This window comes from Pseudomonas sp. GW456-L12, assembly GCF_059424045.1.
In genome coordinates, this window is record NZ_JBWKZA010000001.1 from 412,559 (window position 1) to 468,795 (window position 56,237).

The 56,237-nt window shown below is 62.4% G+C and carries 51 protein-coding genes and 2 pseudogenes (2 of these 53 running past the window's edge); 16 read left to right on the forward strand and 37 right to left on the reverse strand.

Annotated features, from left to right (window positions below; translation table 11 throughout):
* Nucleotides 1–42, forward strand: the 3' end of a protein-coding gene (locus AC07Y9_RS02100; protein WP_007931618.1) for a hypothetical protein. The gene continues 729 nt to the left of window position 1, outside the view; 42 of the gene's 771 nt are visible here — the last part of the coding sequence; its start codon lies beyond the left edge, outside the window; it ends in the stop codon at nucleotides 40–42.
* Nucleotides 43–128: 86 nt separating this feature from the next.
* Here the strand turns inward: AC07Y9_RS02100 and AC07Y9_RS02105 are convergent, their stop codons facing one another.
* The 3 genes and pseudogenes from AC07Y9_RS02105 to AC07Y9_RS02115 form a co-directional block, all read right to left on the reverse strand.
* A complete protein-coding gene (locus AC07Y9_RS02105) occupies nucleotides 129–1,010 on the reverse strand; it encodes a methyl-accepting chemotaxis protein (RefSeq protein WP_371858165.1) in 882 nt (293 codons plus the stop codon).
* Nucleotides 993–2,135: pseudogene (locus tag AC07Y9_RS02110) on the reverse strand (HAMP domain-containing protein); the annotation flags it as partial. The gene AC07Y9_RS02105 and the pseudogene AC07Y9_RS02110, both read right to left, overlap by 18 nt.
* 165 nt (nucleotides 2,136–2,300) lie before the next feature.
* Complete coding sequence (locus AC07Y9_RS02115) at nucleotides 2,301–3,062, reverse strand: SDR family oxidoreductase (protein ID WP_102678494.1); 762 nt, start codon at nucleotides 3,060–3,062, stop codon at nucleotides 2,301–2,303.
* Nucleotides 3,063–3,295: 233 nt separating this feature from the next.
* Here AC07Y9_RS02115 and AC07Y9_RS02120 point away from each other — a divergent pair, with 233 nt between their 5' ends.
* A complete protein-coding gene (locus AC07Y9_RS02120) occupies nucleotides 3,296–4,300 on the forward strand; it encodes an NADP-dependent oxidoreductase (protein ID WP_102678429.1) in 1,005 nt (334 codons plus the stop codon).
* A gap of 153 nt (nucleotides 4,301–4,453) precedes the next feature.
* Here AC07Y9_RS02120 and pyrF read toward each other — a convergent pair whose 3' ends face one another.
* A complete protein-coding gene (gene pyrF, locus AC07Y9_RS02125) occupies nucleotides 4,454–5,152 on the reverse strand; it encodes an orotidine-5'-phosphate decarboxylase (RefSeq protein WP_007931610.1) in 699 nt (232 codons plus the stop codon).
* Nucleotides 5,153–5,467: 315 nt separating this feature from the next.
* On the opposite strand from pyrF, the gene AC07Y9_RS02130 reads away from it, so the two are divergent.
* Both AC07Y9_RS02130 and AC07Y9_RS02135 read left to right on the forward strand, forming a co-directional pair.
* Complete coding sequence (locus AC07Y9_RS02130) at nucleotides 5,468–6,232, forward strand: response regulator (protein ID WP_007931608.1); 765 nt, start codon at nucleotides 5,468–5,470, stop codon at nucleotides 6,230–6,232.
* On the forward strand, nucleotides 6,232–7,269 hold the full coding sequence (locus tag AC07Y9_RS02135) for a sensor histidine kinase (protein WP_102678430.1): 1,038 nt from the start codon (nucleotides 6,232–6,234) through the stop codon (nucleotides 7,267–7,269). Before AC07Y9_RS02130 ends, AC07Y9_RS02135 begins: the two co-directional genes overlap by 1 nt.
* 119 nt (nucleotides 7,270–7,388) lie before the next feature.
* Here the strand turns inward: AC07Y9_RS02135 and AC07Y9_RS02140 are convergent, their stop codons facing one another.
* The 10 genes from AC07Y9_RS02140 to AC07Y9_RS02185 form a co-directional block, all read right to left on the reverse strand.
* On the reverse strand, nucleotides 7,389–8,444 hold the full coding sequence (locus tag AC07Y9_RS02140) for an AI-2E family transporter (protein WP_053260176.1): 1,056 nt from the start codon (nucleotides 8,442–8,444) through the stop codon (nucleotides 7,389–7,391).
* Nucleotides 8,445–8,526: 82 nt separating this feature from the next.
* Nucleotides 8,527–9,333: a DUF4892 domain-containing protein gene (locus AC07Y9_RS02145; RefSeq protein ID WP_173679741.1), complete on the reverse strand. Its 807-nt coding sequence runs from the start codon at nucleotides 9,331–9,333 to the stop codon at nucleotides 8,527–8,529.
* 8 nt (nucleotides 9,334–9,341) lie between these two features.
* Nucleotides 9,342–10,001, reverse strand: coding sequence for a glutathione S-transferase family protein (locus tag AC07Y9_RS02150; RefSeq protein WP_007931599.1), 660 nt, complete (start codon nucleotides 9,999–10,001; stop codon nucleotides 9,342–9,344).
* Between the two features lie 50 nt (nucleotides 10,002–10,051).
* Nucleotides 10,052–10,906 carry an alpha/beta hydrolase gene (locus tag AC07Y9_RS02155; protein WP_102678431.1) on the reverse strand — a complete coding sequence of 285 codons (855 nt, stop codon included), beginning with the start codon at nucleotides 10,904–10,906 and terminating at the stop codon, nucleotides 10,052–10,054.
* Complete coding sequence (locus AC07Y9_RS02160; protein WP_102678432.1) at nucleotides 10,903–11,709, reverse strand: alpha/beta fold hydrolase; 807 nt, start codon at nucleotides 11,707–11,709, stop codon at nucleotides 10,903–10,905. Before AC07Y9_RS02160 ends, AC07Y9_RS02155 begins: the two co-directional genes overlap by 4 nt.
* Before the next feature lie 114 nt (nucleotides 11,710–11,823).
* Nucleotides 11,824–12,267 carry a hotdog fold thioesterase gene (locus tag AC07Y9_RS02165; protein ID WP_007931583.1) on the reverse strand — a complete coding sequence of 148 codons (444 nt, stop codon included), beginning with the start codon at nucleotides 12,265–12,267 and terminating at the stop codon, nucleotides 11,824–11,826.
* Between the two features lie 30 nt (nucleotides 12,268–12,297).
* Complete coding sequence (locus tag AC07Y9_RS02170; protein ID WP_102678433.1) at nucleotides 12,298–13,965, reverse strand: AMP-binding protein; 1,668 nt, start codon at nucleotides 13,963–13,965, stop codon at nucleotides 12,298–12,300.
* A gap of 229 nt (nucleotides 13,966–14,194) precedes the next feature.
* A complete protein-coding gene (gene sixA, locus AC07Y9_RS02175; protein ID WP_102678434.1) occupies nucleotides 14,195–14,644 on the reverse strand; it encodes a phosphohistidine phosphatase SixA in 450 nt (149 codons plus the stop codon).
* Entirely contained in the window at nucleotides 14,641–14,988 is a 348-nt protein-coding gene (locus AC07Y9_RS02180; protein ID WP_007931570.1) for a DUF4389 domain-containing protein, read from the reverse strand. Before AC07Y9_RS02180 ends, sixA begins: the two co-directional genes overlap by 4 nt.
* A gap of 18 nt (nucleotides 14,989–15,006) precedes the next feature.
* Nucleotides 15,007–16,032, reverse strand: coding sequence for an NAD(P)H-dependent glycerol-3-phosphate dehydrogenase (locus AC07Y9_RS02185; protein ID WP_007931569.1), 1,026 nt, complete (start codon nucleotides 16,030–16,032; stop codon nucleotides 15,007–15,009).
* Between the two features lie 194 nt (nucleotides 16,033–16,226).
* Between AC07Y9_RS02185 and AC07Y9_RS02190 the strand changes: the two genes are divergently transcribed.
* The 5 genes from AC07Y9_RS02190 (at nucleotide 16,227) to fabB (ending at nucleotide 23,175) form a co-directional block, all read left to right on the forward strand.
* Nucleotides 16,227–18,350, forward strand: a complete 2,124-nt coding sequence (locus AC07Y9_RS02190; RefSeq protein ID WP_102678435.1) for a TonB-dependent receptor plug domain-containing protein — start codon at nucleotides 16,227–16,229, stop codon at nucleotides 18,348–18,350.
* 1 nt (nucleotide 18,351) lies between these two features.
* The gene (locus AC07Y9_RS02195) at nucleotides 18,352–19,281 is read left to right on the forward strand and encodes an ABC transporter substrate-binding protein (RefSeq protein WP_173679742.1); all 930 of its coding nucleotides are present in this window, start codon (nucleotides 18,352–18,354) and stop codon (nucleotides 19,279–19,281) included.
* Entirely contained in the window at nucleotides 19,278–21,179 is a 1,902-nt protein-coding gene (locus AC07Y9_RS02200; protein ID WP_053260166.1) for an ATP-binding protein, read from the forward strand. The genes AC07Y9_RS02195 and AC07Y9_RS02200 overlap by 4 nt, the downstream gene beginning before the upstream one ends.
* A gap of 248 nt (nucleotides 21,180–21,427) precedes the next feature.
* A complete protein-coding gene (gene fabA, locus AC07Y9_RS02205) occupies nucleotides 21,428–21,943 on the forward strand; it encodes a 3-hydroxyacyl-[acyl-carrier-protein] dehydratase FabA (RefSeq protein WP_007931558.1) in 516 nt (171 codons plus the stop codon).
* An 11-nt stretch (nucleotides 21,944–21,954) separates the two neighbouring features.
* Nucleotides 21,955–23,175 (forward strand): beta-ketoacyl-ACP synthase I, encoded by a 1,221-nt coding sequence (gene fabB / locus AC07Y9_RS02210; RefSeq protein WP_007931556.1) that lies wholly within the window; start codon nucleotides 21,955–21,957, stop codon nucleotides 23,173–23,175.
* Nucleotides 23,176–23,259: 84 nt separating this feature from the next.
* Here fabB and AC07Y9_RS02215 read toward each other — a convergent pair whose 3' ends face one another.
* The 4 genes and pseudogenes from AC07Y9_RS02215 to AC07Y9_RS02230 form a co-directional block, all read right to left on the reverse strand.
* Nucleotides 23,260–24,123, reverse strand: a complete 864-nt coding sequence (locus AC07Y9_RS02215) for a methyl-accepting chemotaxis protein (protein ID WP_370686805.1) — start codon at nucleotides 24,121–24,123, stop codon at nucleotides 23,260–23,262.
* Nucleotides 24,115–24,885 (reverse strand): annotated as a pseudogene (locus AC07Y9_RS02220) (MCP four helix bundle domain-containing protein); the annotation flags it as partial. The gene AC07Y9_RS02215 and the pseudogene AC07Y9_RS02220, both read right to left, overlap by 9 nt.
* A 137-nt stretch (nucleotides 24,886–25,022) precedes the next feature.
* Nucleotides 25,023–25,487, reverse strand: coding sequence for a DUF3859 domain-containing protein (locus tag AC07Y9_RS02225; RefSeq protein ID WP_007931553.1), 465 nt, complete (start codon nucleotides 25,485–25,487; stop codon nucleotides 25,023–25,025).
* Between the two features lie 112 nt (nucleotides 25,488–25,599).
* Entirely contained in the window at nucleotides 25,600–26,601 is a 1,002-nt protein-coding gene (locus AC07Y9_RS02230) for an amidohydrolase family protein (RefSeq protein WP_102678437.1), read from the reverse strand.
* A 148-nt stretch (nucleotides 26,602–26,749) separates the two neighbouring features.
* Here AC07Y9_RS02230 and AC07Y9_RS02235 point away from each other — a divergent pair, with 148 nt between their 5' ends.
* The 4 genes from AC07Y9_RS02235 (at nucleotide 26,750) to AC07Y9_RS02250 (ending at nucleotide 30,876) form a co-directional block, all read left to right on the forward strand.
* A complete protein-coding gene (locus AC07Y9_RS02235; RefSeq protein ID WP_007931549.1) occupies nucleotides 26,750–27,166 on the forward strand; it encodes an OsmC family protein in 417 nt (138 codons plus the stop codon).
* A 62-nt stretch (nucleotides 27,167–27,228) separates the two neighbouring features.
* Nucleotides 27,229–28,116, forward strand: coding sequence for a pirin family protein (locus AC07Y9_RS02240; protein WP_102678438.1), 888 nt, complete (start codon nucleotides 27,229–27,231; stop codon nucleotides 28,114–28,116).
* A gap of 208 nt (nucleotides 28,117–28,324) precedes the next feature.
* The gene (locus AC07Y9_RS02245) at nucleotides 28,325–29,701 is read left to right on the forward strand and encodes a pyridoxal-phosphate dependent enzyme (protein WP_053260600.1); all 1,377 of its coding nucleotides are present in this window, start codon (nucleotides 28,325–28,327) and stop codon (nucleotides 29,699–29,701) included.
* On the forward strand, nucleotides 29,698–30,876 hold the full coding sequence (locus tag AC07Y9_RS02250; RefSeq protein ID WP_102678439.1) for a trans-sulfuration enzyme family protein: 1,179 nt from the start codon (nucleotides 29,698–29,700) through the stop codon (nucleotides 30,874–30,876). Before AC07Y9_RS02245 ends, AC07Y9_RS02250 begins: the two co-directional genes overlap by 4 nt.
* A gap of 94 nt (nucleotides 30,877–30,970) precedes the next feature.
* Here AC07Y9_RS02250 and AC07Y9_RS02255 read toward each other — a convergent pair whose 3' ends face one another.
* The 4 genes from AC07Y9_RS02255 to AC07Y9_RS02270 form a co-directional block, all read right to left on the reverse strand.
* Entirely contained in the window at nucleotides 30,971–31,699 is a 729-nt protein-coding gene (locus AC07Y9_RS02255) for a dienelactone hydrolase family protein (protein WP_102678440.1), read from the reverse strand.
* A 67-nt stretch (nucleotides 31,700–31,766) separates the two neighbouring features.
* A complete protein-coding gene (gene htpG, locus AC07Y9_RS02260; RefSeq protein ID WP_102678496.1) occupies nucleotides 31,767–33,671 on the reverse strand; it encodes a molecular chaperone HtpG in 1,905 nt (634 codons plus the stop codon).
* A gap of 88 nt (nucleotides 33,672–33,759) precedes the next feature.
* Complete coding sequence (locus tag AC07Y9_RS02265) at nucleotides 33,760–34,212, reverse strand: PaaI family thioesterase (RefSeq protein WP_102678441.1); 453 nt, start codon at nucleotides 34,210–34,212, stop codon at nucleotides 33,760–33,762.
* Nucleotides 34,209–34,685, reverse strand: coding sequence for a PaaI family thioesterase (locus tag AC07Y9_RS02270; RefSeq protein ID WP_102678442.1), 477 nt, complete (start codon nucleotides 34,683–34,685; stop codon nucleotides 34,209–34,211). Before AC07Y9_RS02270 ends, AC07Y9_RS02265 begins: the two co-directional genes overlap by 4 nt.
* 158 nt (nucleotides 34,686–34,843) lie before the next feature.
* Between AC07Y9_RS02270 and AC07Y9_RS02275 the strand changes: the two genes are divergently transcribed.
* On the forward strand, nucleotides 34,844–35,095 hold the full coding sequence (locus tag AC07Y9_RS02275) for a hypothetical protein (RefSeq protein ID WP_007931529.1): 252 nt from the start codon (nucleotides 34,844–34,846) through the stop codon (nucleotides 35,093–35,095).
* A gap of 64 nt (nucleotides 35,096–35,159) precedes the next feature.
* Here AC07Y9_RS02275 and AC07Y9_RS02280 read toward each other — a convergent pair whose 3' ends face one another.
* From AC07Y9_RS02280 to sdhC, 12 genes are all read right to left on the reverse strand, one after another.
* Nucleotides 35,160–35,561, reverse strand: a complete 402-nt coding sequence (locus AC07Y9_RS02280) for an MAPEG family protein (RefSeq protein WP_087088815.1) — start codon at nucleotides 35,559–35,561, stop codon at nucleotides 35,160–35,162.
* Nucleotides 35,561–36,298 carry a DUF599 domain-containing protein gene (locus AC07Y9_RS02285; protein ID WP_007931525.1) on the reverse strand — a complete coding sequence of 246 codons (738 nt, stop codon included), beginning with the start codon at nucleotides 36,296–36,298 and terminating at the stop codon, nucleotides 35,561–35,563. Before AC07Y9_RS02285 ends, AC07Y9_RS02280 begins: the two co-directional genes overlap by 1 nt.
* 174 nt (nucleotides 36,299–36,472) lie before the next feature.
* Nucleotides 36,473–37,786 carry a branched-chain amino acid transport system II carrier protein gene (brnQ, locus tag AC07Y9_RS02290; protein WP_007931515.1) on the reverse strand — a complete coding sequence of 438 codons (1,314 nt, stop codon included), beginning with the start codon at nucleotides 37,784–37,786 and terminating at the stop codon, nucleotides 36,473–36,475.
* Nucleotides 37,787–38,145: 359 nt separating this feature from the next.
* Nucleotides 38,146–39,027 (reverse strand): succinate--CoA ligase subunit alpha, encoded by an 882-nt coding sequence (gene sucD / locus AC07Y9_RS02295; RefSeq protein ID WP_007931513.1) that lies wholly within the window; start codon nucleotides 39,025–39,027, stop codon nucleotides 38,146–38,148.
* Nucleotides 39,027–40,193 (reverse strand): ADP-forming succinate--CoA ligase subunit beta, encoded by a 1,167-nt coding sequence (gene sucC / locus AC07Y9_RS02300; protein WP_007931510.1) that lies wholly within the window; start codon nucleotides 40,191–40,193, stop codon nucleotides 39,027–39,029. The genes sucD and sucC overlap by 1 nt, the downstream gene beginning before the upstream one ends.
* Before the next feature lie 224 nt (nucleotides 40,194–40,417).
* On the reverse strand, nucleotides 40,418–41,854 hold the full coding sequence (gene lpdA, locus AC07Y9_RS02305; RefSeq protein ID WP_007931507.1) for a dihydrolipoyl dehydrogenase: 1,437 nt from the start codon (nucleotides 41,852–41,854) through the stop codon (nucleotides 40,418–40,420).
* Between the two features lie 112 nt (nucleotides 41,855–41,966).
* The gene (gene odhB, locus AC07Y9_RS02310) at nucleotides 41,967–43,184 is read right to left on the reverse strand and encodes a 2-oxoglutarate dehydrogenase complex dihydrolipoyllysine-residue succinyltransferase (RefSeq protein WP_102678443.1); all 1,218 of its coding nucleotides are present in this window, start codon (nucleotides 43,182–43,184) and stop codon (nucleotides 41,967–41,969) included.
* Nucleotides 43,185–43,226: 42 nt separating this feature from the next.
* Nucleotides 43,227–46,058, reverse strand: a complete 2,832-nt coding sequence (locus AC07Y9_RS02315; protein WP_007931503.1) for a 2-oxoglutarate dehydrogenase E1 component — start codon at nucleotides 46,056–46,058, stop codon at nucleotides 43,227–43,229.
* A 276-nt stretch (nucleotides 46,059–46,334) separates the two neighbouring features.
* Nucleotides 46,335–47,039, reverse strand: coding sequence for a succinate dehydrogenase iron-sulfur subunit (locus tag AC07Y9_RS02320; RefSeq protein WP_007931501.1), 705 nt, complete (start codon nucleotides 47,037–47,039; stop codon nucleotides 46,335–46,337).
* A gap of 12 nt (nucleotides 47,040–47,051) precedes the next feature.
* Nucleotides 47,052–48,824 (reverse strand): succinate dehydrogenase flavoprotein subunit, encoded by a 1,773-nt coding sequence (gene sdhA / locus AC07Y9_RS02325; RefSeq protein WP_009047766.1) that lies wholly within the window; start codon nucleotides 48,822–48,824, stop codon nucleotides 47,052–47,054.
* A gap of 3 nt (nucleotides 48,825–48,827) precedes the next feature.
* Nucleotides 48,828–49,196 carry a succinate dehydrogenase, hydrophobic membrane anchor protein gene (sdhD, locus tag AC07Y9_RS02330; RefSeq protein ID WP_007931497.1) on the reverse strand — a complete coding sequence of 123 codons (369 nt, stop codon included), beginning with the start codon at nucleotides 49,194–49,196 and terminating at the stop codon, nucleotides 48,828–48,830.
* On the reverse strand, nucleotides 49,190–49,576 hold the full coding sequence (sdhC, locus tag AC07Y9_RS02335) for a succinate dehydrogenase, cytochrome b556 subunit (RefSeq protein ID WP_169915034.1): 387 nt from the start codon (nucleotides 49,574–49,576) through the stop codon (nucleotides 49,190–49,192). The genes sdhD and sdhC overlap by 7 nt, the downstream gene beginning before the upstream one ends.
* Nucleotides 49,577–49,927: 351 nt before the next feature.
* Between sdhC and gltA the strand changes: the two genes are divergently transcribed.
* The gene (gene gltA / locus AC07Y9_RS02340) at nucleotides 49,928–51,217 is read left to right on the forward strand and encodes a citrate synthase (RefSeq protein ID WP_007931493.1); all 1,290 of its coding nucleotides are present in this window, start codon (nucleotides 49,928–49,930) and stop codon (nucleotides 51,215–51,217) included.
* A 301-nt stretch (nucleotides 51,218–51,518) separates the two neighbouring features.
* Here the strand turns inward: gltA and AC07Y9_RS02345 are convergent, their stop codons facing one another.
* From AC07Y9_RS02345 to AC07Y9_RS02355, 3 genes are all read right to left on the reverse strand, one after another.
* Entirely contained in the window at nucleotides 51,519–53,177 is a 1,659-nt protein-coding gene (locus AC07Y9_RS02345; protein ID WP_007931491.1) for a cation acetate symporter, read from the reverse strand.
* Nucleotides 53,174–53,485: a DUF485 domain-containing protein gene (locus AC07Y9_RS02350; RefSeq protein ID WP_007931481.1), complete on the reverse strand. Its 312-nt coding sequence runs from the start codon at nucleotides 53,483–53,485 to the stop codon at nucleotides 53,174–53,176. The genes AC07Y9_RS02345 and AC07Y9_RS02350 overlap by 4 nt, the downstream gene beginning before the upstream one ends.
* 191 nt (nucleotides 53,486–53,676) lie before the next feature.
* On the reverse strand, nucleotides 53,677–54,528 hold the full coding sequence (locus AC07Y9_RS02355; RefSeq protein ID WP_007931479.1) for a glycine betaine ABC transporter substrate-binding protein: 852 nt from the start codon (nucleotides 54,526–54,528) through the stop codon (nucleotides 53,677–53,679).
* Nucleotides 54,529–54,869: 341 nt separating this feature from the next.
* On the opposite strand from AC07Y9_RS02355, the gene AC07Y9_RS02360 reads away from it, so the two are divergent.
* Nucleotides 54,870–56,237, forward strand: the 5' portion of a protein-coding gene (locus AC07Y9_RS02360; protein ID WP_102678497.1) for a glycoside hydrolase family 17 protein. It continues 186 nt past the right edge of the window; 1,368 of the gene's 1,554 nt are visible here — the first part of the coding sequence; it begins with the start codon at nucleotides 54,870–54,872; its stop codon lies off the right edge, out of view.

The following is a 56,237-nucleotide window of genomic DNA, read 5'->3' on the forward strand; positions in this document are numbered from 1 at the left end:
GAAGCCGACGCCGACTGGAAGAAGAAAGCCATTTACGACTGACCGGCAACAGCCGCGCGAGCAATACGCGCGGCACGGCCTAAAGGCTGCGCCCCTGGCGGCGCAGCCTTTAGCAAGCACCTGCGGCATTACAACCGGAAATGCCCGACCATCCCCTTCAACTCCGCCCCCAACTGCGCCAGCTCGATGCTCGACGCCGCATTGCCCTGCATGGCCAGTGACGACTGATCGGCGCTGGCGCGGATACTGGTGACGCTGCGGTTGATCTCTTCGGCGACCGAGCTTTGTTGCTCGGCGGCCGCGGCGATCTGCTGGTTCATCTGCTGAATCAGCGACACCGCCGTGGCGATGCTGCCCAGCGCGCTTTCGGTCTGCAGCGCATCGCTGACCGCCAGCTTGACCAGTTCGCCGCTGCTCTGGATCTGCTGCACCGAGGACTGCGCCGCCGAACGCAAGGCACTGACCAGGCGCTCGATCTCTTCAGTGGATTGCTGGGTGCGCTTGGCCAGGGCCCGCACTTCGTCGGCCACCACCGCGAAGCCCCTGCCCTGCTCGCCGGCACGCGCCGCTTCGATGGCCGCGTTCAGCGCCAGCAGGTTGGTCTGCTCGGCGACACTCTTGATCACGCTGAGCACGGTGCCGATGTTCTGGATCTCGGCGCTGAGGCTTTCAATGCTGGAGCTGGCGCTGGTGGCCGAATCCGCCAGCTGTTCGATGCGCTGCATGCTCTGGCGCACCACCTGCTGGCCGCTTTCGACCTTGTCGTCGGCGGTCTGCGCCGCCTGCGCGGCTTCTTCGGCGTTGCGCGCGACATCGTGCACGGTGGCGGTCATCTGGTTCATCGCCGTCGCCACCTGCTCGGTTTCTTCCTTCTGGCTGCTGACTTCCAGATTGGTCTGTTCGGTCACCGCCGACAGCGACTGGGCCGAGCTGGCCAACTGTTCGATGCCTGCCTGCAGGCCGCTGACAATACCGCTCAGGCCGCTGCCCATCTGTTGCATTGCCAGCATCAGCTGGCCGATTTCGTCCCGGCGCGTCACCTCCACCGTCGCGCTCAGGTCACCGGCGGCGATCTGCTGCGCCACGCGCATCACGCTGCGCAGCGGAGTGACGATCAAGCGGGTAATGATCCAGGCCGCCAACACGCCCACCAGCAACGCCAGGGCCGAAGACGCGACGATCAACAGCGAGTTCTTTTTCAGCTCCGCCTGCATCGACTGATCCTGCGCACCGTACGCCTGGTCGACCCGCTCCATCACCTGCGCGGCGCGCTCGTGCAGTTGCTGATAGACCTTTTTCTCCTGCGCCAGCAAGCCGGTGTATTCGGCGAGCTTCTCGCTGAAACCACCGATATGCCCGACCACTTCGTTGAGCACCGTCTGATAACCGGCGTCTTTGACCAGGGTCTTGAGCTGCTCGGCCTGGGCCAAGGCCTGGTCGGCCTGTTCGATCTTGCCCTGCTCGACCTCTTCCTCGCCCTTGCGGCTCTGGTCCAGGCGCACCCGGGCTTCGTTCATGGCTTGCAGCATCAAGCGCGAAACCTGACTGACCTGATTGGCCTGCTCGACGAACTCGCTGCCCTCCTTGCCGGCGGACTCCTTGAGGCTATAGGTACCGTCGTCGGCCAGGCCGGCCTGCAGCACGTCGAGGTTGTTGGCCACGCTGGACACTGACCAACTGGCCATTTCCAGCGCCAGGTCCTTGGCCTGGGTCAGCTCGACGAACTCGTCGAAGGCCTTGCGGTAAGCCCCCAGCGCCTGCTCGACATCGGTCATCACCGGCACATTCGCCGCCGAACGTTCCTTGAGCTGCGCCGCCAGGGCCAGCAAGGCGTCGACGCCCTCGTGCAAGGCGTCCGCAGTTTTGGCGTCGCCGTGCAAGGCATAGTTCTGTTCGAGCAGGCGGACCTTGAGCAAGCCGCTGTTGAGTGACGACATCTGCTTGAGGCCATCGAAACGCTGGCTGATGGTCTGCAGGGACCAGACGCCGATGGCAGCCACCAGCGCCGTCAGCAGCAGCACCAGGGTGAAGCCGACACCCAGTTTTTTCGCCATGCCGAGGTTGGCAAAACGTCCGTTCGTGGCCGAATTCATTGCGCTCAGTCCCCTTCCAGTCCCCAATGGCAACAGGGCCATTGTCCAGTTTTGCAGGTTCGCAACGGGCTGCACTGGAGCACAAGTCTCTGGCGTCGGAATAATGGCAAAAAGCTACGTTCAGGTCGTTTTCAGAATGGTCGAGGTCGATCCGGTACAACCCAGGCAACGCTTGGTCACCAGGGCCGCCCCTAAGACTGGCGAGCGTCAGATGGCGGTGGCGCCACCGTCGACCGCCAGCGCATGGCCGGTGGTGAAGGCCGCGCCGTCGCTGCACAGATACAGCACCGCGCTGGCGATTTCCTCGACCTTGCCGATCCGCCCGACCGGGTGCATGGCCGCGGCGAATTCGGCTTTCTTCGGATCGGCCTCGTAGGCGCGGCGGAACATATCGGTGTCGATCACCGCCGGGCACACCGCGTTAACCCGGATTTTCTTCTTCGCATATTCGATGGCCGCCGACTTGGTCAGGCCGATCACCGCATGCTTGGAGGCGGCATAGATGCTCATCTTCGGCGCCGCGCCGAGGCCGGCCACCGACGCCGTGTTGACGATGGCCCCGCCGCCCTGGGCGAGCATCAGCGGCAACTGGTGCTTCATGCACAGCCAGACGCCCTTGACGTTGACTCCCATGATCGCGTCGAACTCGTCCAGGGTGCCGTCCGCCAGCTTGCCCTTCTCGATTTCGATCCCGGCATTGTTGAAGGCATAGTCGAGGCGGCCGTAGCTGCTTACCACCTGGGCCATCAGGTTCTGCACATCCACCTCGTCGGTAACGTTGCAGCGCACGAACAGTGCTTCGCCACCGGCGGCGCGAATCAATTGCACCGTACCCTCGCCACCGGCGACGTCGAGGTCGGCCGCCACCACTTTCAGCCCCTGCGTGGCGAACGCCAGGGCCGTGGCCCGGCCAATACCCGCCGCTGCGCCGGTGACCAAAACGACCTGGCCGGAAAACGTCATGCTCATGGTGATGCCCTCGATGGAATGCATGGATCGGATTCGCCCAGTCTAGGCACAGGCAACGGGCACGCGGCAGCACTATCAGAGGGCCGGTTGCCGACTTATCCGCGATGGTGATGAAGGCGGCCATACGACCATCACGCCTCTGGATCGCCCCCTATTCGCTACAGCGGCAAACCTTGCGGCATCAGGGCTGAAGGTCTATCAACTAGGGTTCCATCGATCCTTGAGTGCCTGCCATGACCACCCAGACCAATCGCCAGTTTCTGCTCGCCAAACGCCCGGTGGGCGCGGCGACCCGCGAAACCTTCACCTACCAGCAGGTTCCCGTCGGCGAACCGGCGGCCGGGCAGATCCTGGTGAAGAATGAGTACCTGTCCCTCGACCCGGCCATGCGCGGCTGGATGAACGAAGGCAAGTCCTACATCCCGCCAGTGGGCATCGGTGAAGTGATGCGCGCCCTGGGCGTGGGCCAGGTGATCGCCTCGAACAACCCCGGCTTCGCCGTCGGCGACTACGTTAATGGCGCCCTGGGCGTGCAGGACTATTTCCTCGGCGAGCCGCGCGGCTTCTATAAGGTCGATCCGAAGCTGGCGCCGCTGCCGCGCTACCTGTCGGCCCTGGGCATGACCGGCATGACCGCCTATTTCGCCCTGCTGGACGTCGGTGCGCCGAAAGCCGGTGAAACCGTGGTGCTGTCGGGCGCGGCCGGCGCGGTGGGCAGCATTGCCGGGCAGATCGCCAAGATCAAAGGCTGCCGGGTGGTCGGCATCGCCGGCGGCCAGGACAAATGCAAGTTCCTGATCGACGAACTGGGCTTCGACGGGGCCATCGACTACAAGAGCGAAGACATCCATGCCGGCCTCAAGCGCGAATGCCCGAAAGGCGTCGATGTGTACTTCGACAACGTCGGCGGCGACATTCTCGATGCCGTGCTCAGCCGCCTGAACTTCAAGGCCCGGGTGGTGATCTGCGGCGCCATCAGCCAGTACAACAACAAGGAGGCGGTCAAGGGCCCGGCCAACTACCTGTCGTTGCTGGTCAATCGCGCGCGCATGGAAGGTTTTGTGGTGATGGACTATGCGCCCCAGTTCGCCGCCGCCGGGCAGGAAATGGCCGGCTGGATGGCCAAGGGGCAGCTCAAGAGCAAGGAGGATATCGTCGAGGGGCTGGAAACCTTCCCGGAAACGCTGATGAAGCTGTTCAGCGGCGAGAACTTCGGCAAGCTGGTGCTGAAGGTTTGAACGTGGCTCTTTGAATCGGGTTGTCTGTCCGATCGTTTCGCGAGCAAGCTCGCTCCTACAAGGGCCTAGGCACTCTCTGTAGGAGCGAGCTTGCTCGCGATAGCGCGAAGCGCGCTTGCACTATCGCCGACAGCCAGCACTGCGCTGCCGGATTCAGGCCAGCTCGGCCACCACGGCCGCCAGAGCCTTGGCCGGGTCCGCCGCCTGGCTGATCGGACGGCCGATCACCAGGTAATCGGAACCGGCATCCAGCGCCTGGCGCGGGGTGAGGATGCGCCGCTGGTCGTCCTGGGCGCTGCCCGCAGGACGGATCCCCGGGGTCACCAGTTGCAGCGACGGGTGCGCGGCCTTCAGCGCCTGGGCTTCCAGGGCCGAACAGACCAGGCCATCCATGCCGGCCTTTTCCGCCAGGGCAGCGAGGCGCAGCACCTGCTCCTGCGGCTCGATATCCAGGCCGATGCCGGCCAGGTCTTCACGCTCCATGCTGGTGAGCACGGTCACGCCGATCAGCAGCGGTTTCGGGCCACTGCGCTGGTCCAGCACTTCGCGGCAGGCCGCCATCATGCGCAAGCCGCCGGAGCAGTGCACATTGACCATCCATACGCCCATCTCCGCGGCGGCCTTGACGGCCATCGCGGTGGTGTTGGGGATGTCATGGAATTTCAGGTCGAGAAAGACTTCAAAACCCTTGTCGCGCAGGGTGCCGACGATTTCCGAAGCGCAACTGGTGAACAGTTCCTTGCCGACTTTGACCCGGCACAGCTTGGGGTCCAGCTGATCAGCCAGTTTCAGTGCGGCGTCACGGGTGGGAAAGTCCAGGGCGACGATGATAGGAGTCTGGCAAGCGGACATGAAGGGGCTCTCAGGCAAGTCGAAATCGGCGCGGATTGTAGCGCAAGCGACGACGCTCCGGGACCCGATGATCGGTAATTCATCGCCAACGGCAGCTTGCGTATCGATAAAACCGTGCAAATGCCCGACCCTGGCGGTAATTGTGTCGAGCCCGATACACTCCCGACACGCCGGCAACAACCCGCCCGGCTACCCTCGCCAGCCGCAACACTCCCGAACAGCACTTCCAGCCCCAGGGCCGGACGCCTATGCTGAAGCCACCACCTCGCCGCCCATCTTTGTGGTTGGCAGCCTACCTGGCAGACGATCGCACGCATGCACAACATTCCAGCTCCCCTCAATGACGATCAGAAAGCACCTGGCACGGGTGACGACAAGCGCTGGAACACCCGGGCGCTGATCGTCGACGACGATGTACCGATCCGCGAACTGCTGATCGACTACCTGGCCCGCTTCAATATCCACGCCACCGGCGTGACCGACGGCGCGGCGATGCGCCAGGCCTTGCAGGCGGAACACTTCGACGTGGTGGTGCTCGACCTGATGCTGCCCGGCGAAGACGGCCTGTCCCTGTGCCGCTGGCTGCGCACCGAGTCGGACATCCCGATCCTGATGCTCACCGCCCGCTGCGAACCCACCGACCGGATCATCGGCCTGGAACTGGGGGCCGACGACTACATGGCCAAGCCCTTCGAGCCTCGGGAACTGGTGGCGCGGATCCAGACCATCCTGCGCCGGGTCCGCGACGACCGCACCGAGCAGCGGGCCAATATCCGCTTCGACAACTGGCGCCTGAACAGCGTGCTGCGCCAGTTGATCTCCGCCGACGGTCTTGTCGTACCGCTGTCCAACGCCGAATTCCGCCTGCTCTGGGTGTTCATCGAACGCCCGCGCCGGGTCCTGAGCCGCGAACAATTGCTGGACGCCGCCCGTGGGCGCTCCATCGAAGCCTTCGATCGCAGTATCGACCTGCTGGTCTCGCGCCTGCGGCAGAAGCTTGGCGACGACCCGAAATCGCCGCAGTTGATCAAGACCGTGCGCGGCGAAGGCTACCTGTTCGACGCCCGAGACATCGGCTGATGCGTGGGCGCTTCGATACGCTGTTCGGCCGCCTGTTCGGGGTGCTGCTGATCGCGATCGTGCTCGCCCACCTGCTCGCCTTCTTCTGGTTCCGTCTCTACGGCCCGCCTCCGCGCCCGCCGGCCAGCGAATTCAGCGGCCAGACACAGCCCGGCGGCGGGCGTTTCGAGCCGCGGCCACCACGTCCCTGGTTCGGCGGCCCGATCGTGCCGCTGACCTTCCAGTTCATCTCGCTGATCATCGCCGCCTGGTACGGCGCCAAGCTGTTGACCCGGCCGATCCAGCGCCTGAGCGATGCCGCCGAGCGCCTCAGCGAAGACCTCGACAGCCCGCCGCTGGACGAGTCCGGCCCACGGGAAGCGCGGCAGGCGGCCCACACCTTCAACCTGATGCAACGGCGCATCCAGGAGCAGGTCAAGCAACGCGGGCGCATGCTCGGCGCGGTCTCCCACGACCTGCGCACGCCGCTGTCGCGCCTCAAGTTGCGCCTGGAACAGATCGCAGACAACAAGCTGCAGGGCCAGATGCGCCAGGACCTCGACGACATGATCAGCATGCTCGACGCGACCCTGAGCTACCTGCGCGAACAGCGCACCAGCGAAGCTGTGCAGTGGATGGATGTGCAAGCGCTGGTGGAATCGCTCTGTGAAAACGCCCAGGACCAGGGCGCCGACGTGCAGACCAACGGCCATTGCGCGCCCCTGCAGGTGCAGCCGATGGCGTTGCGTTCCTGCCTGAACAACCTGCTGGACAACGCCCTGCGCTATGCCGGGCATGCCCGCATCAGCCTGCAGGACAGCCGCGAGCAGGTGCTGATCCGGGTCATCGACCATGGCCCGGGCATCGCCGAAGACCAGCGCGAAGCAGTGTTCGAACCCTTCTACCGGCTGGAAGGCTCGCGCAACCGCAATTCCGGCGGCGTCGGCCTGGGCATGACCATCGCCCGCGAGGCCGCCGAACGCCTGGGCGGGCAACTGCACCTGGAAGAAACCCCTGGTGGCGGCCTGACCACCGTGGTGCGCCTGCCCCGCGTCTGAGTCGCCCGTGTGCCGGGCGGTACCCGGCTCCCGTCCACGAACCTTGCCCCCGGCGGCGTTGACGTCGCCGCCTGATCATCCGCCACCACCGTACCGCTGTAGCCGCTGTCGAGCAGCGGCTACAGGCGCTTGTCTTCGCCCCGCGCTTGGCTCGCGCTCCAGTCGGTCAACAGGCTGTAGGCCACGGCCAACAGGGTCGGGCCGATGAACAGGCCGATGAAACCGAACGCGATCAGCCCGCCGAAGACCCCGAGCAGCACGATCACCAGCGGCAGGTTGCCGCCGCGGCTGATCAGGTAGGGTTTGAGCACGTTGTCGACACCACTGATGATGAAGGTGCCCCAGATACCGAGGAACACCGCCATCCCGTATTCGCCCTTCCAGGCCAGCCAGGCGGTGGCCGGAATCCACACCAGCGGTGGGCCCATGGGAATCAGGCTGAGCAGGAAGGTGACGATCCCCAGCACCAGCGCACCCGGCACGCCGGCGATCAGGAACCCGATCAGGGCCAGGACTGCCTGGGCCGCGGCGGTGCCGATCACACCGTTGACCACCCGCTGCACCGTACCGGCCACCAGCTCGATGTAGTAGCCGGCGCGGTCGCCGATCAGGCGCTCCAGCAACCCGTGGACGAACGCCGCCAGGCGCGGCCCGTCGCGATAGAAGAAAAATACGAAGACGATGCTCAGGGTCAGCTCGAGGATCCCGCCACCGATCTGTGCGCTGCGGGCCAGCAGCCAGTTGCCGACCTGCCCCAGGTAGGGCTTGATCGCCAGCATCATCGCCGCGCCCTGCTGGTCGATGCTGTTCCACAGCCCCACCAGCCGTTCACCGACGAAGGGCACGCCGGCCAGCCAGCTCGGCGCTGCGGGCAGGCCATCGACCTGCACATCCTTGATAAAGGCGGTGGCGTCACGCACATGGTCGGCCAGGTTGAAGCCGAGCCAGACCAGCGGCGCCGCCACCAGCAGCATCCAGCCCAGGGTCAGCACGGCCGCGGCCAGGGCCTCGCGGCCATTGAGCCAGCGGGTCAGCAGGCGCATCAGCGGCCAGCTGGCAAACGCCAGGACCGCCCCCCAGAACAACGCGGACCAGAACGGCGCCATGACCCAGAAGCTGGCGCCGAACAGCACCAGAAGCAGGATCTGCACCAACAGGCGATCATTATTGAGCATTTGGAATCTCGAGAAAGGTCAACTCACCAAGCGTAGGCGAACGGTGGATGCCCGTTCGCCCAAGCCCGTTCAATGCAGCGGTTCAGCGCAGCAGCTCAAGACGCAGGCCAGGGGCCTCGCGGCTGCCGCTTTCCATGCGTGCCGCCCGCACGCCCTGGCCGATCAGGGCCTGGCGCCAGGCTTCGGCATTCGGCCCGGAAACACTGACCCGCAAGGTGGTATCGAGGTTCAACCCGCGCGACAGCAAGGTCAGCCAGGTCGGCTGGGGCTCGCCGCCGAGCTTGGGCAGGTCCAGCTCGCCGGTGTCCTTGAGCTGGCGCAACAGGGTGGCCGAGGTCGGCAACAACTCGCCCAGGGGAGTACTGGCGTCGAATTGCTCGACATGCAGGTACGCCCGGCGGTTGCCGCGGGTAATGCTGTACAGGGCCACCAGCGAATTGTCGTTGGGTGCGGCCAGGCGCAACAGCAGGTACGCCTGCTGGGCATCGGCGCCATACAGCTTGGCGTTGCCGAACACCTCGTTGGCCCACAGGCTGCTTTCCCCGCAATCGCGGGCCTGGCACCAGAACAACAGTTCGGCGCCCTGCCCCTGCAAGGCTTCGCGGGCGGCGGTAAAGGCCGCGGTCGAGGAATGCTCCGGCGGCAACTCGTAGGTCACCGAAGTCGTGGTGCCACGAGCGCCGACCTGGCCATCGAAACGCAACTGGCCGCTGATCTTGCGGATCGAGCCCATGGGGTAGATCCGCTCCATCTCGGCCGCCGGACGATAGTCGACGATCTGCGCGTCAGGCATGCGCGGCACGATCGGCAAGTCATGGCTGCCGGGCAAATCGGCGGCGAACAGCAAGGGGCTGACAGCGGACAACAGCAGGACACTGAATAAACGCATGGGTGCTCTCATCGGATCAGCATGGCCTGGGCGCCCTTGATGACACTGGCGTCATCCGTGCGTTGCGGAACCAGCAGCCCGCGCTGCACCGCCGGCCGCGCCTCGAGGGTCGCCATCCAGCGTTGCAGGGCCGCCAGGCCGTCCACCGAAACCCCGGACCATTCATGGCCTCGCACCCAGGGAAAGGTGGCGATATCGGCAATGCTGTAGTCGCCGGCAAGGAACTCGACCTCCTGCAAGCGGCTGTCGAGCACCTCGTACAGGCGCCGGGTTTCATGCTGGTAACGATCGATGGCGCCCTGGAGCTTTTCCGGAAAATAACGGAAGAACACGTTGGCCTGGCCCTGCATCGGACCGATGCCGCCCATCTGGAACATCAGCCACTGGATCACCCGGGAACGGCCCTGGGGATCGCTGGGCAGCAGTTGCCCGCTGAGTTCAGCCAGGTAGATGAGAATCGCGCCGGACTCGAACACCGCAAAATCGCCGTTGGCGCGGTCGACAATCGCCGGAATCCGGCCATTGGGATTGATCTTGAGAAAGCCTGGAGCCTTTTGTTCCTTCTTGTCGAAACTCAGGGCATGCACCGTATAGGGCAGGCCGAGTTCCTCGAGCACGATAGAGACCTTGTGGCCATTCGGGGTCGCAGCGGTATAGAGATCTATCATGGTTGTCTCCCATTTCAACCCGCCCAGCCTCGACAGTTGCCTGCTGCAAGTCAAGAAACGGCGAAAAACCTATTGAAACAGTCTGCAACAAGGATCGCGCCGTCTTCGTCGTTCAAGTGCAGGTGATGGCCACCGGGCAGCTGTTCCCGGCTGAAGGGTAGCCGCTCCAGCAACTCTGTGTGCTTGGCCAGCATGCCGTCGGCCGCCACCACCAGATGGGCCGGACAGGCCAGGCGCTGGACGAACGTCAGGGCCTGCTCCTGGGTCAGGCGCAGCGGCGAAGCCAGGGTCAGGCGGCTGTCGCTGCGCCAGGTATAGCCCTCCGGGACCGGCATCAGGCCGCGTTGCGCGAGCAGTTCGGCGGCTTCGCGGCTGACCGCGACCATGCCCTTCATCCGCGCCTCGATGGCGCGGTCCAGGGTGGCGTAGACCGGCTTGCGCTTGTCCCGCAGGTCCAGCTGGGCCTGCAGGGCCATGCCCATGCGCTCGGCGGCGTTTTCCCCGCTGGCGGTCGGCGGAATCACCCCATCGATCAGCGCCAGGTGGCTCACCCGCTCGGGCAACGAGCCGGCCAACACCAGCGAGACGATCGCCCCCAGGGAATGCCCGAGCAGGCCAAAGCGTTTCCAGCCCAGTTGCTCGGCGACCTGCAAGACGTCATACACGTAATCCCAGAGCGCATAGCTGGCGCCCAGGGGGCGGTGTCCGGAATGGCCATGCCCGGCCATGTCCAGGGCGACGATGCGCAAGCCGTGCAACCTGGGCGCCAGCCGCGCGAAGCTGTTGGCGTTGTCCAGCCAGCCGTGCAAGGCGATGACCGGCAGGCCGTCCTCGGGACCGAACAGGTGCGCCGCCAGCTCGATATGCGGCAGGCTCAGGCGGACTTCTTCCACCGCGGCGCTCATGCGCAGCTCCGTTCGGCGCGGGCCTGCCAGCGGCTGAAGAGTTTTTTCAGCAGGGCCGCGGTGTCCTGCGGGCGCTCCAGCGGGAACATGTGCCCGCCCGGCATGCTCAGGGATTCGCCATGGGGCATGCGCCCGACACTGCTGGCGTGGTGCTTCATCACCACCCGGCTCTGGCGCCCGCGCACCACCGCCAGCGGCACCTTCAACTGGCGGGGGCGGCCCGGACTGGTGTGCGGCACGCCGCGATAGATACTGATCTCGGTGGCCGGGTCGAAACGCAGCCGCAAACGGCCGTCGACCTGATGCAGGCCATGTTGCAGGTAGGCGTCGAAACACTCTGGGTCGAAGCCGCGGAACAGGGTCTTGCCGGCAAAGTACTTGCGCGCCGATTCCAGGTCGCTGAACTCCTCGCGGCGGCCCAGGGTCCGGCCGGCGGGGGTCAGGCGATCGATGAAACCGAACCGCTTGGCGGCGCGAATCACCCATTGATCGGCGCGGGTCAGCACCGGCGAATCGAGCATCACCACCCCGCGATACAGCTCCGGACAACGCAGCGCCGCATGCAGGTGCAGGACGCCGCCGAAGGAATGGCCAACACCCCACACCGGCTCGACCTGCTGTTGCAGATGGTGGATCAGTTCGTCCACCAGGTTCAGCCAGTTGTCGTCCGCCGGAAAGCGCGGATCGTGGGCGTGCTGCTGCAAATGCGCCACCTGATATTCGGGTGCCAGGGCGGCGAACAACTTGCCATAGGTACCCGAGGGAAATCCGTTGGCGTGAGTGAAAAACACCTGTTGCGACATACCGGCTAACTCATGAACAAAAAACGATGGCTGATTGTCCGCATGCCATTACCCGGCGGCAATGACAGTAACGGTCAAGAATGATGACACTCCGCTTCAGCCTATGGGTAGCACTCAACGTGCCGGCGGCGTCTGCCCCAGGGGCACCACGGCCATGGTCAGGCGCGATACGCAGCTGGCCTTGCCTTCGTCGCTGCAGAGGCGAATATCCCAGACATGGGTGGTACGCCCGATATGAATCGCCCTGGCCACCGCCGTCACCCGGCCGGAACGCAGGCCGCGCAGATGGTTGGCATTGATCTCCAGACCCACGCAGTAGAACTTGCTGGCGTCGATGCACAGGTAGCTGGCCATGGAGCCGACCGTTTCCGCCAGCACCACCGAGGCGCCACCATGCAGTAGGCCATAGGGTTGATGGGTGCGATGGTCGATCACCATGCTCGCGGTCAGGGATTCGTCGTCGAAGGACTCGAAGCGGATGTCCAGCACCTCACCGATGGTGTTTTTCTGGATCGCGTTCAGTTGCTCGATGTTCGGGGTGGTACGCCATAGGCTCATCACTACATCCTTTAGGGAGGTTATCCGCGCTCAATCCTGCCACAGCACCGCTTCGGAGCGCTCGCTCCACTCTTTGAAGCGCTCGCCGTAGGTGGCTTCGATGACATTGCGCTTGATCTTCAGGGTCGGGGTCAGAAAGCCGTTTTCCACCGCCCAACTGTCCTTCACCACCACCAGGCGGTGCAAGCGTTCATGTTTGTCGAGCGCGCCATTGACCTCGTCAAGCAGGCTTTCCAGGCTCGCATGCAGGCCGCCACGGGCGTTGCCTGCGGCGTCCTGCAAACCGGCCGTGGACAACACGCACAAGCCCAGCGGCGCACTCAGGCCATCGCCGACCACGCACACCTGCTCGATCCGCGAATGCACCGCCAGGCGGTTCTCGATCGGCGCCGGGGCCACGTACTTGCCCTTGCTGGTCTTGAAGATCTCCTTGAGCCGCCCGGTCAGGCGCAGATTGCCCTCGGCGTCCTGCTCGCCCTTGTCGCCGGTACGCAGGAAACCATCCGCGGTGACGGTTTCCGCGGTCTTCTGCGGGTCCTTGAAGTAGCCGAGCATGGTCGCCCCGCTACGCACCTGGACCTCTCCGGCCTCGTCGATCCGCACCTCGACGTCCGGGCAGGGCCGGCCGATCCAGCCGGGTACATGCTGGCCGCTACGGCCAATATGGGAATAACCGCAACTTTCGGTCATGCCGTACACCTCCAGCACGTCGAGGCCCAGGCGCTGGTACCAGTCCAGCAGGGTCTGCGGCACCGGCGCGGCGCCGGACAAGGCGACCCGCAGGGCGTCCAGCCCCAGCCCGGCCAGCACCTTGTGCCCGATCCGCTTGCCGATGAAAGGCAGGCCCAGCAGGAACTCCAGGCGCTTGGCCGGGACCTTGCTGTACACGCCCATCTGGAACTTGGTCCAGATCCGCGGTACGCCGAACAGCGCCGTGGGCCGCGCCCGCTGCAAGTCGGTGAGAAAGGTCTCCAGGCTCTCGGCGAAGAACACCGTCTGCCCGGTATAGATCGCCGCCATCTCGACGAACATGCGCTCGGCCACATGGCACAGCGGCAGGTAGGACAGCAGCCGGTCCGTCGGCCCGAGGCCGAACAGCTGGGTGCCGCGTGAAGCCGCGAAACCCAGGGTGCCGAAGCTGTGCATCACGCCCTTGGGCAGGCCGGTGGTGCCCGAGGTGTAGATGATGGTCGCCAGTTGCTCGGCGGCGGGGTTGGGGTCGTCCTGGATCGGCGAGCACTGCTGCAACTCGTCCCAAGTGAAGTCGAAGCGGCCTTCGGGACAGATCGGCAGGCTGATGGTGGGCAGCCCGGGCTTCACGCCGGGGGCCATCGCCGGCCAGTCGTCGAGCTTACCGATGAACACCAGGGCCGACTCAGAATGCTCCAGCACCTGGGCCACCGAATCGGCGGTCAGGTTGGGATACAGCGGCACGGAAACGTGACCGGCCATCCAGATCGCCAGGTCGGCGATGATCCAGTGGGCGCAGTTCTTGGAAATGATCGCGACATGACTGCCCGGCGGCAGCTCGCGGGCGCGCAGCCAGTGGGCGGCGCAGCGGGCCTGGTGGCCGACGTCGGCCCAGGTCAGTTCTTCGACCCGGCCACCCCCCAGGGGCTGGACCAGGAAACGTTGGCGGGGATGACGAGCTTCGCGCTCGTAGAACACTTCCAGCGGCAAACGAAAAGCAGCAGACATGCGACTCGCTCCTTTGTTTTTGTTCTGATCGTGAGGCTAGCCAACCAAGCACTTGCTCGGGCGACTATTCCACGCACAAAGGAACGCTGCAAGTTAAGAAATGTAGCGAAAAGAACAGATCGTGGTAGGAGCGAGGCTTGCCGCGATGAAGGCGGACGCGCTGCTTCGGACAGTCCGCGCCGCTTCCTTCGCGGGCAAGCCTCGCTCCCACGAGTTCGAGGGCTCTGGCTCAGGGATTCTTGATGCTGTTGAGGGTCATCAGGCCGGCCAGCGGCCAGTCGCCTTCGAGTTCCGCCAGGCCCGCGGTGTGCATCGGCTGGGGATTGCGCAGATGACCGTGCTGCAGAAAGCCGATCAGGTTGCCCACCAGCGGCTGGTGGCTGACCAGCAGCACGTTGTCCGCCGAGTCGAGCTGGGCGACCACCGACAGGGGGTTGTTGTCCGGCGTCAGCCAGGACGCGGTGCGGATTTCCGCTTCGAAGCCCAGGGCTTCGCGCACCAGCTTCGCCGTCTGCTGCGCCCGCGCATAAGGGCTGGCGATGATCGCGCTGAGCGGCTGGCCGATCAGGTGCGCAGCGCTGCGCAGCGCCTCCTCGCGGCCATGCTCGGTCAGGTTGCGCTCGGCGTCGCTGCGCGCGTGAGGCTCGGCTTCACCGTGACGCAACACCCAGAGCTTCACAGCTTGGGCTCCTCGTCACGCACCGGATGGGGCGCCGGTGGCACCACATGCGGCGCTTCACCTTCAGGGGCCCGCGGGGCCGGCCAGTCGGCGAACGGCCAAGGCTTCTGGTCGGTATGGAAACTGCCGAAACGACCGATCTGCGCCAGGAACTGGCTCAGGCTGTCGCCGAAGTTCATCAAACTGGCGCTCGGCGAGCCGTAGATCAGCCGGTAGATCAGTTGCACCAGCACCAGCGCGCCAAGGATGAATTGCGCCACTTGCCAGACCAGCACGAACACCAGCATCCACAGCACACGCAGCAGGATGGATTCGTACTTGGCTTCGGAATTCGTATCGTTCATGTCTCGCTCCTGTCCTGCTCAGTTGAAACCACTGGTGGAGATAAAATCGACATCGGTTTTCGGCTCGCCGCGCATCAGCAGCTCGATGACCTGGTTCAGCGTGCGCCCCTCAAACAGGATGGCATGTAATCCGGCCACCAGCGGCATATATACGCCCACTTCCTGCGCCTTGACCTTGAGCACCTTGAGGGTGTTCACGCCTTCGGCCACCTCGCCGAGCCGGTCCACCGCCTCTTCCAGGCTCAGGCCTTCGCCCAGGGCAAAACCGACCTGGTAGTTGCGGCTCTTGGGCGACGAGCAGGTGACGATCAGGTCACCGACCCCCGCCAGGCCGAGGAAGGTCATCGGGTTGGCGCCCTGGCTGACGGCGAAACGGGTCATTTCCGCCAGCGCCCGGGTAATCAGCATGCTCTTGGTGTTTTCCCCCATGCCCAAGGCCACAGCCATGCCGGCAATGATCGCGTAGACGTTCTTCAACGCCCCGCCCAGCTCGACGCCGAAGCGGTCGGCGCTGGCATAGACGCGGAAGGTCCGGCCATGCAGGGCCGCCTGCACACGCTGGCAGAGTTCTTCGTCTTCACTGGCGACCACGGTGGCGGTCAAGGCGTGTTCGGCCACTTCACGGGCCAGGTTCGGCCCGGACAGCACGCCGATCCGCGCTTGCGGGGCGATGTCTTCGAGAATTTCGCTCATCAGCTTGAAGGTCTGCGCTTCGATGCCCTTGGTCAGGCTGACCAGCAGCTTGCCGGCGAGCAACTGCGCATGGGGCGCCAGCACCGAGCGCAGGGCGCTGGAGGGCAAGGCGACAAAACACAGGTCACTGTCGTTCAGGGTGGCCAACAGATCGGTCACCGGCTCCACCGCCGGATGAATCTTGATGCCTTTGAGGTAACGCGGATTTTCGCGATGAATGCGAATGGCCTCCGCCTGCTCCGGGTCACGCATCCACTGCCGCACCCGATGACCGTTCTCGGCCAGCAGATTGGCCACGGCGGTACCAAAGCTTCCGCCTCCCAGGACCGCGATAGGGCGCTGTTCAGTCATATGCAATCCGTCAATCCATACAGTGGCGATGGCGGCATTATACGGGGCGCCCCTGCGGCGGCCAGCCCTGTGAACAATTAGGCACAAATGCCGGGAAAACACCGATTAGGACGGGGAATGTCGGGGTTATCGACTGGAAAACCCGGTCATCTCGGTTAACATGCGCGGCAATTACTCGTTATCAAGGCTGTGCCGTGTATCCTGGCCCTCCCCTCTCCCGCCCATCCCTGTTGCTGGCGCTGCTTTGCAGCACCCCGGTGCTGGCCGACGATCTGTTCCTGGACAGCCAGCCGCTGCCGGAAATCCTCACCGCCACCCGTCTGAAACAGTCCCCCGCGGCCGTGCCCGGCAGCATGACCGTGCTCGACAGCGAACTGATCAACGCCAGCGGCGCCCGCGATATCAGCGAGCTGCTGCGCCTGGTGCCGGGGATGATGGTCGGCAATATCAGCGGCAACCAGGCCGCGGTGAACTATCACGGCACCAATGCCAGCGAAGCACGCCGCATGCAGGTGCTGATCGATGGGCGCTCGGTGTACCGGGCAGGCCTGGCCACCGTGGACTGGAGCGACATTCCGGTGGCCATGGAGGACATCGAGCGCATCGAGGTGTTCCGCGGCCCCAATACCGTCAGTTACGGCGCCAACGCGCTGATGGCGGTGATCAACATCATCACCCGCTCGCCCGCCAACAGCCACGGCACGCGGATCAAGGTCACCCGCGGCCAGCGCGGCATCAGCGACTGGTACGCCAGCCAGGGCACCGGCTGGGATACCGGCGACCTGCGTCTGTCGCTGTCCGGGCAGGAGGACGACGGCTTCGACAGCGATCGCAACGGCGCCGACTACCGCGACAGCCGGCGCTTGAACCGCTTCAGCCTGTCGGTCAGCCAGATGCTCGACGAGCGGCAGAGCATCGACTGGCAACTCAGCGCCAAGGAAGGCAGCAACCAGCGCCCCTATACCTACCGGCCAGTGTTCTCCGGCATCACTTCGGCCGGCTACAACTCCGACGTGATCGCCAAGGACTATGCCGGCTCGCTGCGCTGGAACCTCGACATCAACCCGGAGCACAGCCTTTATATACAAGGCTCGGCCCAGCACTGGGACCGCCAGCAGAACTGGCGCGCCTGTGACGCCGAAGTGTCGTTCAGCCCGGAACTGACCCGCCTCTGGCAGCTCAACCCGAACTACGCCGAACTGCTGGCCCGGCACATGGACAATTTCACCGGCTCCGGCGCCCCTCCAGGCACCGCGGCCGAACAGGCCCTGGCGAACCAGGTGCTGACGCAATGGAAGGACGGCGCCAAGCGCACGGTCTGCGGGGATATCGACCAGAGCGCCCGCGAATCGCGCTACGACCTCGAACTGCAGGACACCCTGAGCCTGTCCGATGGCGTGCGCCTGGTCAGCGGCCTGAACTATCGCTACGACCGCGCCGACTCGCAAACCTATTTCAACGGCACCCTCGACGACAGCACCTGGCGCGCCTTCGGCCAGCTGGAATGGCGCGCCACCGAACACTGGCTGTTGCAGGGCGGCGCCATGTTCGAGGACTCGCAACTGAGCGGCAGCTCGCTGACCCCGCGGGTGGCGGTCAACTACCTGATCAACCCGCGCCACGGCCTGCGGGCGGTATATTCGGAAGCAATCCGCTCGCCGGACATGTTCGAGAACAACGTCAACTGGAGCTACCGGGTCACCAAGCTGAGCCCGACCGCCTACGGCCAGCCCAGCGCCCAGTACTTCGTCAAGACCCGCGGCCCGGGCAACCTCGACCAGGAACGCATGCGCTCACGGGAACTGGGCTACAACGGCTTTTTCGCCGATCTCGGGCTGAACCTCGATGTGAAGCTGTTCTACGACGAAATCAGCGGGATGATCAGCGAGCCGCTGCGCAACAACCAGTACATCGCCAGTAACAGCAACAGCTCACGCTTCGCCGGCACTGAAACCCAGCTGGACTGGCGCCTGGACCCGGCGGACCGGCTGCGCCTGACGTACGCCTATGTCGACGCCGAGGCCAGCAACCCGCTGGACGAGCAATTGACCGCGCGCCACAGCGGCTCGGCGGGCTGGTTGCGCGACTGGGGCCAGGGCTGGTCCAGCGCGCTCTTCTACTATGGTTCCAGCGCGCTCAACGGGTATCGCTTCGAACGGGTCGATACCCGCGTCGCCAAGCGTATCCCCTTGGGCAAGGGCAGCCTGGAGCTGGCCGGCGTGCTCCAGCAACGGCTCGACGACGAGCCCACTACCTTTGTCGACAACAACTATGACTCGCACCACGTCCTCTACTTCAGTGCGGAGTTGACGTTCTAGCATGAGCCACCGTCAGTCAGGGATGACGCCTGCCTTGAGCCGATTCCGGGTTCGCCTGCTGCTGTTCTGTTGCCTCTGGGGTGCACTCCCCGCATGGGCGGCCCAGGTGTTGCTGACCGGCGCCGAAGACAGCGCCGGCGTGCAGGCCTTTGCCCAGGCACTGGCGCAACAGCGGCCACAGGACGACGTGCGCTTCGAGCCCCTGGCCAACCTGCCTGCCCCCGGTCAATTGCCAGCGGGCACCCGTCTGATCCTGCTCGACCCGGCCAGCCTCGAATGGCGCCAGCAGGAGGCCCAGGGCCCGGCCACGCTGGTGTTGCGCATCGGCCGGATCCAGGCTCAGCAGCGCCTGGGGACAACGTCTTCGCCCCAGCTGAGCCTGTTATGGAGCGACCCGCCGCTGGCTCGGCAATTGCGGCTGATCCGCAAGATCCTGCCCCAGGCCCGGCGGATCGGCGTGCTCTACGGCGCCGACAGCGAATTCCTGCTCAAGGAGCTGCACCAGGCCGCCCATCCCCTGGGGCTGGAAATCGTCGCCGAACGCTGGGACGACACCAATGACAGCCGTCCGCTGCAAAGCCTGCTGAAAAGCAGCGACGTCCTGCTGGGGCTGGACGATCCGCAGTTGTACAACCCGAAAACCGCGAAGAACCTGTTATTGAGCAGCTATGCCCGGCAACTGGCGCTGATCGGCCCCAATGCCGGCTTCGTCAAGGCCGGCAGCCTGGCCAGCACCTACAGCGACCAGGAAGACTGGCTGCAGGTGCTCGACGATTTGCTGGACCGGCCCACGACCCACTGGCCGCGTACCCTGTATCCACAACCGTTCAAGGTGTTGAGCAACCCGCAAGTGGCACGCTCCCTGGGTGTCGAACCGATTGACGAGCAATCGGTGGCGACCCAGCTGGCCGAAGGAGAAAAACGCCCATGACCTTCCGTCGCCGTTGGGACATCAGTACCCGCACCCAGATCATCTGCCTCGGCCCGGCGCTGCTGCTGACCCTGCTGCTGATCAGCTTCTTTACCTTCGTACGGATCCAGGATCTGCGCCAGGAGCTGAACCACACCGGCCAGTTGATCGCCAACCAGCTGGCGCCGGCCACCGAATACGGGGTGATCTCGGGCAACAGCGAAGGTCTCGAGAGCCTGCTCAAGGCCACCCTGGCCACGCCCCACGTGCGTTTTCTCGAAGTCCAGGACAGCCGCAACAAGATCCTGGTGTACGTCGAGCAGCCTTCGGAGACCCACAACCGCTCACAGCAGGTCGAAGTGTTCCAGGCCCCGGTGCGCCTGCAACGCATCCAGCTCAGCAACGATTTTTTCCAGGACGACCCGAGCGCCAGCGTGAGTCCGAGCGAGGACTACCTGGGGCGGGTGATCGTCGGCATGTCCAACGACGCCTTCAGCCAGCGCCAGCAGGAGATCCTGTTCAAGGCCGGCATCCTCGCGCTGTTCGCCCTGCTGTTCACCTTCCTCCTGGCCCGCCGCCTGGCGGCCAGCCTGTCGCAGCCGATCAGCGCCATGGGCACCGCGGTCAAGGCCATTCAACAGGGTGACTTCAAGACTCCGCTGCCGATCGTCGACGACGCCGAGCTGGGCGATCTTTCGCGGCATATCAACAACCTGGCCGCCGGCCTCGAGCAGGCCAGCCGCGAGCAGCACCAGGCCATGGCCCAGTTGATCCAGACCCGCGAAGAAGCGGAGCGGGCCAACAACGCCAAGTCGGACTTCCTGGCGATGATGAGCCATGAACTGCGCACGCCCATGAACGGCGTGCTGGGCATGCTGCAACTGCTCGAAACCACCGAAATGACCGATGAACAGCACGAATACGCGGCGCTGGCCTCCGAGTCCACCGAGCACCTGCTCAAGGTGATCAACGACATCCTCGACTTCTCGCGCATCGAGCGCTCGGCCCTGGAGCTGGAGCACATCCCGTTCAACCTCGCCGAACTGATCAGCAGTTCGGCCCAGGCCTTCCAGCACAGCGCCGCGCAACGCGGGCTGGACCTGCAACTGCGACTGCCGCCCGGCATGGAGTCGCTGCAGGTCAAAGGCGACCCGACGCGCATCCGGCAGATCCTGGTGAACCTGATCGGCAACGCCTTGAAGTTCACCGAGCAAGGCAGCGTCACCGTCGAGCCGCAATGGCAGGCCCTGGACCACGAGCTGCTGTGGTTCACCTGCAGCGTGCGCGACAGCGGGATTGGCATCAGCACCGAAAGCCTGGAACTGATGTTCAACGCCTTCCAACAGGCCGACAGTTCGATTTCCCGGCGTTATGGCGGCACCGGCCTGGGGCTGCCGATCGCCCGCACCCTGGCCGAACGCATGGGCGGCACCCTGCGCGCCCAGAGCGAGGAAGGCCGCGGCTCGGTGTTCACCCTGGAGATCCCGCTGGCGCTGTACCAGCAAAGCCTGCCGGTGCTGGCGCCGCGGGTGCACAGCGGGCATGCCCATGGCGAAGGACGCAACGTGCTGCTGGTGGAAGACAACCCGGTCAACCAGACCGTGATCCAGGCCATGCTGCGCAGCCTGGGCTTCACGGTCAGCATCGCCACCGATGGCGCCCAGGCCATTCGCAGCGCCGAGAGCCTGATCTTCGAGGCGATCCTGATGGATTGCCGGCTGCCGCTGATCGACGGCTACGAAGCCACCCGGCAGATCCGCCAACTGCCCGGATGCGCCGATCTGCCGATCATCGCCTTGACCGCCAACGCCTTGCAGGGCGACCGCGAAGCGTGTTTGTCGGCGGGGATGAACGATTACCTGGCCAAGCCGTTCAAACGCACGGATCTGCAGCAAATTCTCCAACGCTGGGTGCAGTAGCGGCCACTTATCGACCATCTGCGACTGGCGTGGCGGGCGAAAGTGCGGCAGTCTTAGGCACCCGAACAGGCCCCTCACAGGGCCTGTATAATAATTTCAGTGCACAAGTGTACATTCATGTCCCTTGTGCTGTGACTTTCACCACAACGCAATAGTCTATGAGTAGGCTGCCGGCTCGAGGCATGAACGCTTCGATCGGCCGGGAAGATTTGCCCCACCCTGCCGCATGGGACTATTGAGGAGCTCGCATGACCAAACAAAACGCCTTTACTCGGGAAGATCTGCTGCGCTGCAGTCGCGGTGAGCTGTTCGGCCCAGGTAACGCGCAACTGCCCGCCCCGAACATGCTGATGGTGGATCGCATCACTCATATCAGCCAAGAGGGCGGCAAGTACGGCAAAGGTGAATTGGTCGCCGAGCTGGATATCACCCCTGACCTGTGGTTCTTCGCCTGCCACTTCGAAGGCGATCCGGTGATGCCGGGCTGCCTGGGCCTCGACGCCATGTGGCAACTGGTCGGCTTCTTCCTGGGCTGGCAAGGCCTGCCGGGCCGCGGTCGCGCCCTGGGCTCGGGCGAAGTGAAGTTCTTTGGCCAGGTGCTGCCGACCGCCAAGAAAGTCACCTATAACATTCATATCAAGCGCGTCCTCAAGGGCAAGCTGAACATGGCCATCGCCGATGGTTCGGTCAGCGTCGACGGCCGCGAAATCTACACCGCCGAAGGCCTCCGGGTCGGCGTTTTCACCTCCACTGACAACTTCTAAGGGTTATCCGCATGCGCCGCGTCGTTATCACTGGTCTGGGCATCGTTTCGTGCCTGGGCAATGACAAAGAGACCGTCTCCGCTAACCTGCGTGCAAGTCGCCCTGGCATCCGCTTCAACCCGGAATATGCCGAAATGGGTCTGCGTAGCCAGGTTTCCGGCTCCATTGACCTCAATCTCGAAGAGCTGATCGATCGCAAGATCTATCGCTTCGTCGGCCACGCGGCGGCTTACGCCTACCTGGCCATGAAAGACGCCATCGCCGACTCCGGCCTGACCGAAGAGCAGGTTTCCAACCCGCGTACCGGCCTGATCGCCGGCTCTGGCGGCGCCTCTACCCTGAACCAGATGGAAGCGCTGGACATCCTGCGCGAGAAAGGCGTCAAGCGCGTCGGCCCATACCGCGTGACGCGGACCATGAGCAGCACCGTTTCCGCGTGCCTGGCCACTCCGTTCAAGATCAAGGGCCTGAACTACTCCATCGCTTCCGCCTGCGCCACCAGTGCTCACTGCATCGGTACCGCCATGGAACAGATCCAGATGGGCAAACAGGACATCGTGTTCGCCGGCGGCGGTGAAGAAGAACACTGGAGCCAGTCGTTCCTGTTCGACGCCATGGGCGCCCTGTCCAGCAAGCGCAATGACACCCCGGAACAAGCCTCCCGCGCCTACGATGCCGACCGTGACGGCTTCGTCATCGCCGGCGGTGGCGGCATGGTGGTGGTCGAGGAGCTGGAACACGCTCTGGCCCGTGGCGCGAAGATCTACGCCGAAATCGTTGGCTACGGCGCGACGTCCGACGGCTACGACATGGTGGCGCCAAGCGGCGAAGGTGCAATCCGTTGCATGCAGATGGCCATGTCCACTGTCGACGCACCGATCGACTACCTGAACACCCACGGCACCTCGACTCCGGTCGGCGACGTCGCGGAAATGAAAGGCGTGCGTGAAGTGTTCGGCGACAAGGCTCCAGCCATCAGCTCCACCAAGAGCCTGTCGGGTCACTCCCTGGGCGCCGCCGGCGTTCACGAAGCGATCTACTGCCTGCTGATGATGGAAGGCAACTTCATGGCAGGTTCGGCCAACATCGACGAGCTGGATCCGGAAGTGGCCGACATGCCGATCCTGACCAAGACTCGCGAAGACGCCACCATCAACACCGTGATGAGCAACAGCTTCGGCTTCGGCGGCACTAACGCCACCCTGGTCCTGAAGCGCTGGCAGGGCAAGTAAGCCCCGCCTTTGCCACATGAAAAACGCCCCGACTGGTTCGGGGCGTTTTTTATTGGGCGACTGTTTTTCCCCGCGTAAAAGCACTTACACCGAAAAACGCGCCACCAGGGTGTTCAGGTCCACCGCCAGCCGTGACAGCTCCTGGCTCGCGGCGCTGGTCTGGTTGGCCCCGGCCGAGGTCTGCATGGCCAGGTCGCGGATGTTCATCAGGTTGCGATCCACCTCCCTGGCCACCGCCGCCTGCTCCTCCGAGGCGCTGGCGATCACCGTGTTGCGCTCGTTGATCAGGGTGATCGCTCCGGCGATTTCCTCCAGCGCCGCCCCCGCCGCCTTGGCCAGCTCCAGGGTCGAGCGGGCTCGACTGTTGCTCTGCTGCATGGAGCTGACGGCCTGCTCGGTGCCCAGCTGAATGCCGCCGATCATCTGCTCGATCTCCTGGGTCGATTGCTGGGTGCGATGCGCCAGCGCCCGCACCTCGTCCGCCACCACCGCGAACCCGCGACCGGCATCCCCGGCCCGCGCCGCCTCGATGGCGGCATTCAGGGCCAGCAGATTGGTCTGTTCGGCCACCGAACGAATCACATCCAGCACCTTGCTGATGCCATACACCTTCTGCGCCAGCTCTTCGACCTGGGAGGCGTTGGCAGTCACGTCGTCGGCCAGGGACTCGATGGACTGTACCGTCTGGCGCACCTGCTCACGCCCATGCTGGGCAATCAGGTCGGACTGGCGGGAGGCTTCGGACGTTGCCACAGCATTGCTGGCCACCTCCTCCACCGCAGCGGTCATCTGGTTCACCGCGGTCGCCGCCTGTTCGATTTCCTGGCTCTGCTGGTGCAGGCCGCGGGTGGCGTCCTCGGTCACGCAACTGAGTTCCTCCGAAGCGGAAGCCAGCTGGCTGGAGGACTCGGAAATACGCCGGATGGTCTCCCGCAGGCTGTGCTGCATAGCCTTGAGCGCCTGCAGCAGGCGCGCCGGCTCATCCTTGCCGCTGATACGAATGTCCTCGGTCAGGTCGCCGCCGGCCACCACCTCGGCCACGTTCAGCGATTGCGCGAGCGGCAGCACGATGCTGCGGGTGAGCAACAGGGCCAGGACAATGGTCATCAGGCCCGCCACCACGATCATCACCGCCACCCAGACCTTGGCGTTGCTGAACACCGCCCTGGCCAGCTCGGTGGCCAGGTTGGCGTTGTGCCGGTTGAGGGCCACCAGCTCATTGAGGGTGCCCGCCAGCTCATCGGCCAGCTGGCTCATCTCGCCATTGACCACCGCAACCGCATCCTCGACCCGCCCCTGCTGCGACAGCGCCATCACCTGGTTCTGATGCTCGAGGTAGCGCTTCTCGGCGGCCTTGTAGCGATCGAACAGCACACGCTCTTCCGGTAGCACAATCAGCGCGTTATAGCGCTCCTGGGCCACCGTCATGCCGCGCTTGATCTCATTGAGTTTGCTTTCGTTCTGCGCCAGGGCCTGGGGGCTGCGGTTGATCAGCAAGCGCATGGTCAGCGCCCGGACCCGCAGCAGGTCCTGATTCATTTCGCCCACCGACATCACACTGGGTAGCCAGTTATTGTCGACCTCGTCGGACTGCGCGCGCATGTTCGACATCTGCAGCAGGGCGAACGCCCCCAGGCCGAACACCATCAACGCCAGCAGGCCGAAGCCCAGGCCCGCGCGCGGTGCAATGTTGAGACTCCTGATGCTCATTCTCCGGTTCCTTCCAAAAGCGCTGCATTCGCCATACAGCGGGCTGCTCTTGAAGGTATCGGGTCGCGGAAAATTTGCTTAAGACGAAAACGTGATATCAAAACGCCCAAGCACTCCGATGCCTGGGCGTAAACGATTCAGCGTACGGTAAAACGCTGCTGGACCAACAAACGGTCGCCCTGGAATACCATGAAACGCCACTCGCCGGGGATCACCTCATGACTCTCGGTGAACTCATAGGCCATGATGTCCTGCGGCGCGCCCGGCACCAGTTTCTGGGTCACTTCGAGCTTGTCGTGACGCTGGCCATCCGGGGTGCGGATGCCCGGCGTGAAATACAGCAGGGTCAGCGGCACATCCTCGGCCACCTTGCCGGCCAACTGATAACGCAGGCCGAACTTGGTGCCCAGCCGCGCGGGCACGATCTCGGTCTGCTCGATGTTTTCGTTGCTGCGCCGCAGCACCCGCTCACCCGACTGCAACGCGGCCTTTGGCCCCTCGAACACACCATATTCCACCGGTCCTTCGACACGGACTTCAGCACTGGCAAGGCCACTGAGCATCATCAGCGCCGCCAATGCGCTTAAACGGGTGAGGTGCATATCGCGCTCCTTGATTGAGATGGCGCGAGCCTATGACGCAGGCATGACAGGCTGATGACAAACCTGCATCGCCAGCGCCTTGGCAACGCCCACCAACCGGAGCCACCCAGGATCAACGTGCGCGCGGCAGCACGGCAAGGAAGTTGTCCCGGGCCACCTTGCGCGCCACGGCCTCCGGCAAGGCATCGAGGAAGGGATCGAAGCCGCGCATTTCCCGCCCCAGCTTGTTGAAACGCCCCACCACGTCCGAACCCAGCATGAAGCGCTCGGGAAAGCGCTCCACCAGCTTCAGCCACTGCGCCCGAGGCACGCCCTGCTCATCCAGCAGATATGGCCTGAGCACGCTCCAGGACAGGTCGATGTACAGGTTGGGGTAAGACTCGAGCATCCGCGCCAGGGTCGGCAGGAGAAAATCCAGCTGCACCTGATGCCGGTGGATCTCCATGCTGGTGCCCGCGTGGGCCCAGATAAAGCGCGTGTGGGGATGATTGCGCAGCGGCTCTTCGATTTCCGCCAGGTACAGCGGGTTCTTCTCGCGCTTGGAGGTGATGTTGGAATGCAGCATCACCGGCAGGTCGTTTTCCGCCGCCAGGTGATAGATCCGCGTCATCGCCTCGTTATTGGCCCGTGGCGTATCGCCGGAGGTCAGCGCGGTCAGGTCGTCGTGGCGAGTGAACACCTCGCCGATGCCCTGCCATAGCCCCGGATTGAGGTCGAGCATGCGCTGGATATGAGCGTCGGAGTTCTTGTCGTTGGGGTTGAAGCCGGACAGGAACGGATGAAAATGCTGGCGCTGCTCGGGCGTCAGGCGGTTCACCGCGGCAGCGACAATCACATCGGTGGCGCTGTACCAGTAGGCATCGGCGTCGTCGCCGGCGTAGTAGCGCGGTCGCTTGGGTTCGTCTTCATGCCATTTCTTGGCCACCGGGATACCGGAAATCATCACATGGTCGATGCGATTGTCGGCCATGGCCTTGAGCAGCTTGTCCATGCCTGCCGACTCCTGGAAGAAGTCGACGTAATGCAAGTGAGCATCGCTGTAGGCGTAGTCGCGGGCCTGGGCCCAGGCGCTCGGCAGCAGCAACAGCAAGGTGCTCAGGTAGATCCAGTGCATGGGCGGGCTCCCGTCGGTTGACGCTGGGTAGACCCTGCCCCGCAGGTGACGGTTCAGAAAAAGGGGAACGCACGGCAAGCGTAATGCTCTATAACTGCACCACCTTTCAACGTCTGTTCCGACTGCTCACCACTGCCCGAGGTCCGCCATGACTATCACCGTCAACACCGAGTCCAGCGAAGGTTTCCGCCACAGCATCCAGATCGATGACCATCAATTGTTCGCCGACCTGCCCAAGACCCTGGGCGGCGAAGGCTCCGCGCCGGAACCCCACGACTTTTTCGATGCCGCCCTGGGTGCCTGCAAGGCCCTGACCCTCAAGCTGTATGCGCAGAAAAAAGAGATTCCGCTCACCGGCGTCACGGTCGAGGTCAAGCACGACAATAGCCAGGAGCAGAAAGGCAAATATGCGCTGCACGTCAAGCTGACCCTCAAAGGCGTGCTCACCGACGCCCAACGTGAAGAACTGCATCGCGTCGCCGACCGCTGCCCGGTGCACAAGCTGATGACCACCGCCGAGGTGAGCATCGAGACCCACCTCTCCGAAGGCGCCTTCAGCCAATAGCGCCACGGCTCGCACAAGCGGGTTATGCTCCCGGGCATAACCCGATCAGCCTGGAATGCACCATGAACACACCGCTCGTGATTCGCCCTCGCGCCGAGGACGTCGAAGGCCAACCCATCCTGCGTCCGCTGCCCTCGGCCCAATGCCGCAGCGTGGGGCCCTTCGTGTTTTTCGATCACATGCTGCAAACCCGCTACCCCGCGGGCAAGGGCATGAATATCCGCCAGCATCCGCATATCGGCCTGTCGACCCTGACCTACCTGTTCCAGGGGCAGATCCAGCACAAGGACAGCCTCGGTTCCGATCAGGTGGTGAACCCGGGGGATGTCAGCTGGATGACCGCCGGCAGCGCCATCGCCCATGTCGAGCGCACCCCGCAGGCGCTGATCGATAGCGACTTCAGCATGCACGGCCTGCAGGTCTGGCTGGCTTCGCCCAAGGCCCATGAACAAGGCCCGGGGCACTACAGCCATCACCCGGCCGCGACCTTGCCGGTCAGCGACAACCTCGGGGTCAAGATCCGCATGATCGCCGGCAGCGGTTTCTGCCTGGAATCGCCGATCCCGGTGCTCTCCCCGACCCTGTATGCCGAAATACAGTTGCAGACCGCGACCACCCTGCTGATCCCCGCCGAACATGAAGAGCGCGCCCTGTATGTGCTCGAAGGCGACGCCCAGCTGGATGGCGAGCCCGTCGAACCGCACTCGCTGGTGATCCTGCCGGCCGGAACCACACCCACCCTGTTCGCCGACAGCGATTGCCATGCCGTACTGTTCGGCGGCGCGCCGCTGGATGGTCCACGGCGGATCAACTGGAACTTCGTCTCCAGCGATCCAGCGCGTATCGATGAAGCCCGCCAACGCTGGGCCGCTGGCGACTGGCCGACGGTGCCGGGGGAAAGCGAAAGAATCGAACTGCCCAAGGGCAAAGGCTCGCCGTCACCCCTGTAGCGCCGGGCGCTCGGTGATCCGGACAGGTCAAGCGCCGGGCCAGGCTTCCCCCGCCGCCTGGTTGCGCAACCAGGTACCGGCCGGCGCGAGCGGTTGCGGGTAGCTGGATCCCGGCCTATGGTCCAAGCGATGCATTGCCTGCGACCGGCGCGCGATGATTCGCCGTGGGTCGCCCATCCAGCGCAGCTTTGCGCAGCGAGGTGACGACATGCCGAACGACTCCCGTCCCGCCGTACTCGAACTGATTGGCAACACGCCGCTGGTGCGTGTCAGCCGTTTCGATACCGGCCCCTGTACGCTGTTTCTCAAGCTTGAATCGCAAAACCCCGGTGGCTCGATCAAGGACCGCATCGGCCTGGCGATGATCGATGCCGCCGAGCGCGATGGCCGCCTGCGACCCGGTGGCACCATAGTCGAAGCCACCGCCGGCAACACCGGCCTCGGCCTGGCCCTGGTCGGCCGCGCCAAGGGTTATCGGGTGGTCCTGGTGGTACCGGACAAGATGTCCACCGAGAAAGTCCTGCACCTCAAGGCGATGGGCGCCGAAGTGCACATCACCCGCTCCGATGTCGGCAAGGGCCACCCTGACTACTACCAGGATATGGCCGCGCGACTGACCAAGGAGATTCCCAACGCGTTCTTCGCCGATCAGTTCAACAACCCGGCCAACCCGCTGGCCCACGAATGCAGCACCGCGCCGGAAATCTGGGCGCAGACCCAGCATGACGTGGACGCCATCGTGGTCGGCGTCGGCTCGGCCGGCACCCTGACCGGCCTGACCCGGTTCTTCCGCCGGGTGCAGCCGGACCTGGCCATGGTCCTGGCCGATCCGGTCGGCTCGGTGATGGCCGAATACAGCCGCAGCGGCGCCCTCGGCACGCCCGGTTCCTGGGCGGTGGAAGGCATCGGCGAAGACTTCATTCCGTCCATCGCCGACCTTTCCAGCGTGCGCAAGGCCTATTCCATCAGCGACGAGGAAAGTTTCGAGCACGCCCGCCAGTTGCTGCGCGCCGAGGGTATTCTCGGTGGCTCTTCGACCGGTACCCTGCTGGCCGCGGCTCTGCGCTACTGCCGCGAGCAGACTGAGCCGAAGCGGGTGGTCAGCTTCGTCTGCGACACCGGCACCCGCTACCTGTCGAAGATCTACAACGACCAATGGATGAACGACCAGGGCCTGCTGCAACGCAAAGGCTACGGCGACCTGCGCGACCTGATCGCGCGGCGCTTCGAGGACGGCCGGGTAATCAGCGTGGGGCCGGACGATACCCTGCTCACCGCCTTCCAGCGCATGCGCCTGGCCGACGTCTCGCAACTGCCGGTGCTGGTGGATGGGCAGCGGCTGGTTGGGGTGATCGACGAGTCGGACATCCTGCTGGGCGTGCACGAAGATGCTTCACACTTTCGCAAGACCGTGGCCAGCGCCATGACCGATCAGCTGGAAACCCTGCCTCCCGGCGCCAGCCTGGCCGAACTGGAGGCGGAACTCGACCGTGGCTTCGTGGCGATCATCGCCGACGCTTCGGGCTTCCACGGCTTGATTACCCGGGTCGACATGCTCAACCACTTACGGAGATCACTGCCATGAGCCAACAGGATGAAAGCGGCGCGCCACGCGCCTTCGCCACCCGGGTAATCCATGCGGGGCAAACGCCGGACCCTTCCACCGGGGCGCTGATGCCGCCGATCTACGCCAACTCCACCTATGCCCAGCAAAGCCCCGGGGTGCACAAGGGGCTCGACTACGGGCGCTCGCACAACCCCACGCGCTGGGCCCTGGAACGCTGCGTGGCGGACCTCGAGGGCGGCACCCAGGCCTTCGCCTTCGCCTCCGGGCTGGCAACGATTTCCACCGTGCTCGAACTGCTCGACGCAGGCGCGCATATCGTTTCCGGCAATGACTTGTACGGCGGGACGTTCCGTCTCTTCGACAAGGTGCGCCAACGCAGCGCCGGCCATCGCTTCAGCTTCGTCGACCTGACCGATCTGTCGGCTTTCGAAGCGGCGCTGCAGGACGACACGCGGATGGTCATGGTCGAGACCCCGAGCAATCCCCTGCTGCGCCTCACCGATCTCGCCGCCATCGCGCGCATCTGCCGGGCACGGGGCATCATCTGCGTCGCCGACAACACCTTTGCCAGCCCGTGGATCCAGCGTCCGCTGGAGCTGGGCTTCGATATCGTGCTGCACTCGACGACCAAGTACCTCAACGGCCATTCCGACGTGATCGGCGGCATCGCGGTGGTCGGGCAGAACCCCGACCTGGCCGAGCGCCTGGGCTTCCTGCAGAACGCCGTGGGAGCGATCGCCGGGCCGTTCGACGCCTTCCTCACCCTGCGCGGGGTGAAGACCCTGGCGCTGCGCATGGAACGCCACTGCAGCAACGCCCTGGAGCTGGCGCAATGGCTGGAACGCCAGCCACAGGTGGCGCGGGTCTACTACCCGGGCCTGCCGTCCCACCCGCAGCACGCACTGGCACGGCGGCAGATGCACGGTTTCGGCGGGATGATTTCCCTCGACCTGGACTGCGACCTGGCCGGCGCCAGGCGTTTTCTCGAGAGCGTGCGGATCTTTGCCCTGGCCGAGAGCCTGGGCGGGGTGGAAAGCCTGATCGAGCACCCGGCGATCATGACCCACGCCAGCATTCCCGCAGACACCCGGGCGCAGCTCGGCATCGGCGACGGGCTGGTGCGTTTGTCCGTGGGCGTCGAGGATGTGGAGGACCTGCGCGCCGACCTGGCCCAGGCACTGACGCGGATCTGAATGGCCGACAGGCACAAAAAAAGCCCGCCTGGCGCACAAGGCGGCTCACTGAGAGCCGCATTGCATCGCCAAGCGGGCTTGTGGTTCCCGGGGCTCAGCCCTTGAACACTTCATCCAGCAGGTTGTGCATCGAGGTGAAGGCGCGACGGGCGGTCTTGGCGTCGTACATCATCTTGCCCGGTACATTGGCGTGCGGATCGGTGAAGGAATGCACCGCGCCGCCGTAACTCAGCAGTTGCCAATCCACCCCCGCGGCATTCATTTCCTCTTCGAAGGCCGGCAATTGCTCTTTCGGCACCAGCGGGTCGGAGGCGCCATGCAGCACCAGCACCGAACCCTTGATGTTCCGGGCGTCGGCCGGGTTCGGCGTATCCAGGCTGCCGTGGAAGGACACCGCGGCTTTCAGCGGCGCACCACTGCGCGCCAACTCCAGGGAGCAGCAGCCGCCAAAGCAGAAGCCGAAGGTGGCCAGCCGGGCCTTGTCCACCGCCGCTTCCTGCTGGCTCTGCAGCGCCTCGAAGGCCGCCTGCATGCGCTTGCGCAGCAAGGCCCGGTCATTCTTCAGCGGCATCATGGCGGCACCCGCCTCGTCGCCGTTGCTCGGGCGGACCTGTTGCCCGTACAGGTCGGCGATCAGCACCACATACCCCTCGGCGGCCACCGCCTCGGCGATCTTCTCGGCACCGGCGCCGACACCCATCCAGTTCGGCGCCATCAACAGCCCCGGACGCGGGCCCTGCTGGCTGGCATCGAACGCCAGGCGGCTTTCATAGGATTGACCATCAATCTGGTAGACCAGGGAACGAACAGTGACTTGGCTCATTTCAGACTCCTGATTCAAAAACACCGGAATGAAAAAACCCGCCGAAGCGGGTTTCTATACAACGCAGTTAAACCGACAGTTCAACCAGCAGCTTGTTCAGGCGGCGCACATAGGCGGCCGGGTCTTTCAAGCTGTCGCCGGCAGCCAGGGCCGCCTGATCGAAGAGGATGTGCGACAGGTCGCCGAAGCGCTCGTCGCTCTGCTCGCCGTCGAGTTTCTCGATCAACGGGTGAGCCGGGTTGAATTCGAAGATCGGCTTGGAATCCGGCACCTTCTGCCCGCTGGCCTCGAGGATCTGGCGCATCTGCAGGCCCAGGTCCTGCTCGCCGATCGCCAGGATCGCCGGGGAGTCGGTCAGACGGTGGGAAACCCGCACTTCGCTGACGGTATCGCCCAGGGCGGTCTTGATCCGCTCCACCAGGCCTTCCTTGCTCTTGGCGACTTCTTCCGCGGCCTTCTTGTCCTCTTCCGAGTCCAGGTTGCCCAGGTCCAGGTCACCCCGCGCCACGTCGACAAAACCCTTGCCGTCGAAGTCGCTCAGGTAGCTCATCAGCCACTCGTCGATGCGGTCGGTCAGCAGCAGCACTTCGATGCCTTTCTTGCGGAAGACTTCCAGGTGCGGGCTGTTCTTGACCTGCTCGTAGGTTTCGCCGGTGAGGTAGTAGATCTTGTCCTGGCCTTCCTTGGCGCGTGCCAGGTACTCGGCCAGGGAAACACTCTGCTCGCCGTCGTCGCCCTGGGTGGAGGCGAAGCGCAGCAGGCCGGCGATCTTTTCCTTGTTGGCGAAGTCTTCGGCCGGGCCTTCCTTCATCACCTGGCCGAAGTTTTTCCAGAAGCCCTTGTATTGCTCAGGCTCGTTCTTCGCCAGTTTTTCCAGCATGTCCAGCACGCGCTTGGTCAGCGCCGACTTCATGGAGTCGATGATCGGGTCTTTCTGCAGGATTTCCCGCGACACGTTCAGCGACAGGTCGTTGGAGTCGACCACGCCCTTGATGAAGCGCAGGTACAGCGGCAGGAAGGATTCCGCCTGGTCCATCACGAACACGCGCTGCACGTACAGCTTCAGGCCTTTCGGCGCTTCACGCTGGTACAGGTCGAATGGCGCACGGGCCGGCACGTACAACAGCGAGCTGTATTCCAGCTTGCCTTCGACCTTGTTGTGGCTCCAGCTCAGCGGGTTCTCGAAGTCGTGGGCGATGTGCTTGTAGAACTCCTGGTATTCCTCGTCCTTGATTTCGGTACGCGGACGGGTCCACAGCGCACTGGCGCGGTTGACGGTTTCCCATTCCTGCGCAGGCTTCTCCTCGCCCTCAGCGGCAGCGGCCTCTTTCGGCAGCTCGATCGGCAGGGCGATATGGTCGGAGTACTTCTTGATGATGTTGCGCAGGCGCCAGCCGTCGGCGAACTCGTCTTCGCCGGACTTCAGGTGCAGGACGATGCGGGTACCGCGGTCGGCCTTGTCGATGGTCGCGACTTCGAACTCGCCTTCGCCCTTGGAGGACCAGTGCACGCCTTCGCTGGCGTCAAGGCCGGCGCGGCGGCTGAAGACATCGACCTTGTCGGCGACGATGAAGGCGGAATAGAAGCCCACGCCGAACTGACCGATCAGGTGCGAATCCTTCTTCTGGTCGCCGGTGAGGTTTTTCATGAAATCGGCGGTGCCGGACTTGGCGATGGTCCCCAGGTGGGTGATCACATCGTCCCGGCTCATGCCGATGCCGTTGTCTTCGAGGGTGACGGTCTTGGCGTCCTTGTCGAAGCTCACACGGATTTTCAGCTCCGCGCCACCTTCCAGCAACTCAGGCTTGGACAGGGCTTCGAAGCGCAATTTGTCGACAGCGTCAGAGGCGTTCGAGATCAGTTCGCGAAGGAAGATTTCCTTGTTGGAATACAGCGAATGGATCATGAGGTGCAGCAGTTGCTTTACCTCGGTCTGGAAGCCCAGGGTTTCCTTTTGAGTTTCCACACTCATGGTCATCAAACTCCAATCAGATGGCATAAGCCGCGCCCGGAGGGCTTACGGCGGGATGTCCACAGAGTTGGGGGCTATACCTGAGATTTCAAGGCCCTGGACTTTCTTCGAGCTTGAAATGTGCGCGGGCGGTGGCAATCGGCTCCTCCGCGCTGCTCTGCCAGGCGGTGATGGCCACGTTCGCCACCCGCCGTCCCTGGCGGCAGACCTGGCATCGGGCATAGGTATCGCGAAATTGCCCGGCACGCAGGTAATCGAGGGAAAAGTCGATGATCTTCGGCACACCCGGCGAGCCGGTGCCAATCAACAGATGCAGGGCCGCGGCCAGCTCCATGAATCCGGCGATCACCCCACCGTGCAGGGCCGGCAGCAACGGGTTACCGATATTGTCGCGGTTGGCGGGCAGGCGAAACAGCAACTCATCGCCCTGCCGCGAACACTCGATGCCAATCAGCCTGGCGTAGGGAATCAATTGCAGCAGCGCGGCGTAATCGCCTTGCTGGTGGGCATGCTGCACTTGCGTCTGGAAATCGTCGCTCATGGCTGCTCACCCTTGATGACACCGGCAAAACCTTTGCTGCCCTTGATGCCCTTGCCCATGCGCATGAAGGTGCCCACCACATGGGCAACAGGGTGCTCGGGGTCGTCCTGATAGGCAAAACCACGGGTGAAAATCACATCGGTGGTCACCCGGTAGCACTGGGCAAAGCCATACACGCTCTTGCCTGGCTGCGCCGGGTGCATGTAATCGATGCGCAGGTCCAGGGTCGGGCAGACCTCGAACTCCGGCAGGACGCACAAGGTCGCCATGCCACAGGCGGTGTCCATCAACGAGGTCAGCGCACCACCGTGGATCACTCCGGTCTCGGGGTTGCCGACTATCTGCGAGCTGTAAGGCAACATCAGGGTGATGCCGTCTTTTGAGGCGCTGTGCACGCTCATGGCCAATACCTGGCAATGGCGCAACGCCGACAAAAATCGCGTCGCACGCTCAAAAACAGGGTTTTGCTCCATAAGGAAATTCTCTAGTTGGTGTCAAAACCGCTCGGTTAACGCGGCAGGTAAAAGTTCCATATTGCTGGCACTTTATATATCTTTAACTTTCAAGGAACTTAACCTGTAGAGCCATGCTCGAAAGGCCAGAAGATATCTTCAATAAGGAGAAACACCCCATGCGTAAGACTTTAGCTATTGCCCTGATGCTGACCGCTTCCCTCGGTCTCGCTGCCTGCGATAAAAAATCCGAGGACAAAGCTCAAGATGCCAACCAACATGCTGAGCAAGCTCAACAGAAAATGAATGAAGCTCAGGATAAAGTGAACGAAGCTGCAAAAGAAAACGCCGAAGCAGCCAAAGATCAGGTTGAATCGAGCAAAGCAGCGGCTGAAGAAGCTGCCAAGGAAGCCGCTCCTAAAACCAACTAATCCGGTTTTAGTGCAGCAAAAAGAAAGCCCGCCTAGTGCGGGCTTTACTTTGTCTGCAATAACGCTAAGCCAACAGGCTGCGAAAAGTCGGACTAAGCATCAGCAGCAATGAGCAGAGCAGACCGATAAACCAGACCAGACTGCGCTGCCAGGCAAGATCCGCCCAATAGCAAAGCAGATAGATAACCCGCGTAATGACGAAGACAATCGCCAGGCCGTCGATCAGCCAGCCCTGAGTCTGGGTGGTATGGGCCATCAGGACCCCGACCGCGAATAACATGAAGGCTTCGAAACTGTTCTGGTGCGCCGCCACTGCCCGGGCGCCGAACCCTGTGAGTTGTGTCTGTTGCTGGCGTGGCAGGTGATTGTCGTAGCCGCCCTGCTCTTTCATCGCCCTGGCTACCGGTACGCGCGCCACGTAAATCAACAGCGCGCTGATAAACACACACCAAAACGCAATACTCATCAGGCTATCTCCTTGTTCGCCTCGGGCAATGGCGCCTCTGTAGGGGTATAGACCATCACATCCAACACGTCGGAATGAAACTCCCGGCGGTACAGCACCAGCACCACGCCCGCGCTCATCAGCATGAACAGCCAGGGGCTGACGAACCAGGCCAGCATGCTCATGCCGAAGTAATAGGAACGCAGGCCGAAGTTGAACTGGTTGGCGGCCATGGAAATCACCCGCGCGGCCCGCATTGCAAAGGCTTTTCGCTCCTGTTCGGAAACATGCCGCTCACCGATCATCGGTGCCGAGCCCACGAGAATGGCCGCGAAGTTGTACTGGCGCATGCACCAGCTGAAGGTGAAGAAGGCGTAGACGAACACCAGAGCCAGGCACAGCAGCTTGATCTCCGACATGCCCTGGGAGGCCTGCTGCACCATGGGAATGTCGGCCAGCAGCGACACCGCACGCTCGGAAGCGCCAAGCACGGTGAGGATACCAGCGAGGATAATCAGGGTGCTGGAGGCAAAGAACGAGGCATTGCGTTCCAGGTTGCCGATCACGCTGGCGTCGGCAATGCGGTTATCGCGCAGCAGCATGCGGCGCATCCAGTCTTCCCGGTACAAGTGCAGCACGCTGGCCAGGCACGCGGTGTCGCGGCCCTTCCACGTGGCGTAGCGGGTGTAGCCGCCCCAGCAGATGACAAACCAGAGGGCGGCGATGAGATGGATCAGGTTGGCTTCGACGAACGACATGCAGGTTCCCGGATAGGCGTTGGCAGAGTGCGGATACAACTGGCACTGCTTCGACGTTGATCGAGGAAAAAAGACACCATTGGCCGCCCATAAAAAATGCCCCGTATCGCGGGATACGGGGCATTTTCATGGCTACTCGGTGCCCGCTTGTGACAGGCCCCGACAGATAGCGGTTTAGGCCAGCGCTTCGCTGCGCTTGCCCAGCAGGCGGTCGCAGGCTACCGCGACCACCAAGGTCATGACCGAAGGCACCAACCACGCCAAGCCCTGCTCGCTCAGCGGCAGGTGCATCAACTGGGTTGGCATCCAGTCCGCCAGGCCGGCGCCCTTGAGGGCGTCGATCAGGCCGAACAGGAAGGACACCAGCATCACCGGACCGACGATGCGGCCTTGCTCATGCCAGAAGTCCTTGCAGAAGCTCAGGGCCACCAGGGCGATGCACGGTGGGTAGATCGCGGTCAGCACCGGGATGGAGAAGGCGATCAGCTTGGTCAGGCCCAGATTGGACACCAGCAGCGAGAACGCCGCCAGGATGATCACCAGGGTCTTGTACGACAGCGGCAGTACGCGGCTGAAGTACTCCGCGCAAGCGCAGGTCAAACCGACCGCGGTCACCAGGCAGGCCAGGGAAATCAGCACGGCGAGGAAGCCGCTGCCCAGGGAACCGAAGGTGTGTTGCACATAAGCGTGCAGCACCGCCGCGCCATTGGTGGCACCGGCCGCGACTTCATGGCTGCCCGAACCCAGGCGGAACAGGCTGACATACACCAGCGCCAGGCCGATACCGGCAATCAGCCCGGCGATGATCGCGTAACGGGTGATCAGGCGTGGCGACTCGACACCGCGGGAACGGATGGCGTTGACGATGACGATACCGAACACCAGCGCGCCCAGGGTATCCATGGTCAGGTAACCATTGATGAAGCCCTGGGAGAACGGCGCCGCGACGTATTCGGGCGTCGCAACACCGATATCACCGGCCGGCAAGGCGAACGCGGCGATGCCCAGTACGGCCAGGGCGATGATCTTCAGCGGCGCGAGGAAACGCCCAACGGTATCCAGCAGGCGTCCCGGGTAGAGGGAGATGAAAAACACCAGCAGGAAATACACCGAGCTATAGAGGAACAGCGCCAGCGGGCTTTCGCCGGTCAGGGGCGCCAGGCCTACTTCGAAGGACACGGTCGCGGTACGCGGCGTCGCGAACAACGGGCCGACCGCCAGGTAGCAGACCGCTGCCAGCAGGCCGCCGGCGATCTTGCCGATCGGGCTGCTCAGCGCGTCCATCGCCCCACCGACCTTGGCCAGCGCAATGACAGTCACCACCGGAAGCCCCACAGCGGTGATCAGAAAGCCCAGCGCCGCGATCCAGACGTTAGGTCCGGACTGCAAGCCGACGATAGGCGGGAAGATGATATTGCCGGCCCCAACGAACAGGGCAAAGGTCATAAAACCCAGTGCCAGAATGTCCTGGCCTTTCAACACTTTCATTAAGGAAATACCACACTACTGAATCGGAATTTAGAGAGGGATTTCCCTTATGGGTGAGGGAAATGCTGTCGGTCCGTATAGGACTGACCCGTTTAGCGCGCGGCTTCCTTGTGGGACGCAGACGCAAAAGAGGCGGCTAGACTACCGAATTTGTAAGACAAACGCACTGTTAGAGGGCGAACTGTCCGATCAGCGACATTTGCGTGTCGCGTTTACGTATTAAAAGCAGCTGCAAGGTACAAGTTTCAAGCGACAAGCTTCTCTTGCAGCTTGTGGCTTGAGGCTTTGCAATTGCTCTTAACGAACAAAGGCCACCCGAAGGTGGCCTTTGTTGGTGGAGCGTCAGCTAAGCGCGAGGCTTACTTGACAGCCCAGCCAGTCAGCTCGGCCAGGGCCTTGCCGATGTCTGCCAGCGAACGCACGGTTTTCACGCCTGCGTCTTGCAGAGCAGCGAATTTCTCGTCTGCAGTGCCTTTGCCGCCAGAGATGATTGCGCCAGCATGGCCCATGCGCTTGCCCGGAGGAGCAGTCACACCAGCGATGTAGGAAACAACCGGCTTGGTCACGTTAGCCTTGATGTAGGCAGCCGCTTCTTCTTCAGCCGAACCGCCGATCTCACCGATCATCACGATCGCTTCGGTCTTCGGGTCTTCCTGGAACAGCTTCAGGATGTCGATGAAGTTGGAGCCTGGGATCGGGTCACCACCGATGCCGACGCAGGTGGACTGACCGAAACCGGCGTCAGTGGTCTGCTTCACGGCTTCGTAAGTCAGGGTGCCGGAACGGGAAACGATACCGACCTTGCCTGGCAAGTGAATGTGACCTGGCATGATGCCGATCTTGCATTCGCCTGGAGTGATCACGCCTGGGCAGTTAGGGCCGATCAGGGTAACACCCAGCTCGTCGCACTTAACTTTAGCGTCCAGCATGTCCAGGGTAGGAATGCCTTCGGTGATGCAGACGATCAGCTTGATGCCGCCGAAAGCCGCTTCCAGGATGGAGTCCTTGCAGAAAGGAGCTGGAACGTAGATCACGCTGGCGGTGGCGCCAGTGGCAGCTACAGCGTCTTTCACGGTGTTGAAGACAGGCAGGCCCAGGTGCTCGGTGCCGCCTTTGCCCGGAGTTACGCCGCCAACCATCTTGGTGCCGTATTCGATGGCTTGCTGGGTGTGGAAACTACCTTGCGAACCGGTAATACCCTGGCAGATAACTTTGGTGTCTTTATTGATCAGGACGCTCATTATTTGCCCTCCGCAGCTTTGACAACTTGTTGAGCAGCGTCGGTCAGGCTGGTAGCAGCGATGATGTTCAAGCCGCTTTCTGCCAGTACTTTAGCGCCCAGTTCAGCGTTGTTGCCTTCAAGGCGAACAACAACCGGGATTTTCACGCCGACTTCTTTCACTGCACCGATGATGCCTTCGGCAATCATGTCGCAACGAACGATGCCGCCGAAGATGTTGACCAGTACTGCAGCGACGTTGGTGTCGGACAGGATGATCTTGAAGGCTTCGGTCACGCGCTCTTTGGTAGCACCACCACCTACGTCGAGGAAGTTGGCTGGCTTGCCGCCGTGCAGGTTGACGATGTCCATGGTACCCATGGCCAGGCCGGCACCGTTGACCATGCAGCCGATGTTGCCTTCCAGCGCTACGTAGTTCAGTTCGAACTTGGCAGCGTGTGCTTCGCGCGGATCGTCCTGGGACGGATCGTGGAAAGTCTTCAGCTTAGGCTGACGGTACATGGCGTTGGCGTCGATGTTGATCTTCGCGTCCAGGCAGTGCAGATCGCCATCAGCCTTGATCACCAGCGGGTTCACTTCCAGCAGTGCCAGATCGTGGTCCTGGAACAGTTTGGCCAGGCCGACGAAGATCTTGGCGAACTGAGTGACTTGCTTGCCTTCCAGGCCCAGCTGGAAAGCCAGCTCGCGACCCTGGAATGGCTGAGCGCCAACCAGTGGATCGATAGTAGCCTTGAGGATTTTCTCAGGGGTGTCGTGAGCGATTTTCTCGATGTCCACGCCACCTTCGGTGGAAGCCATGAACACGATGCGACGGCTCGAACGGTCGACGACAGCGCCCAGGTACAGCTCTTTAGCGATATCAGTGCACGATTCAACCAGGATCTTGGTGACTGGCTGACCATTGGCGTCAGTCTGGTAAGTCACCAGACGCTTGCCCAACCACTGTTGAGCGAATGCTTTAGCGTCTTCTTTGCTGCGAACCAGCTTTACGCCGCCCGCTTTACCGCGACCACCGGCGTGAACCTGGGCTTTGACAACCCACTCGGAGCCGCCGATCTTGTCGCAAGCTTCTGCTGCTTCTTCCGGGGTGTCTACCGCGTAGCCTTTGGATACTGGCAGGCCGTATTCAGCGAACAGCTGCTTACCCTGATACTCGTGAAGATTCATGCTTTTTACCGTCTTCGTTAGGTACTGCGCATTCGGCGCTGCGCTCTTGATGAGTGCCGCGCCACCTGTGACCGCTCCTCACCGGACTCCCCTGCCCCGCATCCGCAGCCTGGGCTGCGGCACAGCGCATGAAGATTCCCGTGAGGTCGAGTCCAGCGGACGTTCCGCGGTGAGTCTTGCTCGCAAGGCTCACGACGGGCAATCCGCCGTGGTTTCTTATTGTCTTAACGCTTTTTGCGGTTGGCGATGTGGATGGCGCCGCCATTCACTGCCAGTGCTGCTTCGTGCAGGGCTTCGGACAGGGTCGGATGGGAGAAAACCATCATGCCCAGGTCTTCGGCGCTGGTGCCGAACTCCATGCCGATCGCACCTTGCTGAACCAGTTCTGCCGCGCTTGGGCCGATCACGTGAACGCCCAGTACACGGTCAGTCTTGGCATCAGCGATGACCTTTACGAAACCGCCGGTGTCGTTGGCTGCCATGGCACGGCCGCTGGCTGCGAACGGGAAGGTGCCGACGTTAACTTCAACGCCTTCAGCTTTCAAGGCCTGCTCGGTCTTGCCGACCCACGCGATTTCCGGGTGAGTATAAATAACCGAAGGGATCAGGTCATAGTTCATCTGAGCCTTGTGGCCCTTGATGCGCTCGACGACCATGATGCCCTCTTCCGAGGCCTTGTGAGCCAGCATCATGCCGCGAACCACGTCGCCGATCGCGTAAACGCCCGGTACGGTGGTAGCGCAGTGATCGTCAACGTGCACGAAACCGCGCTCGTCGAGGGTCACGCCGCAATCGGCAGCCAGCAGATCAGTGGTCACTGGACGGCGACCAACGGCTACGATCAGCTTGTCGAAAGTGATGTTCTGTTCGCCGTTGGCATCGGTGTAGGTCACGACCACTTCTTCGCCGTTGACCTTGGAGCCGGTGACGCGAGCGCCCAGCTTGATGTCCAGGCCCTGTTTGGTCAGGGTTTTCAGCGCTTCCTTGGAGACGGCGGTGTCGGCAGCCATCAGGAAGGTGTCCAGGGCTTCCAGGACGGTCACTTCAGCGCCCAGACGGGACCATACCGAACCCAGTTCCAGGCCGATCACGCCAGCGCCGATCACGCCCAGGCGTTTTGGTACGGATTGGAATTCCAGGGCGCCGGTGGAGTCGACGATCACTTTCTGATCGACCGGAGCCGGTGGAATGTCGATTGGACGGGAGCCCGGCGCCAGGATGACGTTCTCGGCTTCGATCACTTCCACCGAGCCGTCAGGCTTGGTGACTTCGACTTTCTTGCCGGCCAGCAGTTTGCCGTGGCCCTGGATGGAGGTCACGCCGTTGGCCTTGAACAGGGTGGCAACACCGCTGGTCAGGTTTTTCACGATATTGGCCTTGCGGCCGACCATCGCAGGCACGTCCATGGACACGCCAGCGTGGCTGATACCGTGGATCGCGAAACCGTCTTGGGCTTCGTGGAATTTCCAGGAGCTGTCCAGCAGCGCCTTGGAAGGGATGCAGCCGACGTTCAGGCAAGTACCACCGAGGGCCAGCTTGCCCTCCTTGTCGGTATATTTCTCGATGCAGGCAGTCGTGAGGCCGAGTTGCGCAGCTTTAATGGCAGCTACATAGCCGCCAGGGCCTGCGCCAATCACTACCACGTCGAATTTCTGAGTCATGTGTCATTCCTTCTCGAATCAAACCGGACGGCCTCTTGTGGAGGCCGTCGTGGGACGAAGCTGTTCGTTTCGGCGAAAGGCCGATCATCGCTGATCGGTCCATGCTACGAAATCAGATATCCAGCAGCAGACGAGCCGGGTCTTCCAGCAGGTTCTTGATGGTAACCAGGAAGGTCACTGCTTCTTTACCGTCGATCAAACGGTGATCGTAGGACAGAGCCAGGTACATCATCGGACGGATAACCACCTGACCGTTGATCGCCATAGGGCGCTGCAGAATGTTGTGCATGCCCAGGATCGCCGCTTGTGGCGGGTTGACGATCGGAGTCGACATCATCGAACCGAAAGTACCACCGTTGGTGATGGTGAAAGTACCGCCGGTCATCTCTTCCATCGACAGTTTGCCGTCACGGGCTTTCTTGCCGAAGGTGGCGATGCCGCCTTCGATTTCAGCCAGGCTCATCAGTTCGGCGTTACGCAGAACCGGAACCACCAGGCCGCGGTCGCTGGACACGGCAACACCGATGTCGGCGTAACCGTGGTAAACGATGTCGGAGCCGTCGATCGAGGCGTTGACCGCAGGGAAACGCTTCAGCGCTTCGGTAGCAGCCTTGACGAAGAACGACATGAAGCCAAGGCGTACGCCGTTGTGGGACTTCTCGAACAGATCCTTGTACTTCGAACGCAGGGCCATGACTTCGGTCATGTCGACTTCGTTGAAAGTGGTCAGCATCGCCATGTTCGACTGGGCTTCGACCAGACGCTCGGCAACCTTGGCACGCAGGCGGGTCATCGGAACACGCTTCTCGACGCGGTCGCCAGCAGCGAATACCGGAGCAGCGGCGGCAGGAGCAGCGGCCTTGGCAGGCGCGGCGGCCGGAGCGGCTTTCTTGGCGGCAACGGCGGCAACCACGTCTTCCTTGGTCACACGACCGCCTTTGCCGGTACCGGCAACGGAAGCGATGTTGATGCCGTTCTCTTCAGCCAGCTTGCGCGCGGCAGGAGCAGCGATTGGATCGTCTTCGCCTTCGGCGGCAGGCGCTGCGGCCTGGGCGGCAGCCGGTGCGGCAGCGGCTGGAGCAGCAGCGGCAGCGCCTTCAGCGATGGAGCCCAGGACTTCGTCGGACAGAACGGTGTCGCCTTCGTTCTTGACGATAGCGCCCAGCACGCCGTCAGCGGTGGCCAGAACTTCCAGCACGACCTTGTCGGTTTCGATGTCGACGATCAGCTCGTCGCGCTTGACGGCGTCGCCCGGTTTTTTGTGCCAGGTGGCAACGGTGCCATCGGCAACCGATTCCGGGAAAGTGGGGGCTTTGATCTCGATAGCCATTATCTGTGGTTCCTTAAATTCGGTTTCAGGTGCGCGAAGGCGTTAAACAGTGAAAGCATCTTGCAGCAGTTTTTCCTGCTGCTCGGCGTGCATCGACGCGTAACCGCATGCAGGTGCAGCAGAGGCTTCACGGCCCGCGTACTCGAGTACGAGCGACTTGTCGTGATTGCCAACGATGCGGCGCATGTGGTGCTGGCTGCAGTACCAGGCACCCTGGTTCATCGGCTCTTCCTGACACCAAACGACATGCTTGAGGTTGGTGTACGGAGCCAGGACTTCGTTCAAGTCGTCCTCAGGGAATGGGTACAGCTGCTCGATACGCACGACGGCGATGTCGTCGCGGCCTTCGGCACGGCGTTTTTCCAGCAGGTCGTAGTAGACCTTGCCGCTGCACAGAATCAGACGATTCACGTCTTTTGGATCCTGGGCATCGATTTCCGGAATAACGGTCTGGAACGAACCTTCCGCCAGATCTTCCAGGGTCGAGATGGCCAGTTTGTGACGCAGCAGCGACTTCGGAGTCAGGACCACCAGCGGCTTGCGCAGCGGGCGAATCACCTGACGACGCAGCAGGTGGTAGATCTGGGCCGGGGTGGTCGGCATGCAGACCTGGATGTTGTGCTCGGCGCACAGCTGCAGGTAACGCTCCAGGCGAGCCGAAGAGTGCTCCGGACCCTGACCTTCATAACCGTGCGGCAGCAGCATGGTCAGACCGCAGAGACGGCCCCACTTGTGCTCGCCACTGGTGATGAACTGGTCGATCACCACCTGGGCACCGTTGGCGAAGTCGCCGAACTGGGCTTCCCAGATCACCAGCGCGTTTGGCGTGGTGGTCGAGTAACCGTATTCGAACGCCAGTACGGCTTCTTCGGACAGGAACGAATCGTACAGATCGAAACGTGGCTGGCCGTCGTACAGGTGCTGCAGCGGAATGTAGGTGCTGGCGTCTTTCTGGTTGTGCAGGACCGCATGACGGTGCGAGAACGTACCGCGGCCGATGTCCTGGCCGGTCATGCGAATCGGGTGACCTTCGAACGCCAGGGTCGCGTATGCCATGGTTTCGGCATAACCCCAGTTGATCGGCAGGCCGCCGGCTTGCATCTTCTGACGGTCTTCGTAGATCTTCGCGACCTGGCGCTGGACCACGAAGCCTTCCGGCAGCTCCAGCAGCTTGGCGGACAGTTCCTGAAGGGTCTTCAGATCGAAGGTGGTGTCGTGACGTGCAGTCCAGGCGTGGCCCAGATATGGACGCCAGTCCACGAACAGCTCTTTGTTCGGCTCTTTGACCAGGCTCTTCACGACGTGCAGGCCGTTGTCCAGCGCGTTGCGGTATTCGTCGACTTTCGCCTGAACACGCTCGGCGTCGAGCACGCTTGCCTGGACCAGACGATCGGCATACAGCTCACGGGTGGTGCGCTGCTTGGCGATCTGCTGGTACATCAGAGGCTGGGTACCGCTTGGTTCGTCCGCTTCGTTGTGGCCGCGACGACGGTAGCAGACCAGGTCGATCACCACATCGCGCTTGTACTGCATGCGGTAGTCGATGGCCAGCTGGGTCACGAACAGTACGGCTTCCGGATCGTCACCATTCACATGGAGGATCGGCGCCTGGATCATTTTCGCGACGTCGGTGGCGTACTCGGTGGAACGCGAGTCCAGCGGGTTGCTGATGGTGAAACCGACCTGGTTGTTGATCACGATGTGCACGGTGCCGCCGGTCTTGAAACCGCGGGTCTGCGACATCTGGAAGGTTTCCATCACCACGCCCTGGCCTGCGAAAGCAGCGTCACCGTGGATCGAGATTGGCAGAACCTTGTCACCGGTCTGGTCGTTGCGGCGATCCTGACGGGCGCGCACCGAACCCTCGACCACTGGCGAAACGATCTCCAGGTGGGACGGGTTGAAAGCCATGGCCAGGTGAACTTCACCGCCGGTGGTCATCACGTTGGACGAGAAGCCCTGGTGGTATTTCACGTCACCGGAGCCCAGTTCGACCTTCTTCTTGCCTTCGAACTCGTCGAACAGCTCGCGCGGGTTCTTGCCGAAGGTGTTGACCAGGACGTTGAGGCGACCACGGTGGGCCATGCCGATCACGACTTCCTTGGTCCCGTAGGAACCGGAACGCTGGATCAGCTCGTCGAGCATCGGGATCAGGCTTTCGCCGCCTTCCAGGCCGAAACGCTTGGTGCCCGGGTACTTGGTGCCCAGGTATTTTTCGAGGCCTTCAGCTGCGGTGACGCGCTCGAGCAGATGACCCTTGATATCCGTGGAATAGGTCGGACGGCCGCGTACGCTTTCCAGACGCTGCTGGAACCACTGGCGCTGCTCGGAATCGGTGATGTGCGTAAATTCAGCGCCGATGGTGCGGCAATATGTCTGCTGCAACGCTTCGTGAATTTCGCGTAGGCTCGCTTCCTCTTTGCCGATGAACAGGTCGCCGGCACGGAAGGTCGTATCAAGATCGGCATTGGTCAAGCCGTAATGATTGATTGACAGGTCTGCAGGTGCAGGACGCTGCCACAGCCCCAGCGGGTCCAGCTGGGCTGCCTGGTGGCCACGCATACGGTAGGCCTGGATCAATCGCAGCACTTCAACTTGCTTCTTCTCGTGCTCGCTGCTCACGCTACCGGCGGATACCGGCTGGGCGCGGCGCTGGTTCTTTGCCAGCAACACGAAATGATCGCGGATTGTCGAGTGCGAAACATCGATGGCAGTGCTGCCGTCGGTAGGCAACTTCTGGAAGTAAGTGCGCCACTCTTCTGGCACAGCGTTAGGGTCGTGCAGGTAGAGCTCGTAGAGCTCTTCCACATAGGCAGCGTTACTACCGGATAGGTAGGCGCTGTTCCACATGCGCTGCATCACGCTTTCTTGCATGCTTGGTCACCCTCGGTTAGGGGAACACCACCGGCGAAGACACCGAGCAAACTTGCAAAAGTCCGAGTGCAGCGACCAAAACAAGCCACTTAGGATCACGCTGATAGTCCGGGTACCAGCCCGGATGCCCCTGCTTGTCTCATTTCTTCAAAATACGAGCGGCAACTTTGTGAGCTGCTGCTCAGCTTAAAACTACGGCGCCGGTTGAAGCCTGCGCCGTAGCCTCTACGGGTACAGCGGTCCTGCCTTTACAACAACTGGGTTACAGCAGCTGAATCACACGCCGCTCGAGAGCAGCATGTTACGTATGTGACCGATGGCCTTAGTCGGGTTCAGGCCTTTCGGACAAACGTTGACGCAGTTCATGATGCCGCGGCAGCGGAATACGCTGAACGGATCATCCAGCGAAGCCAGGCGCTCGGACGTCTTGGTATCGCGGCTGTCTGCCAGGAAGCGATAGGCTTGCAGCAGGGCAGCTGGACCCAGGAACTTGTCCGGGTTCCACCAGAAGGACGGGCAGGAAGTCGAGCAGCAAGCGCACAGGATGCACTCGTACAGACCATCGAGCTTTTCGCGCTCTTCAGGGGACTGCAGACGCTCGATGGCCGGAGCCGGCGTGTCGTTCTGCAGGAATGGCTTCACCTTCTCGTATTGCTTGTAGAAGATGCTCATATCGACGACCAGGTCACGGATAACCGGCAAACCTGGCAGCGGACGAACAACCAACTTGTTGTTCTTCACCACGGCAGACAGCGGCGTGATGCAGGCCAGGCCGTTCTTGCCGTTGATGTTCATGCCGTCGGAACCGCAAACGCCTTCACGGCAGGAGCGACGATAGGAGAAACCTTCGTCCTGCTCTTTGATCAGCGCCAGTACGTCCAGCACCATCAGATCCTTGCCACCGGTGTCGACCTGGAAAACCTGGGTTTTCGGCGCGGAGTCGGTGTCAGGGTTGTAACGATAAACTTCGACTTGCAACATATCGATCACCCTTTAGTAAGTCCGGACTTTTGGTTCAAAAGTCGGAACAGTCTTCGGCGAGAAGTTAACGGCACGCTTGGCAACGCGCTTCTCACCCGGGAAGTACAGGGTGTGGCACAGCCAGTTTTCGTCGTCGCGGTCTTCGAAGTCTTCACGGGCGTGGGCGCCGCGGGACTCTTTACGCACTTCGGCAGCGATGGCGGTGGCTTCGGCCACTTCCAGCAGGTTCTGCAGTTCCAGCGCTTCGATACGTGCAGTGTTGAACGCCTGCGACTTGTCGTTGATCTTGACGTTGGCGATACGGGTACGCAGTTCGGCCAGCTGGGCGATGCCCTTCTGCATGTATTCGCCGGTACGGAATACGCCGAAGTAGTTCTGCATGCAGCTTTGCAGCTCGCGACGCAGGGTAGCCACATCTTCGCCATCAGTACGCTCGTTCAGAGCGTTCAGGCGTGCCAGGGCAGCCTCGATGTTGGCGTCGGTCGCGTCATCGTATTCGATGCCGTCGGTCAGGGCTTTTTCCAAGTGCAGGCCGGCAGCGCGGCCGAATACCACCAGGTCGAGCAGCGAGTTGCCGCCCAGGCGGTTGGCACCGTGAACCGATACACAAGCCACTTCGCCCACAGCGAACAGACCATGGATGATCTCATCCACGCCTTCGGCGTTCTGGGTGATTGCCTGGCCATGAATGTTGGTCGGCACGCCGCCCATCATATAGTGGCAAGTCGGAACAACCGGAACCGGAGCAACCACCGGGTCAACGTGAGCGAAAGTCTTGGACAGTTCGCAGATGCCTGGCAGACGGCTGTGCAGCACTTCCTCGCCCAGGTGGTCGAGCTTGAGCATCACGTGGTCGCCATTCGGACCGCAACCGTTGCCGGCGATGATTTCTTTCACCATCGAACGGGCAACAACGTCACGGCCGGCAAGGTCCTTGGCGTTCGGAGCATAACGCTCCATGAAACGCTCGCCGTGCTTGTTGATCAGGTAACCGCCTTCACCACGGCAACCTTCGGTAACCAGTACACCGGCGCCGGCGATGCCGGTCGGGTGGAACTGCCACATTTCGATGTCTTGTACCGGCACGCCGGCACGCAGCGCCATGCCTACACCGTCACCGGTGTTGATCAGGGCGTTGGTGGTGGATGCGTAGATACGACCTGCACCGCCGGTCGCCAATACGGTGGCTTTCGCGCGGATGTAGGTGGTTTCGCCAGTTTCGATGCAGATCGCGATCACACCGACGAACGCGCCTTCCTGGTTCTTCACCAGGTCAACAGCGTAGTACTCGTTCAGGAAGGTGGTGCCGGCTTTCAGGTTGCCCTGATAAAGGGTGTGCAGCAGCGCGTGACCGGTACGGTCGGAAGCTGCGCAGGTACGGGCAGCCTGGCCGCCTTTACCGTAGTCCTTGGACTGGCCGCCGAAAGGACGCTGGTAGATACGACCGGTTTCGGTGCGGGAGAACGGCAGGCCCATATGGTCCAGCTCGAAAACCGCGGCCGGGCCTTCCTGACACATGTATTCGATAGCGTCCTGGTCACCGATGTAGTCGGAACCCTTGACGGTATCGTACATGTGCCAGCGCCAGTCATCGTTCGGGTCGGCCGACGCGATGGCGCAGGTGATGCCGCCCTGGGCCGACACAGTGTGCGAGCGGGTCGGGAACACCTTGGTGATCACTGCAGTCTTGTGGCCGCCCTGGGCCAGCTGCAATGCGGCACGCATGCCGGCACCGCCGCCACCAATGATGATGGCGTCGAAAGAAATCGTTGGAATGTTAGCCATGAATCAGATACCCCAGAGAATCTGCACACCCCAGACGAAGTAGGCGAACATTGCAACGCCGCATACTGCCTGGAAAAGGAAACGTACTGCAGTCGCCGACTTGCCCAGCGCCATCGGCGTCAGGTAGTCGGTCGAAATGGTCCACATGCCGACCCAGGCGTGAGCGCCCAGAGCAACCATGGCCAGCAGGCTGAAGATACGCATCCAGTTGTTGGAGAACAGTGCGTGCCATTGCTCGTAGCCAAGGCCCGGGTTCGCAACGAGGTATCCGATCAGGAAGATGAAATAAGCCGCGAGAACGACCGCAGACACACGTTGTGCCATCCAGTCATAGAGGCCCGAACGCGACAGGTTCGTGACGTTAGTTACCATATCCAAACTCCTGCCAGAACGATTACCACCACGGATACGGCGATAACGATTTTAGAGCCCAGCTTGCCGCCTTCCAGCGTCTCACCGATGCCCATGTCCATGATCAAATGGCGCACACCGGCAACCAAGTGATACAGCAAGGCGGACAGGATGCCCCAAATCACTAGCTTGGCTAGCGGACTGGTCAGACACGCTTTCACCTCGCCGAAGCCTTCCTCGGAGCTGAGCGACTTGTCCAATGCATAAAGCATGATGGCAAGGCTCACAAAGAGGATGACACCGGAAATACGGTGAAGGATGGACGTGTAAGCAGTGACTGGGAGTTTGATGGTCCTTAGGTCTAGGTTTACAGGTCGTTGGCTATTCACGGCTTTTTTCACACTGAAGAGCCCCTAACAATCAGGGCAAAGTTGTTGGGGAGTGCACTGGTCAGGTACCCACCACCCAGGGAGTGACGACCCCCATCAAACCGGGCCCGAAAGCCCATGGCGGTCGGTGGCCGAGTATAGACAGTTAGGCTACTAATGACAACGCAATCCCCTTCCCCTAATAGCTCATTGCGTTAGGCGGATAAAAGGCGTAAATGGCGGGGAATTTCGAGGAAAAAGTCCGGTTAAAGCCTTCTGGGGCAAGACTTTAGGCAAATTGACATTCGGATTTATCTCACTATAGTGGTGCGGGCCCTGCGTGGGGGGTCTGTCTGATGATTTCAAGCATAAATAGGAGGCCACATGGCTGACAAAAAAGCGCAGTTGATCATCGAGGGCGCAGCCCCCGTCGAGCTGCCCATTTTAACCGGCACCGTTGGTCCCGATGTAATCGATGTTCGGGGCTTGACGGCCACGGGCCGCTTCACCTTTGACCCGGGTTTCATGTCGACCGCCTCCTGCGAGTCGAAAATCACCTATATCGACGGCGACAACGGCATTCTGTTGCACCGCGGCTACCCGATCGAACAGCTGGCTGAAAAGTCGGACTACCTGGAAACCTGCTACCTGCTGCTCAACGGCGAATTGCCGACCGCAGAACAGAAGGCCCAGTTCGTCGGTAACGTGAAGAACCACACCATGGTTCACGAGCAGTTGAAGACCTTCTTCAACGGCTTCCGTCGCGACGCCCACCCGATGGCGGTCATGTGCGGCGTAGTCGGCGCCCTCTCGGCCTTCTACCACGACTCCCTGGACATCAATAACCCGCAGCATCGCGAAATCTCCGCGATCCGCCTGGTTGCCAAGATGCCGACCCTGGCCGCGATGGTTTACAAGTACTCCATGGGCCAACCCATGATGTACCCGCGCAACGACCTGTCGTACGCGGAAAACTTCCTGCACATGATGTTCAACACCCCGTGCGAGATCAAACCGATCAGCCCGGTGCTGGCCAAGGCAATGGATCGGATCTTCATCCTCCATGCCGACCACGAGCAGAACGCATCGACCTCCACCGTACGCCTGGCAGGCTCCTCGGGCGCCAACCCGTTCGCCTGTATCGCTGCCGGTATCGCTGCACTCTGGGGCCCGGCTCACGGCGGCGCCAACGAAGCCGTACTGACCATGCTCGACGAAATTGGCGATGTCTCGAACATCGACAAGTTCATCGCCAAGGCCAAGGACAAGAACGATCCGTTCAAGCTGATGGGCTTCGGTCACCGCGTCTACAAGAACCGCGACCCGCGCGCCACCGTCATGAAGCAGACCTGCGACGAAGTGCTGAAGGAACTGGGCATCACCAACGATCCGCAACTCGAACTGGCCATGCGCCTGGAAGAGATCGCCCTGACCGACCCGTACTTCATCGAGCGCTCGCTGTACCCGAACGTCGACTTCTACTCGGGGATCATCCTCAAGGCCATCGGCATTCCGACCAGCATGTTCACCGTGATCTTCGCCCTGGCGCGTACCGTCGGCTGGATCTCGCACTGGAAAGAAATGCTCTCCAGCCCTTACAAGATCGGCCGTCCTCGCCAGCTGTACACCGGCTACGAGTCGCGCGACATCACCAAGCTGGAAGACCGCAAGTAAGACCTGTTGCCTTGCGCTAACGTCTTGACTGCAGCGGATACGGCCTCTTTATAGAGGCCGTATTTGTTTGTGCTCCCCTCCCCCGCCATTTCCCTGTAGCTGCCTGCATTCGGCCGCACAGCGGATGTGGAATGCCAACTCCACATCACTCTCACGCTGAACGAGCTTGCGAGCGCTGCGCGCTCGATCGCAGGCTGCGCCAGCGGCTACAAAGGGCGACGCCAATAAAAATGCCCCTGTCTCTCGACAGGGGCACTGGTTTGCAACTCAGCTTATATATAGAAGCCGATACACAGGGGCCTTAGTGCGATACCGCCCCGCTGGCTCCCAGGCCGGTCTGCGAGCGCACGAACTGCGGGAAGAACAGCGCCCGCTCATTGTCAGCCGCAGTGGACTTGTCGGTGATGGAGAAGAACCAGATCCCGATAAAGGCAATGATCATCGAGAACAGCGCCGGGTACTCGTAAGGGAAGATGGCTTTTTCATGCCCCATGATCTGCACCCAGATGGTCGGGCCAAGGACCATCAGGCCAACGGCGCTGACCAGGCCCAGCCAGCCGCCAATCATGGCGCCACGCGTGGTGAGCTTCTTCCAGTACATGGAAAGCAGCAGCACCGGGAAGTTGCAGCTCGCCGCGATGGAGAACGCCAGGCCGACCATGAATGCGATGTTCTGGCTCTCGAACAGGATGCCCAGGGCAATCGCCAGCACACCCAGGCACACGGTGGTGATCTTCGAGACGCGGATCTCATCCTTCTCGTTGGCCTTGCCCTTCTTGATCACGCTGGCGTACAGGTCGTGGGAAACCGCCGAGGCACCGGCCAGGGTCAGGCCAGCCACCACCGCCAGGATAGTGGCGAAGGCCACCGCCGAGATGAAGCCGAGGAACACGCTGCCGCCCACGGCATTGGCCAGGTGCACCGCCGCCATGTTATTGCCGCCGAGCAGAGCGCCCGCCGCGTCCTTGAACGCCGGGTTGGTGCTGACCAGAAGGATCGCGCCAAAACCGATGATGAAGGTCAGGATGTAGAAGTAGCCGATGAAGCCGGTGGCATACAGCACACTCTTGCGCGCTTCCTTGGCGTCGCTCACGGTGAAGAAGCGCATCAGGATATGCGGCAGGCCCGCGGTACCGAACATCAGCGCCAGGCCCAGGGAGAACGCCGAGATCGGATCCTTCACCAGGCCGCCCGGGCTCATGATCGCTTCACCTTTGGGGTGAACCTTGGTGGCTTCGGAGAACAGCATGTTGAAGTCGAAGTTGACATGCTTCATGACCATCAACGCCATGAACGAGGCACCGGACAGCAGCAGGACCGCCTTGATGATCTGTACCCAGGTGGTCGCCAGCATGCCGCCGAACAGCACGTACAGCACCATCAGGATACCCACCAGGATCACCGCCACATGGTAATCGAGGCCGAACAGCAGCTGGATCAGCTTGCCGGCACCGACCATTTGCGCGATCAGGTAGAACGCCACCACCACCAGCGAGCCGCAGGCCGACAGCGAGCGGATCTGGGTCTGCCCGAGGCGATAGGACGCCACGTCGGCGAAGGTGTACTTGCCCAGGTTGCGCAGGCGCTCGGCGATCAGGAACAGAATGATCGGCCAGCCCACCAGGAAGCCGATCGAATAGATCAGGCCATCGTAGCCAGAGGTGAACACCAGGGCAGAAATCCCCAGGAAGGACGCCGCCGACATGTAGTCACCGGCAATCGCCAGGCCGTTCTGGAAACCGGTGATCTTGCCGCCCGCGGCATAGTAGTCGGCCGCCGACTTGTTGCGCTTGGAGGCCCAGTAGGTGATGCACAGGGTGGCCCCGACGAACAGCACGAACATGATGATCGCAGAGACATTGAGGGGTTGTTTATGCACTTCGCCGGTCAGGGCATCGGCCGCCCAGAGACTGGGAGCAAAGGCCGCGACGCTAAAAAAAGCCAATAGACGCCGGATCATTGCTGAGCCTCCTTGAGAATCGCATTGTTCAGGTCGTCGAATTCGCCGTTGGCGCGTCGCACGTAGATACCGGTCAGGACAAAGGCCGCGACAATCAACCCGACACCAATGGGGATACCCCAGGTGATGGATGATTCAGGACTGAGTTTTGCCCCCAGCACATGGGGTCCGTAGGCAATCAGCAGGATGAAGCCCGAATAGAGCCCAAGCATGACCGCCGACAGTATCCAGGCGAATCGTTCGCGCTTGCTGACCAGCTCCTTGAAACGCGAGCTGTTTTGAATCGAGAGGTAAATGCTGTCGTTCATTGTTTTTATCCTCGCAGCACAGATTTTAGTTGGAACGTAGTCCACTCTATGCAGCTCTGGAGCCGGTTCCAGACGACCTTAGTATTAGAACGACAGTACCCCCGACACAGGCTTTTGCACCGAGCAAAACAAAAGGCCGCCGGGTGCGAACACCCGGCGGCCTCGAGACCTGTGAGCTAGACGCTTCCCGGTCAGTTAGCGGTCCACTCGGCAACGCGCTCAGGGTGCTTGGCCACCCAGTCCTTGGCCGCCGCTTCCGGCTTGGCGCCCTCTTGAATCGCCAGCATCACCTCGCCGATTTCATCCTTGGAGGCCCACTGGAACTTCTTCAGGAAAGCCGCAACCTCCGGCGCCTTCTTCTCCAGGCCTTTGCTACCGATGCTGTTGACGGTTTCAGCGGCGCCGTAAACGCCTTTCGGATCGTCCAGGAAGCGCAGCTTCCACTTGGCGAACATCCAGTGCGGCACCCAGCCGGTGACCGCGATGGATTCGTTCTTCTCTTCGGCGCGGGTCAACTCGGCAATCATTGCCGCGCCCGAGCTGGCTTGCAGTTTGTAGTCCAGACCGTAGTCCTTGATGGCCTGGTCGGTCTTGAGCATCACGCCCGAGCCGGCATCGATACCGACGATCTTGTTCTTGAAGGTGGTGTCACCCTTCAGGTCGGCAATGCTCTTGGCCTTGACGTACTCCGGCACGATCAGGCCGATTTTCGCGTCCTTGAAGTTGGGACCGTAGTCGACCACCTTGTCCTTGTTCTTGGTCCAGTACTCGCCGTGGGTCACCGGCAGCCAGGCCGACAGCATGGCGTCCAGCTTGCCGGTGGCCACGCCCTGCCACATGATCCCGGTCGCCACGGCCTGCAATTTCACGTCATAACCGAGTTTCTGCTTGATCACCTCAGACGCTACATAGGTGGTCGCCACACTGTCCGACCAACCGTCGACATAGCCGATGCTCAGGGTTTTGCTATCGGCGCTGGCCAGGGTTGAACTGATCGCAAGTACCAGACCGGCACCTGCGCCTAAGAGTCGTCGCATCTTCATCGTTACTTCCCCGAAAGTGCTGCGCCCGACGGATGCCGAGCCGCGTCAACCTGTTGTTATGGTGCACAGCGCCCTCATCACGCCCCACCAACTTGCTCGAACATCAGCGCGATTGCCCTATGAGAGCTCTGACGCGTCGATCATCAACCTGACGCCAAAGGCGACCTGCTCTGACTGCGACCTCAAAACATTCAGCAACGACACCAGTTCGCCAGTAATCAGGGCATGCCCAAAACAGTCGCCCAATCCCGCCCGAACTTTGCATGTCAAAATCATGCAGGCCACCTGGGCAGCGGCAAATCCGGGTAAGATGCCCCGCTTTGTTTCCTGACGGCCTGACCATGCCCTCGATTGCCCGCTTCCCGCTCCTGCCCTATCTATTCGCCTGCCTGCTGGGAGTCTTCGCGCTCTGCGGTTTCTGGTACGGCCTCGGCCAGCCGGTGGTGCTGCCGGATGTCGCCAGCGCCAGCCACAAGCTGCAATGCGCGTCCTACACGCCGTTCGACAAGGACCAGTCGCCCTTCGACCAGCCGTTCAAACTGCGCCCGGAGCGCATGGACGCCGACTTGGCGCTGCTGGCGACCCGCTTCGAGTGCATCCGCACCTACTCCATGACCGGTCTCGAAGCCCTGCCGGACCTGGCGCGCAAGCACGGCCTGAAGCTGATGATCGGCGCCTGGGTCAACAGCAACCCGGTGGACAGCGAAAAAGAGGTCGACCTGCTGATCGCCTCGGCCAATGCCAACCCGGACGTGGTGAGCTCGGTGATCGTCGGCAACGAAGCCCTGTTGCGCAAGGAAGTCACCGGCCCGCAACTGGCCAGGCTGATCAACAAGGTCAAGGCTCACGTCAAGCAGCCGGTCACTTACGCGGACGTCTGGGAGTTCTGGCTCAAGCACCCGGAAATCGCGCCGGCGGTGGACTTCCTGACCATCCACCTGCTGCCCTACTGGGAAGACGATCCGTCCAACATCGATGCCGCGCTGAACCATGTGGCGCAGGTGCGCCAGGTGTTCGGCAACAAGTTCGCGCCCAAGGACGTGATGATTGGCGAAACAGGTTGGCCCAGCGAAGGCCGCCAGCGCGAAACAGCCCTGCCGAGCCGGGTCAACGAGGCCAAGTTCATCCGTGGTTTTGTGGTCATGGCCGAACAGAATGGCTGGCATTACAACCTGATCGAAGCCTTCGACCAGCCGTGGAAGCGCGCCAGCGAAGGTGCGGTCGGCGGTTACTGGGGTCTGTTCGATGCCGATCGCCAGGACAAGGGCGTACTCGCCGGGCCGGTGTCGAACCTGCCTTACTGGCCATTGTGGCTGGGCGTGGGCGGGGTGATCTTCGTTGCCACGCTGATCCTCGGTGGCCGGGTCCGCGGTACTCGCGCGGCGCTGACCCTGCCACTGCTCGGCGCCCTGGCCGCCTGCTCCATCGGCGCCTGGGGCGAGCTGGCGCGGGTCACCAGCCGCTTTGCCGGGGAATGGTTCTGGGCGGGCCTGCTGCTGGCCCTGAACCTGCTGGTGCTGGCCCACGCGGCACTGAGCCTGAGCACCCGCGCCGGCTGGCGCCAACGTCTGTTCAATCGCCTGGAAAAACATGCCGGATGGCTGCTCGCCGCCGCCGGTTTCGCCGCCGCGGTGATGATGCTGGAGCTGGTGTTCGACCCGCGTTATCGCAGCTTCCCCAGCGCCGCCCTGCTCCTGCCGGCCCTGGTC

Coding starts and splice junctions, on each gene's coding strand:
- brnQ (WP_007931515.1), bottom strand. CDS start 37,786: ATGAAAGTGTTGAAAGGCCAGGACATTCTGGCACTGGGTTTTATGACC.
- AC07Y9_RS02345 (WP_007931491.1), bottom strand. CDS start 53,177: ATGATCCGGCGTCTATTGGCTTTTTTTAGCGTCGCGGCCTTTGCTCCC.
- AC07Y9_RS02200 (WP_053260166.1), top strand. CDS start 19,278: ATGACCTTCCGTCGCCGTTGGGACATCAGTACCCGCACCCAGATCATC.
- AC07Y9_RS02105 (WP_371858165.1), bottom strand. CDS start 1,010: ATGCTGGCAATGCAACAGATGGGCAGCGGCCTGAGCGGTATTGTCAGC.
- AC07Y9_RS02240 (WP_102678438.1), top strand. CDS start 27,229: ATGAACACACCGCTCGTGATTCGCCCTCGCGCCGAGGACGTCGAAGGC.
- AC07Y9_RS02150 (WP_007931599.1), bottom strand. CDS start 10,001: ATGATAGATCTCTATACCGCTGCGACCCCGAATGGCCACAAGGTCTCT.
- fabB (WP_007931556.1), top strand. CDS start 21,955: ATGCGCCGCGTCGTTATCACTGGTCTGGGCATCGTTTCGTGCCTGGGC.
- AC07Y9_RS02115 (WP_102678494.1), bottom strand. CDS start 3,062: ATGAGCATGACGTTTTCCGGCCAGGTCGTTTTGGTCACCGGCGCAGCG.
- AC07Y9_RS02280 (WP_087088815.1), bottom strand. CDS start 35,561: ATGAGTATTGCGTTTTGGTGTGTGTTTATCAGCGCGCTGTTGATTTAC.
- AC07Y9_RS02155 (WP_102678431.1), bottom strand. CDS start 10,906: ATGAGCGCCGCGGTGGAAGAAGTCCGCCTGAGCCTGCCGCATATCGAG.
- AC07Y9_RS02130 (WP_007931608.1), top strand. CDS start 5,468: ATGCACAACATTCCAGCTCCCCTCAATGACGATCAGAAAGCACCTGGC.
- AC07Y9_RS02235 (WP_007931549.1), top strand. CDS start 26,750: ATGACTATCACCGTCAACACCGAGTCCAGCGAAGGTTTCCGCCACAGC.
- lpdA (WP_007931507.1), bottom strand. CDS start 41,854: ATGACTCAGAAATTCGACGTGGTAGTGATTGGCGCAGGCCCTGGCGGC.
- AC07Y9_RS02140 (WP_053260176.1), bottom strand. CDS start 8,444: ATGCTCAATAATGATCGCCTGTTGGTGCAGATCCTGCTTCTGGTGCTG.
- AC07Y9_RS02315 (WP_007931503.1), bottom strand. CDS start 46,058: ATGCAAGAAAGCGTGATGCAGCGCATGTGGAACAGCGCCTACCTATCC.
- AC07Y9_RS02225 (WP_007931553.1), bottom strand. CDS start 25,487: ATGCACCTCACCCGTTTAAGCGCATTGGCGGCGCTGATGATGCTCAGT.
- AC07Y9_RS02230 (WP_102678437.1), bottom strand. CDS start 26,601: ATGCACTGGATCTACCTGAGCACCTTGCTGTTGCTGCTGCCGAGCGCC.
- AC07Y9_RS02355 (WP_007931479.1), bottom strand. CDS start 54,528: ATGAAGATGCGACGACTCTTAGGCGCAGGTGCCGGTCTGGTACTTGCG.
- AC07Y9_RS02320 (WP_007931501.1), bottom strand. CDS start 47,039: ATGTTGCAAGTCGAAGTTTATCGTTACAACCCTGACACCGACTCCGCG.
- sdhD (WP_007931497.1), bottom strand. CDS start 49,196: ATGGTAACTAACGTCACGAACCTGTCGCGTTCGGGCCTCTATGACTGG.
- AC07Y9_RS02350 (WP_007931481.1), bottom strand. CDS start 53,485: ATGAACGACAGCATTTACCTCTCGATTCAAAACAGCTCGCGTTTCAAG.
- AC07Y9_RS02195 (WP_173679742.1), top strand. CDS start 18,352: ATGAGCCACCGTCAGTCAGGGATGACGCCTGCCTTGAGCCGATTCCGG.
- AC07Y9_RS02165 (WP_007931583.1), bottom strand. CDS start 12,267: ATGAGCCTATGGCGTACCACCCCGAACATCGAGCAACTGAACGCGATC.
- pyrF (WP_007931610.1), bottom strand. CDS start 5,152: ATGTCCGCTTGCCAGACTCCTATCATCGTCGCCCTGGACTTTCCCACC.
- AC07Y9_RS02185 (WP_007931569.1), bottom strand. CDS start 16,032: ATGACTGAACAGCGCCCTATCGCGGTCCTGGGAGGCGGAAGCTTTGGT.
- AC07Y9_RS02135 (WP_102678430.1), top strand. CDS start 6,232: ATGCGTGGGCGCTTCGATACGCTGTTCGGCCGCCTGTTCGGGGTGCTG.
- AC07Y9_RS02180 (WP_007931570.1), bottom strand. CDS start 14,988: ATGAACGATACGAATTCCGAAGCCAAGTACGAATCCATCCTGCTGCGT.
- AC07Y9_RS02250 (WP_102678439.1), top strand. CDS start 29,698: ATGAGCCAACAGGATGAAAGCGGCGCGCCACGCGCCTTCGCCACCCGG.
- AC07Y9_RS02255 (WP_102678440.1), bottom strand. CDS start 31,699: ATGAGCCAAGTCACTGTTCGTTCCCTGGTCTACCAGATTGATGGTCAA.
- AC07Y9_RS02160 (WP_102678432.1), bottom strand. CDS start 11,709: ATGTCGCAACAGGTGTTTTTCACTCACGCCAACGGATTTCCCTCGGGT.
- AC07Y9_RS02285 (WP_007931525.1), bottom strand. CDS start 36,298: ATGTCGTTCGTCGAAGCCAACCTGATCCATCTCATCGCCGCCCTCTGG.
- sucD (WP_007931513.1), bottom strand. CDS start 39,027: ATGAGCGTCCTGATCAATAAAGACACCAAAGTTATCTGCCAGGGTATT.
- AC07Y9_RS02270 (WP_102678442.1), bottom strand. CDS start 34,685: ATGGAGCAAAACCCTGTTTTTGAGCGTGCGACGCGATTTTTGTCGGCG.
- AC07Y9_RS02265 (WP_102678441.1), bottom strand. CDS start 34,212: ATGAGCGACGATTTCCAGACGCAAGTGCAGCATGCCCACCAGCAAGGC.
- fabA (WP_007931558.1), top strand. CDS start 21,428: ATGACCAAACAAAACGCCTTTACTCGGGAAGATCTGCTGCGCTGCAGT.
- AC07Y9_RS02245 (WP_053260600.1), top strand. CDS start 28,325: ATGCCGAACGACTCCCGTCCCGCCGTACTCGAACTGATTGGCAACACG.
- AC07Y9_RS02215 (WP_370686805.1), bottom strand. CDS start 24,123: ATGCAGCACAGCCTGCGGGAGACCATCCGGCGTATTTCCGAGTCCTCC.
- sdhA (WP_009047766.1), bottom strand. CDS start 48,824: ATGGCTAACATTCCAACGATTTCTTTCGACGCCATCATCATTGGTGGC.
- AC07Y9_RS02275 (WP_007931529.1), top strand. CDS start 34,844: ATGCGTAAGACTTTAGCTATTGCCCTGATGCTGACCGCTTCCCTCGGT.
- sucC (WP_007931510.1), bottom strand. CDS start 40,193: ATGAATCTTCACGAGTATCAGGGTAAGCAGCTGTTCGCTGAATACGGC.
- AC07Y9_RS02170 (WP_102678433.1), bottom strand. CDS start 13,965: ATGTCTGCTGCTTTTCGTTTGCCGCTGGAAGTGTTCTACGAGCGCGAA.
- AC07Y9_RS02120 (WP_102678429.1), top strand. CDS start 3,296: ATGACCACCCAGACCAATCGCCAGTTTCTGCTCGCCAAACGCCCGGTG.
- gltA (WP_007931493.1), top strand. CDS start 49,928: ATGGCTGACAAAAAAGCGCAGTTGATCATCGAGGGCGCAGCCCCCGTC.
- odhB (WP_102678443.1), bottom strand. CDS start 43,184: ATGGCTATCGAGATCAAAGCCCCCACTTTCCCGGAATCGGTTGCCGAT.
- htpG (WP_102678496.1), bottom strand. CDS start 33,671: ATGAGTGTGGAAACTCAAAAGGAAACCCTGGGCTTCCAGACCGAGGTA.
- AC07Y9_RS02145 (WP_173679741.1), bottom strand. CDS start 9,333: ATGCGTTTATTCAGTGTCCTGCTGTTGTCCGCTGTCAGCCCCTTGCTG.